38 protein-coding genes, 5 tRNA genes and 1 pseudogene are annotated in these 43,532 nt (G+C 68.6%); 19 read left to right on the top strand and 25 right to left on the bottom strand.

What is annotated here, in order from left to right; all coding sequences use genetic code 11:
• Positions 1 to 80 precede the first annotated feature (80 nt).
• The 6 genes from CEK65_RS18810 to CEK65_RS18785 all read right to left on the bottom strand — a co-directional run bounded on the left by CEK65_RS18810 (position 81) and on the right by CEK65_RS18785 (position 6,695).
• Positions 81 to 1,163 carry an AAA family ATPase gene (locus CEK65_RS18810; protein WP_152182647.1) on the bottom strand — a complete coding sequence of 361 codons (1,083 nt, stop codon included), beginning with the start codon at positions 1,161 to 1,163 and terminating at the stop codon, positions 81 to 83.
• A gap of 26 nt (positions 1,164 to 1,189) precedes the next feature.
• Positions 1,190 to 2,716: a DUF5691 domain-containing protein gene (locus CEK65_RS18805; protein ID WP_152182646.1), complete on the bottom strand. Its 1,527-nt coding sequence runs from the start codon at positions 2,714 to 2,716 to the stop codon at positions 1,190 to 1,192.
• Complete coding sequence (locus tag CEK65_RS18800) at positions 2,713 to 4,056, bottom strand: SWIM zinc finger family protein (protein ID WP_226980641.1); 1,344 nt, start codon at positions 4,054 to 4,056, stop codon at positions 2,713 to 2,715. The genes CEK65_RS18805 and CEK65_RS18800 overlap by 4 nt, the downstream gene beginning before the upstream one ends.
• 225 nt (positions 4,057 to 4,281) lie before the next feature.
• Positions 4,282 to 4,482 (bottom strand): hypothetical protein, encoded by a 201-nt coding sequence (locus tag CEK65_RS18795; protein ID WP_152182645.1) that lies wholly within the window; start codon positions 4,480 to 4,482, stop codon positions 4,282 to 4,284.
• A gap of 276 nt (positions 4,483 to 4,758) precedes the next feature.
• Positions 4,759 to 6,009, bottom strand: coding sequence for an ATP-binding protein (locus tag CEK65_RS18790; protein WP_152182644.1), 1,251 nt, complete (start codon positions 6,007 to 6,009; stop codon positions 4,759 to 4,761).
• Positions 6,006 to 6,695 carry a response regulator gene (locus CEK65_RS18785; RefSeq protein WP_152182643.1) on the bottom strand — a complete coding sequence of 230 codons (690 nt, stop codon included), beginning with the start codon at positions 6,693 to 6,695 and terminating at the stop codon, positions 6,006 to 6,008. The genes CEK65_RS18790 and CEK65_RS18785 overlap by 4 nt, the downstream gene beginning before the upstream one ends.
• 109 nt (positions 6,696 to 6,804) lie before the next feature.
• On the opposite strand from CEK65_RS18785, the gene CEK65_RS18780 reads away from it, so the two are divergent.
• Genes CEK65_RS18780 through CEK65_RS18760 form a run of 5 tightly spaced genes read left to right on the top strand, consistent with a single transcriptional unit; the run spans position 6,805 to position 15,194 of the window.
• Complete coding sequence (locus tag CEK65_RS18780) at positions 6,805 to 8,265, top strand: efflux transporter outer membrane subunit (RefSeq protein WP_193314837.1); 1,461 nt, start codon at positions 6,805 to 6,807, stop codon at positions 8,263 to 8,265.
• 29 nt (positions 8,266 to 8,294) lie between these two features.
• Positions 8,295 to 9,113 (top strand): MipA/OmpV family protein, encoded by an 819-nt coding sequence (locus CEK65_RS18775; protein WP_152182641.1) that lies wholly within the window; start codon positions 8,295 to 8,297, stop codon positions 9,111 to 9,113.
• A gap of 23 nt (positions 9,114 to 9,136) precedes the next feature.
• Positions 9,137 to 10,255 carry an efflux RND transporter periplasmic adaptor subunit gene (locus tag CEK65_RS18770; RefSeq protein ID WP_152182640.1) on the top strand — a complete coding sequence of 373 codons (1,119 nt, stop codon included), beginning with the start codon at positions 9,137 to 9,139 and terminating at the stop codon, positions 10,253 to 10,255.
• Positions 10,252 to 13,326 carry an efflux RND transporter permease subunit gene (locus tag CEK65_RS18765; protein WP_152182639.1) on the top strand — a complete coding sequence of 1,025 codons (3,075 nt, stop codon included), beginning with the start codon at positions 10,252 to 10,254 and terminating at the stop codon, positions 13,324 to 13,326. The genes CEK65_RS18770 and CEK65_RS18765 overlap by 4 nt, the downstream gene beginning before the upstream one ends.
• Positions 13,323 to 15,194 (top strand): alpha/beta hydrolase, encoded by a 1,872-nt coding sequence (locus CEK65_RS18760; RefSeq protein ID WP_152182638.1) that lies wholly within the window; start codon positions 13,323 to 13,325, stop codon positions 15,192 to 15,194. Before CEK65_RS18765 ends, CEK65_RS18760 begins: the two co-directional genes overlap by 4 nt.
• A 258-nt stretch (positions 15,195 to 15,452) precedes the next feature.
• Here the strand turns inward: CEK65_RS18760 and CEK65_RS18755 are convergent.
• The 4 genes from CEK65_RS18755 to CEK65_RS18740 form a co-directional block, all read right to left on the bottom strand.
• Positions 15,453 to 15,528 (bottom strand) — tRNA-Glu (locus tag CEK65_RS18755).
• A gap of 44 nt (positions 15,529 to 15,572) precedes the next feature.
• Positions 15,573 to 15,648: transfer RNA gene (locus CEK65_RS18750), tRNA-Ala, on the bottom strand.
• 114 nt (positions 15,649 to 15,762) lie between these two features.
• Positions 15,763 to 15,838, bottom strand: a tRNA-Glu gene (locus CEK65_RS18745).
• A 46-nt stretch (positions 15,839 to 15,884) separates the two neighbouring features.
• Positions 15,885 to 15,960: transfer RNA gene (locus CEK65_RS18740), tRNA-Ala, on the bottom strand.
• Positions 15,961 to 16,392: 432 nt separating this feature from the next.
• On the opposite strand from CEK65_RS18740, the gene CEK65_RS18735 reads away from it, so the two are divergent.
• The 10 genes from CEK65_RS18735 to CEK65_RS18690 all read left to right on the top strand — a co-directional run bounded on the left by CEK65_RS18735 (position 16,393) and on the right by CEK65_RS18690 (position 25,350).
• Positions 16,393 to 16,479, top strand: a tRNA-Leu gene (locus CEK65_RS18735).
• Positions 16,480 to 16,663: 184 nt separating this feature from the next.
• A complete protein-coding gene (locus CEK65_RS18730) occupies positions 16,664 to 17,890 on the top strand; it encodes an integrase arm-type DNA-binding domain-containing protein (RefSeq protein WP_011347431.1) in 1,227 nt (408 codons plus the stop codon).
• A gap of 97 nt (positions 17,891 to 17,987) precedes the next feature.
• On the top strand, positions 17,988 to 18,596 hold the full coding sequence (locus CEK65_RS18725) for a hypothetical protein (protein WP_152182637.1): 609 nt from the start codon (positions 17,988 to 17,990) through the stop codon (positions 18,594 to 18,596).
• Between the two features lie 98 nt (positions 18,597 to 18,694).
• Positions 18,695 to 18,943, top strand: a complete 249-nt coding sequence (locus CEK65_RS18720) for an AlpA family phage regulatory protein (protein WP_043092066.1) — start codon at positions 18,695 to 18,697, stop codon at positions 18,941 to 18,943.
• Positions 18,940 to 19,242 carry a helix-turn-helix domain-containing protein gene (locus tag CEK65_RS18715; RefSeq protein WP_011347434.1) on the top strand — a complete coding sequence of 101 codons (303 nt, stop codon included), beginning with the start codon at positions 18,940 to 18,942 and terminating at the stop codon, positions 19,240 to 19,242. The genes CEK65_RS18720 and CEK65_RS18715 overlap by 4 nt, the downstream gene beginning before the upstream one ends.
• Entirely contained in the window at positions 19,229 to 19,471 is a 243-nt protein-coding gene (locus CEK65_RS18710; RefSeq protein ID WP_139328341.1) for a hypothetical protein, read from the top strand. The genes CEK65_RS18715 and CEK65_RS18710 overlap by 14 nt, the downstream gene beginning before the upstream one ends.
• Positions 19,472 to 19,538: 67 nt before the next feature.
• Positions 19,539 to 19,958, top strand: coding sequence for a hypothetical protein (locus tag CEK65_RS18705; RefSeq protein ID WP_043092067.1), 420 nt, complete (start codon positions 19,539 to 19,541; stop codon positions 19,956 to 19,958).
• A gap of 219 nt (positions 19,959 to 20,177) precedes the next feature.
• Positions 20,178 to 20,741 (top strand): HGGxSTG domain-containing protein, encoded by a 564-nt coding sequence (locus CEK65_RS18700; protein WP_043092068.1) that lies wholly within the window; start codon positions 20,178 to 20,180, stop codon positions 20,739 to 20,741.
• A 265-nt stretch (positions 20,742 to 21,006) separates the two neighbouring features.
• Positions 21,007 to 21,387, top strand: coding sequence for a response regulator (locus CEK65_RS18695; protein ID WP_043092069.1), 381 nt, complete (start codon positions 21,007 to 21,009; stop codon positions 21,385 to 21,387).
• Positions 21,388 to 21,546: 159 nt separating this feature from the next.
• Positions 21,547 to 25,350: a PAS domain-containing protein gene (locus CEK65_RS18690; protein WP_226980640.1), complete on the top strand. Its 3,804-nt coding sequence runs from the start codon at positions 21,547 to 21,549 to the stop codon at positions 25,348 to 25,350.
• 79 nt (positions 25,351 to 25,429) lie between these two features.
• Here CEK65_RS18690 and CEK65_RS18685 read toward each other — a convergent pair whose 3' ends face one another.
• The 3 genes from CEK65_RS18685 to CEK65_RS18675 form a co-directional block, all read right to left on the bottom strand.
• Positions 25,430 to 27,799: a Tex family protein gene (locus CEK65_RS18685; protein ID WP_152182635.1), complete on the bottom strand. Its 2,370-nt coding sequence runs from the start codon at positions 27,797 to 27,799 to the stop codon at positions 25,430 to 25,432.
• A 96-nt stretch (positions 27,800 to 27,895) separates the two neighbouring features.
• The gene (locus tag CEK65_RS18680; protein WP_230979331.1) at positions 27,896 to 29,461 is read right to left on the bottom strand and encodes a hybrid sensor histidine kinase/response regulator; all 1,566 of its coding nucleotides are present in this window, start codon (positions 29,459 to 29,461) and stop codon (positions 27,896 to 27,898) included.
• Between the two features lie 144 nt (positions 29,462 to 29,605).
• A complete protein-coding gene (locus CEK65_RS18675) occupies positions 29,606 to 29,821 on the bottom strand; it encodes a hypothetical protein (protein WP_017907884.1) in 216 nt (71 codons plus the stop codon).
• 177 nt (positions 29,822 to 29,998) lie between these two features.
• On the opposite strand from CEK65_RS18675, the gene CEK65_RS18670 reads away from it, so the two are divergent.
• Positions 29,999 to 31,210, top strand: a complete 1,212-nt coding sequence (locus tag CEK65_RS18670; RefSeq protein WP_150409143.1) for an FAD-dependent oxidoreductase — start codon at positions 29,999 to 30,001, stop codon at positions 31,208 to 31,210.
• A gap of 150 nt (positions 31,211 to 31,360) precedes the next feature.
• Here the strand turns inward: CEK65_RS18670 and CEK65_RS18665 are convergent, their stop codons facing one another.
• The 6 genes from CEK65_RS18665 to CEK65_RS18640 are packed head-to-tail and all read right to left on the bottom strand — an operon-like array spanning position 31,361 to position 35,317.
• A complete protein-coding gene (locus tag CEK65_RS18665; RefSeq protein ID WP_017913022.1) occupies positions 31,361 to 31,816 on the bottom strand; it encodes a hypothetical protein in 456 nt (151 codons plus the stop codon).
• Complete coding sequence (locus tag CEK65_RS18660; protein ID WP_026144177.1) at positions 31,813 to 32,013, bottom strand: PspC domain-containing protein; 201 nt, start codon at positions 32,011 to 32,013, stop codon at positions 31,813 to 31,815. Before CEK65_RS18660 ends, CEK65_RS18665 begins: the two co-directional genes overlap by 4 nt.
• 28 nt (positions 32,014 to 32,041) lie before the next feature.
• Positions 32,042 to 32,416 (bottom strand): DUF5329 family protein, encoded by a 375-nt coding sequence (locus tag CEK65_RS18655; RefSeq protein ID WP_148828215.1) that lies wholly within the window; start codon positions 32,414 to 32,416, stop codon positions 32,042 to 32,044.
• A gap of 52 nt (positions 32,417 to 32,468) precedes the next feature.
• A complete protein-coding gene (locus CEK65_RS18650; RefSeq protein WP_017913020.1) occupies positions 32,469 to 33,545 on the bottom strand; it encodes a class III poly(R)-hydroxyalkanoic acid synthase subunit PhaC in 1,077 nt (358 codons plus the stop codon).
• Entirely contained in the window at positions 33,542 to 34,657 is a 1,116-nt protein-coding gene (gene phaE / locus CEK65_RS18645; protein WP_152182634.1) for a class III poly(R)-hydroxyalkanoic acid synthase subunit PhaE, read from the bottom strand. The genes CEK65_RS18650 and phaE overlap by 4 nt, the downstream gene beginning before the upstream one ends.
• A 45-nt stretch (positions 34,658 to 34,702) precedes the next feature.
• Positions 34,703 to 35,317: a CDP-alcohol phosphatidyltransferase family protein gene (locus CEK65_RS18640; protein ID WP_017909499.1), complete on the bottom strand. Its 615-nt coding sequence runs from the start codon at positions 35,315 to 35,317 to the stop codon at positions 34,703 to 34,705.
• Between the two features lie 141 nt (positions 35,318 to 35,458).
• Between CEK65_RS18640 and CEK65_RS18635 the strand changes: the two genes are divergently transcribed.
• The gene (locus CEK65_RS18635; RefSeq protein ID WP_017917158.1) at positions 35,459 to 36,217 is read left to right on the top strand and encodes a 3-hydroxybutyrate dehydrogenase; all 759 of its coding nucleotides are present in this window, start codon (positions 35,459 to 35,461) and stop codon (positions 36,215 to 36,217) included.
• 543 nt (positions 36,218 to 36,760) lie between these two features.
• On the opposite strand, the pseudogene CEK65_RS18630 reads toward CEK65_RS18635, so the two are convergent.
• The 4 genes and pseudogenes from CEK65_RS18630 to CEK65_RS18615 form a co-directional block, all read right to left on the bottom strand.
• Positions 36,761 to 36,847: pseudogene (locus CEK65_RS18630) on the bottom strand (7,8-dihydro-8-oxoguanine triphosphatase); the annotation flags it as partial.
• A 156-nt stretch (positions 36,848 to 37,003) separates the two neighbouring features.
• The gene (locus CEK65_RS18625; RefSeq protein ID WP_148828211.1) at positions 37,004 to 37,492 is read right to left on the bottom strand and encodes an 8-oxo-dGTP diphosphatase; all 489 of its coding nucleotides are present in this window, start codon (positions 37,490 to 37,492) and stop codon (positions 37,004 to 37,006) included.
• A gap of 69 nt (positions 37,493 to 37,561) precedes the next feature.
• The gene (locus CEK65_RS18620) at positions 37,562 to 38,068 is read right to left on the bottom strand and encodes a DUF1249 domain-containing protein (RefSeq protein WP_043092077.1); all 507 of its coding nucleotides are present in this window, start codon (positions 38,066 to 38,068) and stop codon (positions 37,562 to 37,564) included.
• 155 nt (positions 38,069 to 38,223) lie between these two features.
• On the bottom strand, positions 38,224 to 39,045 hold the full coding sequence (locus tag CEK65_RS18615; RefSeq protein WP_010342958.1) for a pyruvate, water dikinase regulatory protein: 822 nt from the start codon (positions 39,043 to 39,045) through the stop codon (positions 38,224 to 38,226).
• Positions 39,046 to 39,190: 145 nt separating this feature from the next.
• Between CEK65_RS18615 and ppsA the strand changes: the two genes are divergently transcribed.
• Together ppsA and CEK65_RS18605 are read left to right on the top strand one after the other, a co-directional pair.
• Positions 39,191 to 41,566, top strand: a complete 2,376-nt coding sequence (gene ppsA / locus CEK65_RS18610) for a phosphoenolpyruvate synthase (protein ID WP_043092078.1) — start codon at positions 39,191 to 39,193, stop codon at positions 41,564 to 41,566.
• 4 nt (positions 41,567 to 41,570) lie between these two features.
• The gene (locus CEK65_RS18605) at positions 41,571 to 42,521 is read left to right on the top strand and encodes a mechanosensitive ion channel family protein (RefSeq protein ID WP_017909494.1); all 951 of its coding nucleotides are present in this window, start codon (positions 41,571 to 41,573) and stop codon (positions 42,519 to 42,521) included.
• A gap of 98 nt (positions 42,522 to 42,619) precedes the next feature.
• Here CEK65_RS18605 and orn read toward each other — a convergent pair whose 3' ends face one another.
• Together orn and CEK65_RS18595 are read right to left on the bottom strand one after the other, a co-directional pair.
• Complete coding sequence (gene orn, locus CEK65_RS18600) at positions 42,620 to 43,192, bottom strand: oligoribonuclease (RefSeq protein ID WP_152182633.1); 573 nt, start codon at positions 43,190 to 43,192, stop codon at positions 42,620 to 42,622.
• Positions 43,193 to 43,292: 100 nt separating this feature from the next.
• The coding region (locus CEK65_RS18595) for a nucleoside deaminase (protein ID WP_193314836.1) at positions 43,293 to 43,532 on the bottom strand (240 nt) is incomplete at its 5' end.

Raw genomic sequence — 43,532 nt, 5'->3', positions numbered from 1 at the left:
GTCCCGGCTGCGCGCGCAGCCGGGACCGTGGTGGCGAATGCCGAACAGGGAGATGGCTTCGCTCATCGAGGCCGGCTCGCTCAGGCCTGCTCGCGGAACGCGCGGTACAGGTCCTTCCAGTCCTCGCGCTCCTTCACCACGGTTTCCAGGTATTCCTTCCACACCAGCGCGTCCTGCACCGGATCCTTGACGATGGCGCCGATCATGCCGGCGGCCATGTCGCCGGGGCGCAACACGCCGTCGCCGGAATGGCCGGCCAGGGCCATGCCGTTGTTGATCACGGAAATGGCCTCGGCGGTGGAGAGCGTGGCGGTCGGGCTCTTCAACTTGGCCTTGCCGTCTTCGGTGACGCCATTGCGCAACTCGCGGAAGATGCGCACCACCCGCGCCACTTCCTGCAGCGCCGGCGGCTCGGCCGGCAGGTCCAGCGCCGCGCCCATTTCGGCCACGCGCTTGCGCACGATCGCCACTTCGTCCTCCTCGCTGGACGGCACCGGCAGGATCACGGTGTTGAAGCGGCGCTTCAGCGCGCTGGACAGTTCGTTGACGCCCTTGTCGCGGTTGTTGGCGGTGGCGATCACGCTGAAGCCGCGCACCGCCTGCACTTCGCTGCCCAGCTCCGGGATCGGCAGGGTCTTTTCCGACAGCACGGTGATCAGCGCGTCCTGCACGTCGGCCGGAATGCGGGTGAGCTCCTCGATGCGGGCGATCTTGCCCAGGCGCATGGCCTGCATCAGCGGACTCGGCACCAGGGCCTTCTCGCTGGGCCCGTTGGCCAGCAGCTGCGCATAGTTCCAGCCGTAGCGGATCTGCTCTTCGCTGGTGCCGGCGGTGCCCTGCACCAGCAGCGTGGAATCGCCGCTGATCGCCGCGGTCATGTGTTCGGACACCCAGGACTTGGCGGTGCCCGGTACGCCGAACAGCAGCAGGGCGCGATCGGTGGCGATGGTCGCCACGGCCACTTCCATCAGGCGGCGGTCGCCGATGTACTTGGGGCTGACCACGAAGCCGTTCTCCAGCGTGCCGCCGAGCAGGTAGGTCACCACCGCCCAGGGCGACAGCTGCCAGTTGGCAGGCCGCTGGCGGCTGTCCTGGCGGCGCAGTTCCTCCAGTTCCTCGGCGTATTGATGTTCGGCGTGCTGGCGCAGGACGGCAGTGCTCATGAGGTCTCCAGTGAAAGGCGTGAGGATCAGGATGCGGCGTGCAGGCTCTGGCGCAGGACCAGGAGCTGGCGGGCCTGCTGCACGCAATCGAGCAAGGCGGCGCTGGCGTCCGCAGGCGGATCGGCCACCTGCACCCGCGGCAATGCCGACGGATGCAGGACGGCAAGCAGTTCCAGCAGCGCGTCGCGCAGCAGATAGTCGTGGCGCAGCATCGGAGCGCCGAACAGCGAGCCCAGGTCTGTCGCCAGCGACTGCGAATAGGCGGCGCTCAAGTGCTGGCCGTGGGCGGTGCCGGCCAGCACCTCACCGAGCAGCGCCTGCCGCTGCAGTTGCGCGGTACTCGGCGGCCAGTAGCGCTCGCGCCGCTCCGGCGGCAGCAGGGCCAGCAGCTCGCTCGGGCTGCGCTGCCGTTGCTCCACGTCGAGCAGGGCTTCCACCCAGGCCGGCTCGCTGGCGTCCACCTGCTCCAGCCAGGCACGCAGCAGGGCGGCGTCCCACTCCGTGGTGCGGGACCAGGCCAGCACCTCTTGCGGGGTCTTCTCCAGCGTGCGGCACCACCAGGCGAGCGGCAACTGCCGCGCCAGTTGATAGAGCCACCAGGCGCGCTCACCGAGCGCGTCGCTGTCGGGCCGCTTGCTGTCGATGGCCGCCTCGTTCCACCCGGCATCGGCCGCCCTCGGCGCCTCCAGGGTCCAGCTCACTCGGCGCAACAGGCCGGTGCGCTGCTGTTGCAACACCGCCGACATCTGCGCCTGCAGGTACTGCGCATGTGCGGTGGACGACAACCGCGCCAGCATCGGCCCGGCCAACTGGCGGACCTCGCGGCTGCGGTCCTTCAGCAGTTGCTGCAGGAACGGCGCATCGGCCTCGCACAACTGCGGCTGTAACGCATCGACGCAGGCGGCGCGTTCACGTGCGGACAGTTCCTTCTGCGCGTCCTGCAGGCGCTGGCGCGCGCCGTCGGGGTCTGACGCGCGCAACTGCCGCAAGGCCAGCAGGCGCGCATCGAACGTGCCCTCCTCCCAGATCCGCGCCAGATCGGCAGGCGTCTGCGCCGCCGCTACCGCATCGGCGGCGTAGGTCCACTCCGCATTGCGCCCTGCGAGCCAGCGGCCGCGCGCGCCCAGCACCGGGCGCAATGCGCCCCGCAGCGCGCTCAGGCGCGCGCCTGCGTCCAATGCCTGCGGCAGTACCACGACCGGCAGATGCTGGCCGCGTGCGGCCAGTTGCAGGCAGGCTTCGTGGCGAAGGCGTTTCAGCCACGCTGCGGGCTGCGCGCTGGCGAACAGCGCCCGCAACAGCGGCACCCAGGCATGGTCTGCGGGCAACGCTTGCGGATCGTGCGGCGCGGGCGGCGGTAGTGGCAGTGGCGCGCCGAGACGCAGCGCCGCACGCCGGCAGGAGGCCAACGCGCCCACCTGCAGGCTGTAGCCCAGTGCGGCATCTTCCTGCGTGGCGATGGCGGCGAGCACCTCGCCGAGTGCGCCATCGAGGGCAATCCGTTGCGCGCGATCGATGCCCAGCAGCGCCGGTTTCAACCAGGCCTCGTTCATGCCGCGCTCCTTTCCCAGCGCTCGCCCTGCGCGTTCCACGCGCTGAGCGGCCACAGCGTGTCGCCGTCCCACTCGCCCATCAGGCAGACAGGATGACCGCCGGCGAACGCGAGCAGCGCCCAAGCCTGCATCGCGGGCAGCTGCAGCGGCAGGCTGCCTTCGCTGTGCTGCGCCCGGACGCTGCGGCCGTCGTGCGCGATCTGCGCCTCCTGCAGGCGCATCGGCACCTGCGGCAGCCATGGGTTGAGCGCATGCGCACGGGCGGCGGGGTCCAGGGTGTCGGTGCGCGGCAGCGCGGCGCCGGCCTCCACGCCGGCATCGAGTTCGCTCGGCACGGCGCGCAACGGCACCGTACCCGGATGGAAATGCAGGCAGCCGGCATGCACATGACCGTTGCGCCACTGCTGCTCCCATCCGCGCCCGCCGTGGCTGTACTCCTGCAGCAGCGCGGGGCGGCCACTGTCTAGGCCCTGCAGCCACACCCGGCGTTCCAGCAGATTGCCCGGCTGCTCGATCAGGTGCTGGCCCTGCACATGCCAACGATCGTGCACCGCCTCGCCTTCGCGCAACACGGTGTCGCGCTCCAGCGGCCAGCCCAGTGCGGCACGCAGGTCCGCCTGGCGCGCGGCGCTGAAATCCCCTGCGCGCGGCACCGCCTGGACCAACAGTTGCAGCAGGCCGAGGCGTTCGCCGAGGTCGGCGAGCTGCGCGAGATCGCGGCCGCCCTCGCCCACGGCGCGCTCCAACTGCGCGGCCAGGCCGGGAGCCTGCGCATCGACCATGCGCGCCATCATGCGCCGCGCGTCCTGGCCGAATTCCGCGCCCAGATTGGCCAGGCCCTGGCGGAACTGGTCGGCGATCCAGCGTTGCAGTTCAGCCGCGCCGGCCTGCATGCGCGCCCAACGCGCCTGTTCGCGCCTGGCTGCCGCCGCGGCCTGGACCTGCGGATCGGGCGGCGGTGTGCTGGCGGCGACCTCCTCCTTGCGCGCCGCGCGTTCGCGACGTCCCTGCATCCATTCCTCGACCCAGGCCGGCCGAGTGCCCGGCACGCAGCGCGGGTTGCCGTCGGCATACAGCAACAGCATGGCCAGCCCGTGCTTGCACGGAAACTTGCGGCTGGGGCACGAGCAACGGCTGACCAGCGCGACCAGGTCCACCTGGGTCTGGTAGGGCTTGGCGCCACTGCCCTGGCATTCTCCCCACAGCACCTCGGCGTCGGCGCCGAGCAGGCCCCACTTCCCGTCCGTGGCCAGGCCGGCGGCCGCCTTGGCCGATGCCGCATCCGGCGCAAGCGCGAGGACCTGCTCGCGCGTGAGTCGCACTTCCATATCCTTACTCATCTCAGCGTCCGGTCGATGATAGCCGAGGTTGTGTGGCAATCAGCGACATGGTCGGCGCCGGACACGCGGCACGCGGGCGGCTGCCTCGTTGGCTCACCGACCGCGTGTGCCTTTGCGCTGACAACTGGGCATGCGACGCCGGTCGATGGCGCCTGTCATTCCCTCGCTGGCTGCGGCATCACGCACCCCTCGCATGTCGCACTGCCGCACCTGCAGCCGTGGGGTTCAGCCGCCCCGCGCCAACCGCCGCCGGATCTGGGCGCGCTGTTTCGCGCTGAACGCAGCGGCGTGGGTCTGCAACAGTGCGATCACCGTCGTATGCGCCGCCTCGGTGCGGCGTTGCAGTTCCCGGGTGGCGGCGTGCTCGATGGAGCGCCATTCGGCGGGGGTGGTTCCAGTTGGGAGGGCGGTGCTGTCTGCGTGCATTGCGGGATCCGATTTGCGGCACGGGCGGGCCGATGCAGGTGTCGACCTTGATGCACTTTACCGCCAAGCCGGCCATCGGTGGTTCGTGCCGCGTGGACAGCCAGATGCAGAACCGCATCTGCGCTCCGCAGTTCGGCGCGTGGACGTGCCGCGGTCGACGGGTTCATCGACGAGGCGCCGTTCGCCGCGACATCGAGCATGGGCACTGCGATGGGGCGAATTGTGCGCCACTCCCGCTGGCCAAGCCCCCGCCACATCCCACAGCCGTTGCGAGCCTCAGGCCAGGCGCTTGCGCGGGTTCGCCGCGGACGCACCTGTGACCAGCGCATCCGCGTCGCCGGCAGGCGCATGCGGCAAGCGCACCCGCGCACACAGCCCACCGCCCGCACGGTTGGCGAACTCCAGCGTGCCGCCGTGCGCCTGGCAGATGGCCGCGGCGATCGACAGGCCGAGGCCGCTGCCGCCGGAATGGCGTGCCCGCGAATCGTCGGCGCGCCAGAAACGGTCGCCCATCCGCGCCAGCGCTTCCTCGTCGACGCCGGGACCGCGATCGGCCACGCGGATCAGCACGCCATCGGCATCGGCCTGCGCCTCCAGCGCCAGTTCGCCGCCGGCCGCGGCGTAGCGCAGCGCATTGTCGATCAGCACCGACAGCACCTGGCCCAGGCGGTCACGGTCGGCGCTGATGTGCAACTGCTCGGGAATGCGCACCTGCATCTGCATGCCGGCCTCCTGCAGCGGCTGCGCCGCCCAGGTCAGGCGTTCGCGGACCAGGGCGCCGAGTGCGAACCTCTGCGGCTCCAGCATCAACTGGTTGGCGCGTGCCATCGACAGCAGGTGCAGGTCGCCGACCAGGCGATTGATCTGTTCCAGTTGGCGCTGGACCATGCGCAACTGCTCCTCGCTGCTCGGGAACACCTGGTCGAGCATGCCCTGCACCCGCCCCATCGCCGCGTTGAGCGGGGTGCGCAGTTCGTGCGCCAGCATCGCGCTGGACTCGCGCACCTCGCGCTCGTACCGCTGCAGCTGCGCGCTCATGCCGTTGAAGTCGGTCGCCAGCCCGGCCAGTTCGTCCGGGGCGCCGGGCACAACGCGCGCACGTGCGGCGAAATCGCCATCGCTGATCCGCCGCGCCGCCTCGGCGACGTTGGAGAACTGCCGCGACAATGGCCGCGAAGCGAGCAGACCGCAGACCACGATCACCGGAATCGACGCCAGCACCATGCCCGCCAGCAGCCACCAGTCGCGGCTGGCCAGTCCGGGCAGGAAGTCGGCCACGTCGTAATAGGTTTCGAACAGTTCCCACAGGCGCCGCGCATTGCTGTGCGGATCCTCGCGCAGTTGCAGCATCTCCTGCCGCGCCTGCGGCGGCAGGCGGCTCAGGGTGGAGACGTCCCAGATCGCGAAGCGCAGCACCATGCCCAGCGCGATCGCGATGATGGTCAGCACCGCCAGCGCGCTCATGCGCAGGCCTACCCATTGCCACAGCGGGGCGTGGCGTTTGCGGCGGAACCAGGCCCAGTTCATCGGAAACGGTAGCCGATCGCGCGCACGGTCACCAGCAGGCCGGTGACCTGCTCATGTTCCAGCTTCTTGCGCAGGTTGTGCACGTGCGCATCCACCACCCGCTCCAGCGCGTCGCTGTCGGGCAGGCAGATCTCCAGCAGTTCGCTGCGGGTGAAGGCCTTGAACGGCGTCTTCATCAGCGTCGCGAGGATGTTGAACTCGGTCGGGGTCAGTTCCAGCGCCACCTCGTGGCCGTCGGCATCGCGCACGGTGGCACGCACCGCGGCGGTGTCCACGGTGAGGCGCTCGTGGCGCAGCGGCTCCTCGCTGGCACGCGCCGGCCCGGCGCGGCGCAGCACCGCATACACCCGCGCCACCACTTCCTTGGGGCTGTACGGCTTGACCACGTAGTCGTCGGCGCCGTAACGCAGCGCGCCGAGCTTCTCCGGTTCGTCGCCCATCGCGGTGACCATGATCACCGGCGTGTCGCTGCTGCGGCGGATCGTGGACAGCACCTCGGTGCCGCTGAGCCGCGGCAGCATCACGTCCAGCAGCACCAGGTCCGGCTTCCACTGCGCATGCACCGCCACCGCCTTCTGCCCGTCCTCGGCGATGGTGACCTCGAAGCCGTCGCGGCGCAGGTAGGCCTCGAGGATGCTGGCGCTATCGGCATCGTCTTCGACCAGCAGGATCTTCTTCGCGTGCATTGCCCGGTGCCCGTGTTTGGCGTCTTGATGGAATCTTGAAGATTCCTAGAAGGCGGCTTGAACATGCCCGCCGATGCTGGCAGTCGAGTTCGATCACCCGACCGCTGCCATGATTCTACCGTCCCTGCCGCTTCGCCCGTGTCGCACCCGCGCCCTGCTCTGCCTGCTCGCGCTCGCCCTGGGTGGCTGCTCCCTGGCGCCGGTCTACCAACGCCCGCAACCGGCCATGCCGCCCACCTTCGGCGCGACCAACGCGACCGCGGCCGCCGCACCGGATCGCGGTGAGAGTGCGCTCACCGACCAGGAACTGCAGTTCGTACGGACATTCTCGCCGCAGCACGACCTGGCCCCGCTGCTGACCCAGGCACTGGCCCACGATCCGGACTTCCGCAATGCCGTGCTGACCGTGCAGCAGGCGCGCGCCCAGTACCGCATCGAACGCGCGCAGCAGCTGCCGCAGCTGGGCCTCGATGCCCAGGGCACGCGTCGCAGCTACGACGACGCGGCCACGCAGGCGCGCTATGGCCAGAAGCTGAGTACCGTCGCAGTCGGCGTGGATGGCTTCGAACTGGACCTGTTCGGCAAGCTGGCCTCGCTGTCGGCGGCGGCGCAGCAGCGTTACCTGGCCTCCGAAGACGGCCGCCAGGCGGCGCGCGGCGCGCTGATCGCCGAGGTGCTGCGCGCCTACACACTGGAGCGTGCTGCCCTGCAGAGCCAGCAGCAGGCGCAGACCATCGCCGAGCGCAGTGCCGCACTGCTGGCGATCGCCACGCGCCAGCAGGCGGTCGGGCTGATCTCCCGCGATGCGCTGGACCGCCAGCGCCACGACGACGACCAGGCGCAGGCGCGCGCGCAGCAGGCCACCAGCGATCACGCCGCCGCTCGCCGCGCCCTGCAACTGCTCGCCGGCTACGCCACGCCGGACGGCGCCGGCACTTTGCAGGACCTGATGCCGGGTGCCGGGCAGGACGATGGCCGCACCTGGCGCGACCTCGACTCGCAGTTGCTGCTGCAGCGCCCGGACATCCGCCAGGCCGAGGCCGAACTGCGCGCGCGCAATGCCGACATCGGCGCCGCGCGCGCCGCGTTCTTCCCGTCGATCCGCCTGAGCACCTCGCTGGGTACCGCCAGCGAGGCATTGAACGGCCTGTTCATGCCCGGCAGCCGCACCTGGAGCTTCATGCCGCAACTGGTGCTGCCGCTGTTCGACGGCGGCCGCAACCGCGCCAACCTGGATCTCGCACAGCTGCGCAAGGACGGCGCGGTGGCCGACTACGAGAAGACCGTGGAAGCGGCGTTCCGCGAGGTCGCCGATGCGCTGGATGCGCTGCCGGCGCTGCAGCAGCGCGAACGTGGCGAACGCACCAATCTCGAACGCGAACGCCAGCGTGTGGCGCGCCTGCAGCAGCGCGTCGCGCAAGGTCTGCAGGACCGCCCCGAGCTGCTGGCCGGCGACATCCAGGCCGCGCAGGCCGAACTGGAGCATCTGCAGGCGCGCCAGGACCTGCTGCTCGATCGCATCGCGCTGTTCCGCGCGTTCTACGGCGTGCCGCTGCCGCACGCGCCCTGATGACCTTTCCCCCGCACGAGGTTGCCCCGATGAAACATCTCCTGTCCGTTCTGTCGCCCACGCTGACCGTGGCGGTGCTGGCGCTGCCGCCGGCCGCGCACGCCGCAGACCCCGATCCGGCTCCCAGCGCCGGCCTGTTCGGCGACCGCACCCAAGTGAGCGTGGGCGCCGGCGCCATGCTGACTCCGCGCTATCCCGGCTCCGCCGACGACCGCGTGCAGGCGGTGCCGGTGTTTTCGATACAGCGCGGCATCCTGTTCGCGGACACGCTGCGCGGCGCCGGCGTCCAGTTCCAGAACGCGCACGGCTTCTCCGCCAGCCAGTCGTTCGGCTACGACCTGGGCCGCCTGCAGCGCGACAGCAGTTGGCGCCCCGGCTCCAAGCGCCTGGCCGGCATGGGCGACGTGCCCGGCGCGATCACCGCACGCAGCCTGGTCATGCAGCAGCTCACCCCGTACCTGGCGCTGGACGCCGAGGCGGAGTTCGCGCTGAAGGACGGTGCGCGCCGCAACCGCTACCGCGCCGGCGCGCGCTTCACCCTGATGCAGGCGGCGGCCGACAACGTGACCCTGGACCTGGACGCGCACGTCGGCGACCGCCGCTTCAACCAGGCGTACTTCGGCGTCACCGAGGCGCAAAGCCTGACCAGCGGATTCCAACCGCACCGCGCCGATGCCGGCGTGTACGCCTACACCGTCGGCGCCGAATGGGATCACACCCTGTCGCCGCACTGGACCGCCTCGCTGCTGCTCAACGCCACCCGCTACGTCGGCCCCGCCGACGGCAGCCCGGTGGTGCGTCGCCGCGCCGCTGCCGGCGGCGGCGCCACCGTCACCTACACCTTCTGAACGTTCCCGGGACACCGCCGATCATGACCCTGCGCCCCACCCTGCTTCTCACGCTGTGCCTGCCGCTGGCCGTGCTGGCGCTGTCCGGCTGCGGCCGCGAGGCCGCACCGCCCGCCGACGCGCCGCGCGCGGTCAAGCTGGAAACCGTCGGCAGCGATGCCGCGCGCGACAGCACCCGCTACCTCGCCCAGGTGCGCCAGCAACAACGCGCCGATCTCGGCTTCGAAGGCGGCGGCCGCATCGCCGCCATCGCCGTGGACGTGGGCGACCGCGTGCGCGCCGGCCAGGTGCTCGCACGCCTGGACCCGGAACCGAACAACCTGCGCCTGCAGCAGGCCGAGGCCGGCGTCGGCATCGCCGCGGCAGACCTGCAGCAGCAGCAGACCCAGCTCGCCCAGCAGCAGGCCATGTTCGACGACGGCGCCGCCTCGGCCGCGACCCTGACCGCAGCCAAGAGCGCCTTCGCCGCGGCGCAGGCGAAGGTCCGCAGCGCGCAGTCGGACCTGGCGCTGGCGCGCCGCGCGGTGCGTCAATCGGAACTGCGCGCACCGTTCGACGGCAGCGTGGTGGCACGCCTGCAGCAGCCCGACAGTCTGGTGAGCGCGGGCCAGCCGGTCCTGCAACTGGACGGCGCCGATCGCGCGCAGGTGCTGGCGACGCTGCCGGCCGATCGCGCGGCGGCGCTGCAACCGGGCCAAAGCGTCCTCGCCTACCGCAGCAGCGCACCGCAGCAGGCGCTGCCGCTGCGCCTGCGCAGCGTGTCCGAACGCTTGGACGGCGGGGCCACCGTGCAGGCGCTGTTCGACAGCACCGGCGCCGACGCGGCGCAGCCGCGCAGCGGCGAATCGCTGCTGCTGGCCCTGCCCGACAGCGCCGCCGATCAGGCGCCGAGCGTGCCGTTGAGCGCGCTGATCCCGAGCATGGCCGACGGCCAGACCATGCTGTTCGTGTACCGCCAGGACAGCGGCAGCGTGCGCCGTCGTCAGGTCGTCACCGGGCACGCCGAGGGCGGCCGCGTGCAGATCCTGCGTGGCCTGGCTCCGGGCGAGCGCATCGTCGCCGCTGGCGCCGCCTTCCTTCACGACGGCCAGCACGTCGTGCCGTTCCGTCCCATCACCCGCCTCGGCACCACCTCGCCATGAACCTGACCCGCGCCACCCTGCAATCGAGCCGCCTGGCGCTGTTCAGCGCCGCCCTGATCCTGATCGGCGGCATCGTCACCTTCCTCGGCTTCCCGTCGCAGGAGGAACCGAGCGTGACCGTGCGCGATGCGATCGTGCAGGTCGGTTACCCCGGCATGCCCAGCGAGCGCGTGGAGAACCTGCTCGCGCGTCCGCTGGAGGAACGCCTGCGCGAGGTCAGCGGGCTGAAGAAGATCGTCACCACCATCCATCCCGGCAGCGCCATCGTGCAGGTCACCGCGCAGGACAGCGTCAAGGACCTGCCGGCGTTGTGGCAGCGGGTGCGCAGCAAGGCGGCCGAGGCCGGTGCCGAGCTGCCCGCGGGTACGCAGGGGCCGCTGGTCGACGACGACTTCGGCCGCGTCGCCATCGCCTCGATCGCGGTCACCGCGCCCGGCTTCAACACCGCCGAGATGCTCGGGCCGCTGCGGCAGATGCGTGCGCAGCTGTACGCCGTGCCGGGCGTCGAGCGGGTCACCTTCCACGGCCTGCAGGACGAGCGCGTCTATGTCGCCTTCGACCGCACCAGGCTGGGCGAGGCCGGCCTCACCCCGGCCGCGGTCGCGCAGCAACTGCGCGCGCAGAACGTGGTCGCCGGTGGCGGCCTGGTCGCCGCGTCGGGCATGGCGATGACCGTGACCACCTCCGGCGAGGTGCGCGACCTCGACGAGCTGCGCAATACCCCGATCGCCACGCAGGGCGCCGACGGCCCACGGCAGATCCCGCTGGCGCAACTGGCGCGGATCGAGCTGATGCCAGTGGATCCGCCGGAGGCCGGCGCCATCTACCAGGGCCAGCCGGCGGTGGTGGTGGCCGTGTCGATGGCCCCAGGCAACAACGTCGCCGAGGTCGGCAAGGCGCTGCGCCACACCCTGGGCGAGACCGCCAAGATGCTGCCGGTGGGTTTCGCACAGCACGTGGTCACCTTCCAGGCCGACGTGGTCGAGCGCGAGATGGGCAAGATGCATCACGTGATGGGCGAGACCATCGTCATCGTGATGGCGGTGGTGATGCTGTTTCTCGGCTGGCGCACCGGCCTGATCGTCGGCGCGATCGTGCCATTGACCATCCTCGGCGCGCTGATCGCGATGCGGGTGTTGGGCGTGGAACTGCAGACCGTGTCCATCGCCGCGATCATCCTGGCGCTGGGTCTGCTGGTGGACAATGGCATCGTCATCGCCGAGGACATCGAACGGCGCCTGGCCGCCGGCGAGGAACGCCGCGCCGCCTGCGAGGCCGCCGGCCGCAGCCTGGCGATCCCGCTGCTGACCTCCTCGCTGGTGATCGTGCTGGCGTTCTCGCCGTTCTTCTTCGGCCAGACCAGCACCAACGAATACATGCGCTCGCTGGCGATCGTGCTGGCGGTGACCCTGCTCGGCTCGTGGCTGCTCAGCATCACCATCACCCCGCTGCTGTGCATGTACTTCGCCCGCGCGCATGTCGCGCCGGCCGATGGACATGGCGACAGCTACACCTCCAAGCCGTACCGGCTGTACCGGCGCACGATCGAGGCGCTGCTGGCGCACAAGGCGCTGTTCCTGGGCAGCATGCTCGCCCTGCTCGCCCTGGCGGTGACCGTGCTGGCCTCGGTGCCGTACAGCTTCCTGCCCAAGTCCGACCGCCTGCAGTTCCAGATGCCGGTGACCCTGCAACCGGGCAGCGATGCGCGCGAGACACTGCGCACCGTGCAGTCGATCAGCCAGTGGCTGGCCGACCGTCGGCAGAACCCGCAGATCGTCGACAGCATCGGCTACGTCGCCGACGGCGGCCCGCGCATCGTGCTCGGGCTGAACCCGCCGCTGCCGGCGGCCAACATCGCCTACTTCACCGTCAGCGTGCGGCCGGGCAGCGACATCGATGCGCTGATCGCCAAGGTGCGCTCCCACCTGCGCCAGGCCTACCCGGCGGTACGCGCCGAGCCCAAGCGATTCTCCCTGGGCTCGACCGAATCCGGCGTGGCGATCTACCGGGTGATCGGCCCGGACGAAACGCAACTGCGCCGGATCGCCGCCGGCATCGCCGACGCCTTGCGTGCCCTGCCCGGCACGCTGGACGTCAGCGACGACTGGGACAGCCGCATTCCGCGCTACGTGGTGCAGGTGGACCAGGCCAAGGTGCGCCGCGCCGGCGTCGCCAGCGAGGACATCGCCCAGGCGCTGCAACTCCGCTACAGCGGCGTGGACGCCTCGGTGATCCACGACGACGGCAGCAACGTGCCGATCGTGCTGCGCGGCGACAGCGGCCCTGGTGCACGCAGCGGCAACCCCGGCGACACGCCGATCTACCCGTCCTCCGGCGCCGCGCCGCTGCCGCTGTCGGCGATCGCCGACATCCAACTGAGTTCGGAACCCTCGACGATCCAGCGCCGCAACCTGAGCCGCGCCATCACCATCACCGGCCGCAACCCGGACCTGACCACCGACCAGGTGGTGGCCGCGCTGGCCGACAAGGTGGCGGCGCTGCGCCTGCCGCCGGGCTACCGCATCGAGATGGGCGGCGAACTGGAGGACGCCGCCGAAGCCAACCAGGCATTGCTGCAGTACATGCCGCATGCGCTGGGCGCGATCCTGCTGCTGTTCGTGTGGCAGTTCAATTCGTTCCGCAAGCTGTTCATCGTGGTCGCCAGCATTCCGTTCGTGCTGATCGGCGCCACCCTCGCCCTGCTGGTCACCGGTTATCCGTTCGGCTTCATGGCCACCTTCGGCCTGCTCGCGCTGGCCGGCATCATCGTCAACAACGCGGTGCTGCTGCTCGAACGGATCGAGGCCGAGCTGGCCGATGGCCTGAGCCGGCACGAGGCGGTGATCGCCGCAGCGGTCAAGCGCCTGCGCCCGATCGTGATGACCAAGCTGACCTGCATCGTCGGCCTGATCCCGCTGATGCTGTTCGCCGGGCCGCTGTGGACCGGCATGGCCATCACCATGATCGGCGGTCTGGCCCTGGGCACGCTGGTGACCCTGGGGGTGATTCCGGTGCTGTACGACCTGCTGTTCGCACGCCGCGCCGGCAAGCCGGCGAAGGTCGCGGCATGAAGCGGCGGCGCTGGCACCGCGCGATCCTGCCCTGTGTCGTGCTGTGCATGGCGCTGTGCACCGGCGGCTGTGCCAGCGTCACCCTGCAACGCGTGGATGCGGCGCGCTACATCCAGGCCAAGCGCGGCGACGCGCTGAGCACCGCGCGCCCCAGCGATGCCGCACTGCAGACGCTGAACGTGGCCGGCCTCGACGCGGCACGCTGCACGGCGACGGTGCCGCCATGCATCGACCAGTTGCTCGGCAACGCCGACATGGACCAGGAACGTACCCTGGCGACGGCGGCGGAACTGTCGCTGCTGGCCGCGCAACGTGCCGCCAGGCAACGTCCGGCCAGCGATGCCACGCTGGCCGCCTGGCTGCAGACCGCGCGTTACGCCTACGCCTACCTGTTCTTCAGCGCACGCACGCCCAGCGAACGCGCCTTCGAGGAACGCCAGACCCAAGTGCGCGACTACTACAACTACGCCGTGCAGCAGGCGGTGACCGCGTTGTTCGCCCGCTACCGGCGGCATCCGCCGGCCACGCACGAGGCCGGCGCGCAGATCGCCGCCCTGCCCGACTGGACGGTGACGCTGGATGCCAGCGGCGTCGGCAGCCCGCAGGACATGCCGATGCCCGAGACGATGCTGGCGGCCAGCGGCCTGCGTTTCGATGGGCTGCGCAGCGTGTATCGGCGCGATGGCTTCGGCGCGGAGATGGTCGCGGTCCTGCCGCAGCCGGCGGCGGAGGCCATCCGCAGCACCGACGCCACTCCTGTCTACAGCGACATGCCCACCCCCAACCTCACGGTGTTGCTGCGTTTCGATGGCCGCACGCTCAAGCAGGTGCTGGCCAGCAACAGCGCACACGTGGAAGTCCACGACCCCTCGCTCGGCGATCGGGTCACGATGGGCGGTGTCGACGTGCCGCTGGCGGCCAATTTCAGCGCCGGCTACGGCGTGTGGATGGCGCGCGCCGGTTTCGCCGCGCAATCGCTGCGCACCCTGCTCGGCCTCGGGCACGGCATCGAACGGCCGCACGTGTTCCTGACCCAGCCCTACGATCCGAACCGGCGCGTGCTGGTGCTGCTGCACGGGCTGGCCAGCAGCCCGGAAGCCTGGGTCAACCTGGCCAACGACCTGCTCGGCGATCCGCAGGTCCGCGCGCGCTATCAGATCTGGTTCGTCTACTACCCGACCAACCTGCCGATTCCCTACACCCACCTGCAGGTTCGCAACGCCCTGGAGCAGACGCTGGACCAGTTCGATCCGCAACGCCGCAGCGTCTCCGCACATGACATGGTGCTGATCGGGCACAGCATGGGCGGCGTGCTGGCGCGCTTGATGGTGTCTTCCAGCGACGGCGAGCGGCTGTGGCGAACCCTGTTCGACGGGGCGGCGCTGGATCCGCAGGCGCGCCAGGCACTGCACGCCAGGCTCGGGCCGATGCTGCAGTTCGCGCCGATGCCGGAAGTCTCCGAGGCGATCTTCCTGGCCACCCCGCAGCGCGGCACGCCCGAAGCCGCCGGCACGGTGGGCGAACTGGCACGCGCCGTGATCGGCCTGCCACGGCGCGTGCTCGATCAGTTCCAGGACATCGCGGGCAAGAACATGCTCGACGGGCTGCCCAACAGCATCGACAGCCTCAGCGATCACGACCCTTTCATCCTCGCCGCGGCGCAGTTGCCGATCTCACCACAGCTGACCTATCACTCCATCATCGGGCAGGAGGATCCGCGCGTGCCGCTGGCGCAGTCCAGCGACGGCATCGTGCCGTACTGGAGCGCCCACCTGCCCGGCGCCGCCTCGGAAACGGTGATCGTCTCCGGGCACAGCGTGCAACGCACGCCGCAGGCGATCCTGCAGATCCGCCGGCTGCTGCATTGAACTGGTGCAGCGTTAGCCCCTCAGCGATGCAGCACCAGTCCCACCAAGCCCCTCTCCCTCCGGGAGAGGGGTTGGGGTGAGGGTACGGGCGCCCTCGCACATCCTGGATGCAGGCAGACAAGGAACAGCAGCGCAGCTCGCTCGAAGAAGCCAGCGATCCACCCGGCTTCCAGCGCATGCTTGCCGCATCTCGCAGCCGCTGCACACGGCCGCCGCACGCATAAAAAAACACCCGGCAGTGCCGGGTGTTTTCGAAAGTGGCGTCCCCACGGGGATTCGAACCCCGGTCGCCACCGTGAAAGGGTGATGTCCTAGGCCTCTAGACGATGGGGACGCGGATAACGATGTTGCTTTGCGGACGGCCTATGTCCGAAAAGTTGGTGGAGCCAGCCGGGATCGAACCGGCGACCTCTTGCATGCCATGCAAGCGCTCTCCCAGCTGAGCTATGGCCCCACGTGTACTGGCAGAAGCGGAATCTTACCCGACTTTCTTCCGATGTACAAACCCCGCACTCAATGCGTTCGGCAGAGCCGAACCCGGATGCGCGCGAGGAATTGCTGCGAAAAATGGCGTCCCCACGGGGATTCGAACCCCGGTCGCCACCGTGAAAGGGTGATGTCCTAGGCCTCTAGACGATGGGGACGCTGTGTAACGATGTCGCCTTTGCGGACGGCCTATGTCCGAAAAGTTGGTGGAGCCAGCCGGGATCGAACCGGCGACCTCTTGCATGCCATGCAAGCGCTCTCCCAGCTGAGCTATGGCCCCACGTGCTGCGAGGAGCGGAATATTAACGATCGTGATCGGCACACGCAAGCGTTTTTTTCGGAACGTTCGCGACGCCGCACACGCCCTCGCGACGACCGGCTGCATCCGCGCGCACGCCTGCATTGCGCGACGCCTGCGCCTCACCTCCAACGATGGAGGCGACCTGCGGAACTCGCCGCACACGGCCCCAACCCGCCTCCGCAGCCCTCCGCCACTCGTGTCGATGATTGCCGATATCGGCACAACGGGTGGATTTGCGCGCCCCTTGCGCGGTCGGCAGGAACCGAATGCTTCGCCTAACGTGCGACGCACATATAGAGATGTGTTCGGGAAGTACCCATGGCCACTGCCATTCCCCCCGCCTCCTCCAACGACGGCAAATGCAGATGCGCTGGCGGCGCGGCCGAACTGTCGGCTATACTCCGCGGCCGCGCCGAAGTGGCGGAATCGGTAGACGCAGCGGACTCAAAATCCGCCGCCCTTAAAAGCGTGTGGGTTCGAGTCCCACCTTCGGCACCAGTGCATTGTTTCAGGATGTCCAGTAGCGTCCAGAAACTTCAATAAAACCCGCAACTTGGCGGGTTTTTTTGTGCCTGTTGGTCCAACTGCGTCCAGCGACATGCGTTGAAATCCGGCGGTAGGTGGCGGTAGCTTTGGCGGTAACAGCGGTGGTTGCCGCTCGCCAAGGCCGAAAGTTACCGCCATGCCGCTGACAGATACCGCCATCCGCAAGACCAAGCCCGGAGCTGTCCCGCTCAAACTGCGTGATGGCGGCGGCCTCTACCTGCTGATGCGGCCGGATGGCGCCCGCTGGTGGCGGTGGGACTACCGGCGCCCGGTGACGGGCAAGCGCAACACCCTGAGCCTGGGCACTTACCCGGATACCGGCCTTGCCGATGCGCGGGAGAAGCGCGACGCAGCGCGCAAGCTGCTGGCCGCTGGGGTGGACCCCGGCGAGCAACGGAAGCAGGCCAAGCAGGAGCGGGCCGCCTTGGTGGATGCCGCTGGCGAGACGTTCGAGGTGGTGGCCCGGGAGTGGATGGCCCGCCAGACCGTCGCGCGCGTCACGGCGGAGAAGAATCGCTGGCTGCTGGAAACCTTCCTGTTTCCCGAGATCGGTTCCCGCCCTATCGGCGAGATCACGCCCCGCGAGCTGCTGGACGCCCTGCGCAAGATCGAAGCCACCGGCAAGCTGGAAACCGCCGCCCGCGCCAAGATCAAGGCCGGGCAGGTGTTCCGTTACGCCATGCTGGAAGGCAAGGCGGAGATCGATCCCACCGCCAGCCTGCGGGGGGCGCTCAAAGCTGCCAAGGCGCGCCACCATGCCGCCGTCACCGAGCCGGCCAAGATCGGCCAACTACTGCGGGCCATTGAGGGTTTCAGCGGACAACCAGTGACCCATGCCGCGTTGAAGTTGGCCCCGCTAGTTTTCGTGCGCCCCGGTGAACTGCGCGCGGCCGAGTGGGCGGAAATCGACCTGGATGCCGCCATGTGGCGCATTCGGCCCGAGCGCATGAAGATGAAGGCGGCGCACCTGGTGCCCCTGTCCAGCCAGGCCGTGGCGATCCTGCGCGATCTGCATGCCCTGACCGGTGGCGGCCACCACGTGTTCCCTGGGCTGCGCCCCAATAGGCCCATGTCGGAAAACACTGTCAATGCAGCCCTGCGCGCGCTTGGCTATTCGGGCGATGAGATGACCGGCCACGGTTTCCGCAGCATGGCAGCAACGCGACTCAATGAGTTGGGCTGGAACGCAGATGCCGTTGAACGGCAACTGGCGCACGCCGAAACCAACAAGGTGCGCGAGGCGTACACGCATGCAGCGCAGTACCTGCACGAGCGTGTCCGCATGATGCAGGCTTGGGCCGACTATCTGGACGGCCTGCGCTCGGTTGGCAACGTCGTACCGCTGCGGGCCAAGGCGGGCTGAGCTTTCACCGAACACCCGCACCTAGCCCGACGGGGCGAAAAGCCGGACACCCTGCCGGCGTGGTGCGGGGACTTGTCCAGGGGCGCTGAGGGTGCGCGTGATGGGCGAACAACCAAAGAACGGACTTGCTTCTTTATGGGCGCTAGCGGGAGAGCCGAGCTTAACCGAAGCAATTGAACGCAAGAAGGCGGAAAAGGCCCGGCAGGAAGCCGAGGATCGTGCATTTCATGACTACTGTTACAAACGGCTCGCGCGCTTTAAAAATTGGGCAATGAAGCAGGATAAAGAAGCATTGGCCGAGCATCTATCGCTGGCCGCGCTGTTGCTGATCGAAAAAAAGAAGACGGAGCGCGTTGTGCAGAATAGTGCAAGCCTTCGAGAAGAAATGATCTATGTTCTTGAAAAAGAAAACGGCGTCCGTAAGGCACACGAGGCTGCCGCAATGGAAATAGCAAACGATCAAATCAGGAAATTACTGATCCACAAAGATGCGAGGAGGCGCGGGGCGGATGTCACTAACCGTGCCAAAAGAACGGCCCAAGAGGCTGTTAAAGAGCACTGGGATCGCATGTCAGTAAAAGAACAGGCCGCGCATGGCGCGGTCATAAAATTTGCAACCAAGACTGTTCTGGAGGTTCCTGGCACCACTGTCGATGGCATACGACGCTGGGTGGCCAAATGGAGACGTCAAACATCCAACCGCTAGCGACTTCGCGTAGACGCTAGCAACTCCGTTCAAAGCTCGTCCAAGGGGTATTTAATACGTATCGCCCGGCCCGCTGGTGGCCGATATAAGGCGATGCCATGTATCACCATTTGCTACCCAACTCTGGCTTTCTGAGGCTTCATCAAATCGTTGGCCGCGCTGCCAATCCCAAGACTGACAACCTGGCTATTCCGGCCCTGATCCCCGTATCCCGGTCCACCTGGTGGGCCGGCGTGCGCTCCGGCCGCTATCCCAAGCCGGTCAAGCTGGGCGAGCGCTGCACCGCCTGGCGCGTCGAGGACATCCGCGCGCTGATCGAAGCCACCGGCAAGGAGGTGGCTCCATGAGCCGGAACAACACGCATGCCCCGGCCGCTGAAAACGGAACCGAGGTGAACATCATTGACACTTCCGCATCCGCCCAGCGCGCGCGCCTTCTGGCAGCGCTGCGGCGGGGACCGGTAACGACACTGGATGCTCGGCGAGACTTGAACGTGTTCGTGCCCGGCGTCCGCGTATTCGAGTTGCGGCAGGAGGGGCACCCCATCGTGACGCGCCTGATTCGGTTGCTGGACGACCAAGGGCGGCCACATAGCCGCGTAGCGCAGTACGCGATGCAGGGGGAGGTGGCTGATGCGCTTCCCTGATAAACAACGCAGCCCGCACGAGGCGGGCCACGGCGCACACGCTGGCAGGTTGGGTGCGAGTCGAGACTACACGATGGAGGCGGCCTTGTATCTGGCGGCGGTGGCCATGGAAGCGGCGCAGGCCCAGCTTGAAGCATGGGCGCGCTTGACCGACGAGCCACACTGGGCCGTCGTGGATGCGGCCGATCTGTTGGATGCAGCACGCGCTGCGCTGGAGGGTTCCCGGTGAGCCGGCCTTGTTTCGACGGTGTTGGGAGCGTCCACCGCGCGCTTGGCGCCATACGGGGAGGCACGCGATGAGCGCCAGGAAACGGGAGCGCTTCAAAGGCCGCAAGTCGGGCGGTGCATTCTTCCGGGTCAGTGTCGAAGTGCTGGAAAGTCCAGCGTTCTGCGGCCTCTCCATGAAGGCGCGCGCGCTCCTGCTGGATTTGGGTGCGCAATTCAACGGCTACAACAACGGGGACCAGAGTGCGGCGTGGTCGGTTATGCACAAGCGTGGCTGGAAGTCCAAGGACACGCTACGCAAGGCGTTGTTGGAGCTGCTGGATGCTGGATTGATCGAGCAGACCCGGCAAGGCGGCCTGCACTGGTGTTCACTGTTTGCCTTCACCTGGATGGGCATTGACGAATGCGGCGGCAAGCTGGACGTAAAGCCCAACGCGGTCCCGTCAAACCTTTGGCGAAAGCGCATGCCACTACTGCGGGTTGTGGCATGAAAACGCAATGCCCGCCCCAGCCATTGGGGCAGTGCGCCCCGGCTATCGGGTCAAGGAGCGCGCCAGTAGGTACGACTATCGGGGCAGTGTGGCCCGATGGTCGGTCCTACAGAGCGGCTTTCACTCGCTTCGGTGCCCCGGTTATCGGGCACCTTCTAGATATCTACCAAGCGTCAGCGGGATCTATGGGCGATAGCAGCCCCATCGTGGAGCTGGGTGATGCATGACCGATACCTGAGCCGCGACAAGGCCCACCTAGCGAAACTGCAAAGGGAGCGGCGGGCCACGATGCGCCGCATTGACTACATGCCGGGCCGGCAGGCGCTGGCGGTGTTCGTCGCGCGGCAGGCGCAGGAGCGGCCCCGCAGCATCGAGGCGACCAACAGCGCAGTGCTGGACGCCATCCTGGTCGAGTGGGCCGAGCTGACCGGAATTAAGTACAGCCAAGAAGAACAGCCCACGACTCCGGCCCCGGCGTCGGAATTACCTGACCATTCCGCGCGGGCGCGTGTGACTTCGGTCTCTCTGCCGGAATTATTGCCCCCATCGTGGGCACGCGCGGGCGCGTATGACTCCGGGCAACTGGCCTGCCGCAAGATCACGCGCCCGCAGGCCACCGCGTGCGGAGCCACGCGCCACCGTGACCACCTGCCGTGCCAAGCTAGGCCAGAGCCTGGCAAGCGCCGCTGTCGCTTTCATGGAGGGCGCTCCACAGGCCCGAAGACCGAGGCCGGCAGGGCCAGGGCGCTGGCAAACCTGCGGCAGAATCGAACGGCCAAGTAGGTTAAGCGGCCCATTCGTGGCGGTAACTTTGGCGGTATCTTTCGCCACTGCTGCGCAAGATGCCCGATATCAAAGGGTTTTTGTTGCCCACCTTCGCACCAGGACTGACGGCAGCTTCGGCTGCCGTTTGTTTTTTGCGCGACCGCCGCGGCGCACGTCGGCGTCGATCACAGGTAAACGCTTCATCTTCCTGCGCCCGTTTGTCTAGGCGGTGGCAGTGACGGTCCCGCTATACTTTCCGTTCCCAAACCTTAACGAGCAAGCGATGTCGGCATTGCGGGGCCTGCGTATCCTGGTGGTCGAGAACGACGAAATGAACGCCACGCTGCTGGAGTTGCAGCTTGCCCAGGCCGGTGCCGAGGTGGTCGGCATCGCCGCATCCGTGCAGCAGGCCCTTGCGCTGATCGACAGCGAGCGCCCGGACCGGGCGGTGCTCGACTTCCGCCTCTCCGCCGGCGAGACCAGCGAACCGGTGGCCCGGGCGCTCAGCGAACGTGGCACCCCCTTCGTGCTCGCCACCGGCGTGGCCGCCGACGCGCTCCCTCCCGGTTTTGCCGCCGGTGTGGTACTGACCAAGCCCTACCTGTCCGAGCAGCTGATCAAGGCCTTGCAGGACGCTCACGCCAAGACGACCACGCGCCCCTGAGAATCCTCGGCCGTAAGCCCGCCGCCTGGCGGGAACGCTTCGAGGAACTCCGCCATCAACGCCAAGGACTGTTCGCCGCCTCCTGTCCGGTTTCCCGCCGGCAGCGCCACGGGGGCCTTGCTGCGCGCCATCGATTGGCGTGAGCACGAACTGGGCCCGATGGAGCACTGGCCGCGGAGCCTGCTCACGGCGCTGTCGATCTGCCTGAACTCGCGGTTCCCGATGGCGGTGCGCTGGGGCGAGCGCCAGTTCAACCTGTACAACGACGCTTACGTGCCGATCCTCGGGTTGCGGCACCCGCAGGGGTTCGCGCGGCCGATGGAAGAGGTGTGGCCGGACGTCTGGCCCGAGGTGCGGGCGCAGGCCGACCAGGTGATGGCCAGCGGCGAATCGACCTGGAACGAACATATTCCGTTGACGATGATGCGCAACGGCTACGGGGAGCAGGTGTATTTCACCTTCTCCTACAGCCCGCTGTTCGACGACGAGGGCCGCATCGCTGGCGTGCTGTGCGTGTGCACCGAGGACACGGCGCGGATCACCCTGGCGCGCGAACGCGACACGCTGCTGAAGGCGCTGGACGCGCAACGTGCGCAGATGGCCGATGCCTTCGAGCAGTCGCCGGCGGCGCTGGCGATCCTGCGCGGCCCGGATTACGTGATCGAGACCGTCAACCGGCGCTACCAGCAGCTGGTCGGACCGCGCGAGGTGGTCGGCCGGCCGCTGACCGAGGCCATCCCCGAAATCCAGCATCAGGGCGTCATTGGCCTGCTCGACAACGTCCGCACCAGCGGCGTGCCGTTCATCGACGAGTCGATGACCTTCCAGCTGTGCCGCAGTCCGCACGAAGCGACCTCGGACACCACGCTGGAATGCGTGTACCAGCCGATGCACGACGCCGAGGGCCGGGTCAGCGGAATCCTGGTGCATGGCATCGACCGCACCGAACAGGCGCGTGCGCAGGCGCACGACAGCTTCCTGCTGATGCTCGAGGACACCCTGCAGAACCTGCACAGCACCGAAGCCATCTGCGAGACCGGTGCCGCCCTGCTCGGCCAGCACCTCGGCGCCAATCGCTGCGCCTACGCGATCGTCGAGGCCGACGAGGACGTGTTCGACGTGCGCGCCGACTACGTCGACGGCGCCTCGCACCTGACCGGGCGCTCGCGCTTCAGCGATTTCGGCAGCGACCTGCTGGACTGCATGCGCGAAAACCGGCCGTGGGTGGTGCAGGACACCGAGACCCACCAGCCGCCGATGCGCCTGGACGACCCGAACTACCGTCGTCTGGGCATGCGCGCCGTGCTGACCGCACCGCTGCACAAGGCCGGCCGCCTGGTGGCCGCGATCGGCGTGCACCACGCCCAGCCGCGCGTGTGGACCTCGGCCGAGATCGAGCTGGTGCGGCTGGTGGCGGCGCGCTGCTGGGAATCGATGCAACGCGCGGGTGCGCAAAGCGCACTGGCCAGCAGTGCCGCGCGCCTGAGCGAACTGGCCGATGCGATGCCGCAGATCGTGTTCACCGCCATGCCCGACGGCCACGTCGACTACTTCAACCGCCGCTGGTACGAGTACACCGGGCTGCCGGTCGGCGAGGCCGGGTACGACAGTTGGCGCCATGTGCACACCGAGGAAGGCCTGGCGCGGGTGATGGAGGTGTGGCCGGAAGCGCTGCGCAGCGGCAAGCCGTACGAGATCGAGTACCCGCTGCGCCGCCACGACGGCGAGTACCGCTGGCATCTCGGCCGCGCCCTGCCGATCCGCGACGACAGCGGCCGCATCGTGCGCTGGATCGGCACCAATACCGACATCCACGACCGCCGTCTGGTCGAGCAGCGCCTGCAGGAAAGCGAACTGCGCTTCCGCCAGCTGTGCGACAACGCGCCGGTGATGATCTGGATGTCCAATGCCGACGGCGACTGCGAATACATCAGCCGCCAGTGGTATCTGTTCACCGGGCAGAGCGAGCAGGAGGCGCTGGGCAGCGGCTGGCAGGAAATGATCCATGCCGACGACCTGGCCACCGTCGGCCGTACCCTGGCACGCGCCTGCGCCGACCGCCGCGCCTACACCGTGGAATACCGCCTGCGCCGCCACGACGGCGAGTACCGCTGGTGCGTGGACACCGCCACGCCGCGCTTCAGTTCGTCCGGCCAGTTCCTGGGCTTCATCGGTTCGCTGCTGGACATCTCCGAGCGCAAGCGCATCGAGAATGCCACCACCGCCGAGCGCGCGGCGCTGGAGATGATCACCACCGGCAAGCCGCTGAGCACGGTGCTGGAGGCGATCGCGCGCGGCATCGAGTCGCAGAGCGATGTCGGTCTGCGCTGCACCATCATGCTGGTCGACGAGCACCGCCAGTGCCTGCTGGAAGGCGCCGCGCCGAGCATGCCGCCCGCCTTCCGCAAGGCAGTGCAGCGCCTGCCGATCGACCCCAACACCGGCTGCTGCGGGCGCGCCGCCTACCTGCGCCGGCAGGTGCTGTGCAGCGACGTGCGGGTGAACCCGCATTGGCAGGCGTATCTGGCGACCGCCCTGGAGGCGGACATCGTCGCCTGCTGCTCGACGCCGATCCTGGCCAGCGATGGCGAAGTGCTGGGCGTAGTCGCGCTGTACTACCCGTTCGTGCACTACCCCAACCCGCACGAACAGGATCTTGCGCGCTCCGCCTCGCACCTGGCCGGCATCATCATCGAGCGCCGCGGCACCGACCTGCGCCTGCAGCAACTGCTCGCCGCCGAGCAGAGCGCGCGCAGCGAGGCCGAACGCGCCAGCCGCATGAAGGACGAGTTCCTGGCCACGCTCAGCCACGAGCTGCGCACGCCGCTCAACGCCATCCTGGGCTGGTCGCGGCTGATGCAGGACGATGCGGTGCGCGAGAAGGACCTGAGCAAGGGCCTGGAGGTGATCGAGCGCAGCGCGCATTCGCAGGCGCAGATCATCGACGACCTGTTGGACATGAGCGCCATCCTGTCCGGCAAGGTCCGCCTGGAGGCCGGCGAGCTGGACCTGCGCGCACTGCTCAGCGAGACCATCGATGCGGCGCGCCCCGGCGCGCAGAACAAGGGCATCGACATCGTGCTGGTCGCCGACGAAGCGACCGCCCTGCCCTATCTGGGCGATCGGGTGCGGCTGCAGCAGGTGCTGACCAATCTGATCGGCAACGCCATCAAGTTCACCCCCAGCGCCGGCACGGTCACGGTGACCCTGGACAGCACCAGCACCCACGTCCGCATCGCCGTCGGCGATACCGGCATCGGCATCGACCCGGCGTTCCTGCCGCACGTGTTCGACCGCTTCCGCCAAGCCGACGCCAGCAGCACGCGCAGCGCCGGCGGCCTCGGCCTGGGCCTGGCGATCGCCAAGCAGCTGGCCGAACTGCACCAGGGACAGTTGTCGGTCAGCAGCGACGGCGTCGGCCTCGGCGCGACCTTCACCCTGCTGCTGCCGCGCAACGACGTACAGAGCCTGGATCCGATCCGCCGTGGCAACGATACCGCCCTGTCCGGCGGCATGCTGCGGCGTGACGGCATTCGCCTGGATGGCGTGCGCGTGCTGGTGGTGGACGACGACATGGATTCGCGGGGCGTCACCCAGCGCTTCCTGCAGGAAGCCGGTGCCGTGGTCGAGGCCGCGGTCTGCGCCGACGATGCCGAAGCGCTGCTGCGCGAACGGCCCTATGCGCTGCTGGTCAGCGACGTCGGCATGCCGCGCCGCGACGGCCACAGCCTGATCCGCAGCATCCGCGCCCGTGGTGTCGGCGCAGCCAGCCGCATCCCGGCCATCGCGCTGACCGCCTACGTGCGCAGCGAGGATCGCGCGCTGGCCCTGGAGGCCGGCTTCGATGCGCACCTGGGCAAGCCGGTGGATCCGGTCAAGCTGCTCGGGCTGGCCGCATCGCTGGTGGCGCCGGCACCGGCCGCGCTCGCCACCGACCAGAGCCAAAGCGCCGAATCGGCCTGAGTCGGCGCTGCGCGGCTGCACCGTGCGGCCGGCACTGGATGCACCGGCGCGAGCGCGCCGGATTTTTTCTGCTGGAACCTCAGCTGCGCTTGGCGCGCGCGAACGCGTCGGCCAGCGCGCTGTTGACCGGCGCCGCGGCAGCCGGCCGCGGCTTGGCATTGCCGCCGCCCGCATTGCCACGCCCGTCGCGCTCGCGCCGCGGCGGGCCGCCAGCGCCACGCGCGTCGCGGTCGCGGTCGGCCGGACGCGCCGGCGCCGGCGCCGGCGTGTCGTCCAGGCGCCGGGTCAGCGCGATGCGCTTGCGCGCCACGTCCACTTCCAGCACCTTGACCTTGACGATGTCGCCGGCCTTGACCACGTCGCGTGGATCCTTGACGTAGCTGTCCGAGAGCGCGGAGATGTGCACCAGGCCATCCTGATGCACGCCGATGTCGACGAACGCGCCGAAGGCGGCGACGTTGCTGACCACGCCTTCCAGCACCATGCCCGGCTTGAGGTCCTTGATGTCCTCCACGCCGTCGGCGAAGCGCGCCGCCTTGAACTCCGGGCGCGGATCGCGGCCCGGCTTTTCCAGTTCCTTGAGGATGTCGCGCACCGTCGGCAGGCCGAACTTCTCGTCGGTGAACTGGTCCGGCTTGAGGCCGCGCAGGAAGCCGCCGTCGCCGATCAGGGCCTTGATCGGCTTGCCGGTGGCACCGACGATGCGCTCCACTACCGGATAGGCTTCCGGGTGCACCGCCGAAGCGTCCAGCGGCTCCTCGCCATCGGCGATGCGCAGGAAGCCGGCGCATTGTTCGAACGTCTTGTCGCCCAGCCGCGGCACCTTGAGCAGGTCCTTGCGGCGCTTGAACGGGCCGTTGTCGTCGCGGTGGCGCACGATGTTCTCGGCCACGCTCGACGACAGCCCGGACACGCGCGACAGCAGCGCCGCCGAGGCGGTGTTGACGTACACGCCGACCGCGTTCACGCAGTCCTCCACCCGCGCGTCCAGCGCCCGCGCCAGGCGGTACTGGTCGACGTCGTGCTGGTACTGGCCCACGCCGATCGCCTTGGGCTCGATCTTGACCAGTTCCGCCAGCGGATCCTGCAGGCGCCGCGCGATCGACACCGCGCCGCGCAGCGACACGTCGAGCTGCGGGAACTCCTTGGCGGCGAACTCGGACGCCGAATACACCGAGGCACCGGCTTCGCTGACCACGATCTTTTCCAGCTTCAGCTGCGGATTCTGCTTGATCAAGTCCGCAGCCAGCTTGTCGGTCTCGCGGCTGGCGGTGCCGTTGCCGATCGCGATCAGCTCCACGCCGTGCTGCGTGCACAGCTGCCGCAGCGTGTGCAGCGACTGGTCCCACTGCCGGCGCGGCTCGTGCGGATAGATGGTGTCGGTGGCCAGCAGCTTGCCAGTGGCGTCGACCACCGCGATCTTGCAGCCGGTGCGGATGCCCGGGTCCAGGCCCAGGGTCACGCGCGGCCCGGCCGGCGCGGCCAGCATCAGGTCCTGCAGGTTGTCGCCGAACACCGCGATCGCCTCGGCTTCGGCCTTTTCGCGCGCCTGGTTGAACAGGTCCAGCAGCAGGTGCATGTGCAGCTTGGCGCGCCAGGTCAGGCGACAGGCATCCAGCAGCCAGCGGTCGCCCGGACGGCCCTGGTTGGCGATGCCGGCGCGCAGCGCGACGCGGCCTTCGGCGTACTGGTGGCCGGCTTCGGCCTCGCTGCCGGGATCCAGTTCCAGATACACGATCTCCTCGCGGCGCGCGCGGAACAGCGCCAGCAGCCGGTGCGAAGGAATCTTGGCCAGTGCTTCGGCGTGATCGAAGTAGTCGCGGTACTTGGCGCCTTCCTGCTCCTTGCCCTCGGCCACGCGGGCGCGGATGACGCCCACCTCGCCCAGCCAGGTGCGCAGTTCGCCGACCAGTGCGGCATCCTCGCCCCAGCGCTCCATCAGGATCGCGCGCGCGCCTTCCAGCGCGGCCTTGACGTCGGCCACACCCTTGTCGGCATCGACGAAGCCGGCGGCGAAGGTTTCCGGCACCTGGCTCGGATCGGCCAGCAGGCCGTCGGCGAGCGGTTCCAGCCCGGCCTCGCGGGCGATCTGCGCGCGCGTGCGCCGCTTGGGCTTGTAGGGCAGGTAAAGGTCTTCCAGCCGCGACTTGGTGTCGGCGGCGACGATCTCCGCACGCAGTTCGTCGCTGAGCTTGCCCTGCTCGGCGATGCTGGCGAGCACCGCAGTGCGGCGCTCTTCCAGTTCGCGCAGATAGGTCAGGCGCACTTCGAGATTGCGCAACTGGGTGTCGTCGAGCCCGCCGGTGACTTCCTTGCGGTAGCGTGCGATGAACGGGACGCTGGCGCCCTCGTCGAGCAAGGCGATGGCGGCGCGCGCCTGCGCCGGCTGCGCGCCGATCTCGGCTGCGATGGTGTTGGCGATCTGCTGGGCGAGCTGAGTGTCGTGCATTGCGTCCGGCCGAAGCCGCCTTGCGGAAAACCCGCATTTTCGCAGTGCGCGCGCCGCCGGGGAACCCGTTGACAGGCGCGCGCGAAGCTGGCGGCGTCAGGTGACGCCGTTCGGCCCGTCCAGCACCATGCGCACCTTGCGGATCAGTTCCTGGCGGTTGTACGGCTTGGCCAGCACCTCGAACTCGTTGCCGCCGGCATCGGTACGCTCGATCGAGGACTCGGCATAGCCGGTGGTCAGCAGCACCTTGATCTTGGGCCGGCGCCGCCGCGCCTCGCGCGCCAGCATCACCCCGTTGAGGCCGCCGGGCATGATCAGGTCCGAATACAGCAGGTCCACGTGCACGCCGGTATCGAGCAGCTCCAGCGCCTCGCGCGCGTTGTACACCACGTGCGTGGCATAGCCCTGGTCGCCCAGGAACAGGCGCGCCAGTTCGGCGATGTCCGGCCGGTCCTCGACGATCAGGATGGTCTCGTCGCCCTGGCGATCGAACGGGCGGCGCGTGCGCGAATCGCGCGGGGCCATGTTCTCGACGTTGTCGTCGATCGGGAAGTACAGGCGCACGGTGGTGCCGTGGCCCTCCTCCGAATACAGGCGCACCGCGCCGCCGGACTGCTTGGCGAAGCCGTAGACCATGGACAGGCCCAGGCCGGTGCCCTTGCCTTCTTCCTTGGTGGTGAAGAACGGATCCAGCACGCGCGCCAGCACCTCCGGCGGCATGCCGCTGCCGTTGTCGGTGATCGACACGCACACGTAGTGGCCAGGCAGCAGGTTGTCGTAGGTGGTGGGTTCGTCCGCGCGCACCGAGACGTTGCGGGTCTGGATCACCAGACGCGGCGCCGGCTGGTCGGCCATGGCGTCGCGCGCATTGATCAGGATGTTGAGCAGCGCCACTTCGGCCTGGGTCGGGTCGATCCGGCAGTTGCGCAGGTCCGGCGACAGCTCCAGCGAGAACGCGATGCCGTCGCCCAGCGTGCGCTCGGCCACATCGCTCATCCCAGCCACCAGGGCATTGAGATTGAGCACGCGTCCTTCCAGCTTCTGCTTGCGCGCGAACGCCAGCAGCTGCTGGGTCAGGCGCGCGGCCTGGCCGGCGGCATCGCGAGCGCGGTCCACGCTCTTGCGCAGCAGCGACGGATTCAGCGGGTCGCTCTCGACCGCGTGCTCGATCAGTTCCAGATACCCGGACATGACCTGCAGCAGGTTGTTGAAGTCGTGCGCGATGCCGCCGGTGAGCTGGCCCAGCGCCTCCATCTTCTGCGCCTGGCGCAGCGCGTCCTCGGCATCGCGGCGGCGGCTGACGTCCAGTTGCGAACCGAAGAAATACACCAGCTCGCCGCGGTCGTCATACACCGGAGAGATATACAGCGCGTTCCAGAAGCTGGAACCGTCCTTGCGGTAGTTGAGGATCTCCACCGCCACTTCGTCATGCGAGGTAATGGCGTCGCGGACGCTGCGTACGGTCTCGCGATCGGTGTCCGGCCCCTGCAGGAAGCGGCAGTTATTGCCGATCAATTCCTCGCGACCGTAACCGGTCATTTCCAGGAACGCGCGGTTGACGAAGATGATCGGATTGTCCGGCTGCCGCGGATCGGTCACGATCATCGGCATGCGCGTGGTCTGCACCGCAGCGAAGAAGATATCGCTGCGCTGATTGGACATGTCGGTGGGGGCGTTCGGGTCGACGGTCGTCGGCGGCGCCGAGGTGTTGCTGATTTCTGGTGCGGGCATGGTCGGTGGCAGGTCGATGCGAACCGTCGCTGGCCCGCCTAGGCGGGCGGCCACACCGGGGTTCGCACGCCGGCGTCAACGCGAATAATACCTGTGCAAGCGTTCTACCACGATATCGTCCTGCAGCGACTCCAGCGCCATGATCCGCACCTGCCGATCGCTCAATGCCAGCACGCGCTCAACATAGATCTCCGGGCCTGCCTCGGTTTCCTTCATGGACTTGCGGAAACCGTAGGGCACGACGCCCTTCTCTCCGTCCTTGCTGCCACCGATATACAGAACGACCGACATGACGCTTCCTCTACAGGGAATTCGTGGAACTGGCGCGCACCATACACAGCGCCATGTGAGGGACTTCTGCACCGAGATTAATCGCGGCTGTTTGCCCGAACATGACGTCCGCGGCGGCTCACGCGGACTTAACCGGACCTGCGCCTAAGTCGCACATCCTTTCTGCGCCGGGGCGTCATGGATCTCAAGAGCGGTTATCCCTTCTGGTCGGTCCGCAACGGCCTGATGCAGAGCTTTCCGCAGCTGCGCGACGACGTGCGCTGCGATGTCGCGGTCGTCGGCGGCGGTATCACCGGCGCCTTGATCGCCGAAGAACTGAGCGCGCACGGGCATGCCGTGACGGTCCTGGAGCAGCGCGACATCGGCTGGGGCAGCACCGCGGCCAGCACCGCCCTGCTGCAGTACGAGATCGACACCCATCTGATCGATCTGGCCAAGCGCTATGGCGAACCTGCCGCCGCCCTAGCCTACGGCGCCTGCGCGCAGGCGCTGGAGCAGTTGCGCGACCTGGTCCGGCCGCTGCGCGATGTCGACTTCGGCTGGAACGACAGCCTGTACTACGCCAGCAAACGCCGCCACGTGCGGGTGCTGCTGGAAGAGCTGGAAGTGCGCGCGCGACATGGCCTGGACGTGGAATGGCTGGACGCGCAGACGCTGGACGCGGACTACGGCCTGCAGGCGCACGGCGCGATCCTCAGCCACCAGGCGGCACGGGTGGATCCGTACCGCCTCACCTATCGCCTGCTCGGCCGCGCCTTCCGACGCGGCGTCGGCGTCTACGACCGCACCCGCATCGCGCGGATCGTGGTCACTGGCCGCGGCGTGACCCTGCACACCGATCAGGGCGCGCAGGTGCGCGCCGGCCATGTGGTGATGGCCGCCGGCTACGCCAACCAGCACTGGCTGGATCAACGCGTGGCCCGCAACCGCAGCAGCTACGCCTTCGTCAGCGACCCGCTCGAGCCTTCCGTCCTCGGCCCATTGCGCGACACCATGATCTGGGAAAGTGCGCGGCCGTATCTGTACCTGCGCAGCACCGGCAACGGCCGCATCGTCGCCGGCGGCGAGGACGACAGCGTGGACGTGCCGGCGCGCCGCGACGCGCGCGTGGACAGCAAGGCGCGCACGCTGTCGCGCAAGATCGCCAAGGTGATGCCGGGACTGGATTTGCAGCCGACCTTCGCCTGGGCCGGCACCTTCGCCGAGACCGAGGACGGCCTGCCGTTCTTCGGCCCCCACCCGCAGCACGGCCCGCGCGTGCAGTTCGCCATGGCCTACGGCGGCAACGGCATCACCTACAGCATGATCGGCGCCGGCCTGCTGCGCGCCCAGATCGAGCGGCATGCGCACCCGCTCAAGCGCCTGTTCGGTTTTTCCCGGCTCGACTGACCCGAGCCACCAACAAGCGCCACTGGTACATCCGTACGAATGGCTTCAGCCGCGACCGGGGCGTTCCCGGGAAAGCCCGTCGCGGCTGAAGCCGCTCCTGGGCGGCAACGTCGTGCATTGCGAAAGCAGCGGTTTGCGGACGCCACGCGCTCAACCCGTCCCCGGCCACCAACCCCGACCGTACAGCGCATAGCGATCGGCGGCGCGTTCCAATGGATTGCGCACGCTGACCCCGCCGCAGGCCAGGTACACCGGCAGGAACAGCGGCCCGAGCAGCATGTACTGCAGCACGTGCGCACGTTCGTGGTCGCCGAGCCGTACCGCAGGATGCCGGCAACGACCGGCAGCGTGTTCGTAGGTGGCGCAGGCCACGTCCAGATCGTCTGCGCTGAGCAGGATCACGTTGCCCAGCGTCATCGCCCCGCGTGGCCGCATCGGCACGCGTTCGAACACCAGCGCCAGTTCGCGTCGGCTGAAGCGCAGGCGCGCACCGAAGGCCAGCGCGATGGTCCCGACGAGCATGCCCAGGACAGTGTTCGGCGAGGTCCAGAGAACGCCGACGGCGATGCCGGCACGGCGCCAGACCCGCGACAGCGGCCGCGTCAATCGGCTTCGTTGGGAATCAGCAGCCACAGGATCAGATAGACCAGGATGCCGGGGAAGGCGGCCGAGACGATCGACCCGACCACGTACAGCACCCGCAGCAGCGTCGCATTCCAGCCGAAGCGGTGGGCGATCCCGCCCATCACGCCCGCGATCATGCGGTCGTTCAACGAGCGCGACAGCGAACGGGGTTGCGACATGGCAGCGGCTCCAGCGACGGCGGCTAGCTCACTCTACGCGCGCCGGCGCGGGCGCGGCGTGACGGCGCAATGCCGCCAATTGTTGCTCGAACCAGGCCGCCGCCTCCTGCTCCGGCCGGCCAGGACAGGCGACACGGTAGGCGCTTCCGCTGACGCTGCTGCGGCTGGCGCCGCGCGCGATGAACTGCTCGGCGCTGTCCACCAGGTCGCGCGAACGCAGTGCCGCATACTTGCGCTGCAGATGCGCCTCGGCCTCGCGACCGGAGTACCAGGTCCCGTTGCGTTGGAACCGGCACGGCGAGGACTGCAACGCCGCCAGCAGTCCGCGGATTTCACGGTCGGCCGCGGCCGCAGGCGCAGCGATGCCGCGCTCCACGCTCAGCCAGGCCAGCGCCACCGCCAAGACGACGCCAGCAAGACGCGCCCCTGGCGGCACGACGCGTCGCCGCTGGCGCTCAGTGCCCGCCATCGCGCTCGGCCAGCCACTGATGGAGCGCCGCCGGCACTTCGCGTTGGGCGCGGCCGGAGACGTAGATACCGATATGGCCGCCGCGGAAACTCAGTTCGGCGTAGTCGCGGCTGCCGACCACGCCGCGCAGCGCCCGCGACGCGTCCGGCGGCACCAGGTGGTCCTGCTCGGCATAGACGTTGAGCACCGGCATGGTGACCCGACCCAGGTCCACCGTGTGCGCACCGATGCGCGCGCGCCCGTGCATCAGCGCGTTGTCCTGATAGAACTGCTTGACGAACTCGCGGAAGGTCTCGCCGGCCAGATCCGGCGAATCGAAGATCCATTTCTCCATGCGCAGGAAGTCCTCCAGCGCCCGCGGATCGTCGAGGATGTCGAGCAGGCCGACGTACTTCTGCAGGTTCAGGCGGAACGGCTTGAGCATCAGGTAGCTGACGTTCATCAGGTCCGCCGGCACGTTGCCCAGCGTGTCCACGAACAGGTCGACGTCGACCTGGCGCGCCCAGTTGGACAGCATGTTGTCCGGGGTGTGGAAATCCACCGGGGTGACCATGGTGACCAGGTTGCGCACCTTCTCCGGCTGCAGCGCGGAGTAACACAGCGAGAACGTGCCGCCCTGGCAGATACCGAGCATGTTGACCGGGGCGCCGTCGCCGGCCGCGCGCAGGTGGTCCACCGCGCCGTCGATGTAGCGCAGCAGGTAGTCCTCCAGCGTCAGGTAGCGCTCGGAACGGTCCGGGTAGCCCCAGTCGAGTACGTAGACGTCCTCGCCCAGCGCCAGCAGTCCCTGCACCAGCGAGCGGTCCGCCTGCAGGTCGACCATGTACGGGCGGTTGACCAGGGCATAGACGATCAGCAGCGGCACCTTGGTGGTGGGCGGGCGTTCGCCGACGAAGCGGTACAGCACCACCTTGCCGTCGCGCCACACTTCCTGGCGCGCGGTGGCGCCGTAGTCCACCGTGTCCAGGCCCGGCAGCACGCGCAGACCTTCGAGCAGCTTGCGCTGCAGCTCCAGGGTTTCCTGGACCAGATCGTCGCTGCTGAAACTCAGCGGTCCCTTCATGCGCGACTCCGGCGTGCCGCCGGCGTGGTCCCGGCCCGCCGCGACGTGGCGGCGGGCGTGGCCTTCGCTGGCGTGGCGGCGTTGGATTTGGATTTGGGCGCGGCGGCTGCCGCCCGCGCAGGGGCCGACCTGGCCGCGCTCTTCCTGGGGCTTCTCTGCGGCGCAGCCGGGGCCGTGGCAACCGGTGCAGGTCCGGCTGCGGCAGTCGCGCCCTGCCCTTCGCCGCGCTCCAGTCGTCGCAGCCGCCGTTCCAGGTCGGCGATGCGCCGATGCGCGGCATCCAGTTCGGTACGCGTGGGCAGGCCCACCTGCTCGCACACCTGCTCGGTCTCGCGCTGCAGCAGGGCGCGCAGGCGCATCTGCGCGTTCGCGACGTCGGCATAGACCTGGCGGAACTCCGGCGACAGCGCGGCCGCCGCATACGCTTCCTCGGCCGCGTCGATCCACAGATCGAACATCGCCCGCGCGTTGGTCAGTTGCCGGCCCGGATCCTCGTGCGCGCGCAGCTTCTCCTCGAACAGGCCGAAGGCGCGGTCGATGGCGCCCTGCAGCAGTCCCAGATAGGCCTGCAACTGCGCCTGATAGTCCTGCTGGGCCTTGGCCAGCGCCCGCCAGCGTGCCTGGTGGTTGCGCGCCGGGCCGAACCCGGGCATCTGCAACCATGGGCCACTGTCGCGTTGCAGGCCCTGCAGCCACTGCGCCGCCTGCTGCAGCCAGGGGTCGATCCCGGCCTGGCCGGCCCCGCGCACCGCACCCAGCAGCCACTGCAGCAACTGCTCGCGTTGACCCTGTACCTGTCGCTTCCAGGCGTCGGCGACGTCGGCACTGCTGGCGTCGCGACCGGCGAACTGCGCCGCCACCTGCTGCATCGCGCCGAGCCAGTCGCCGGCCTGCTGCTGGAACTGCGCCAGCGCGTCCTCGGCCTGCGGCGCGCTGCCGCGCGGCAGCCACTGGCTCCAGGCCGCGATCGCCTCGCGCCAGGAACCGGCGCCATCGCCAGCCGCGGGCGACGCAGGGCCCGCGGCGCCCTGGCGCAACGCGGCGCTCCAGGCCTCCCAGTACTGCCGCGTCATCGCCTCGAAATCGCCGGCGCCACCGCCGCTAGCCTTCATCGCCACTCTCCAGACCTGGCCAGCGATGATAGCAACCCGCTGCGATCAGGGCTTGGGGATGCGTAGCGTCTTGCTGATCATCAGCGAGCCGGAGAGCGCGAACAGCAGCGCCAGCGGGTGCAGCAGCCACGGCCCCAACCGCCACTCGCCCCACCACAAGGCGTCGCCGATATGGCCCAGGTGCGCGGCGATCGCCAGCACGATGACCAGGCCCAGGCTGCTCGGGATCGGCGTGCCCTCGAAGTACGGCACCTTGTCGCCGTCGCCGGCGATCTGCTCGGCGGTGACGTTGTAGCGGGCCAGGCGGCTGACCCCGCAGCAGACGAAGAAGCTCAGCACCAGCCAGTCCCAGCCGCCCTGCATGCCGCAGGCGTAGGCCAGCGCCGCCGGGGCCACGCCGAAGGAGATCACGTCGGCGAGCGAGTCCAGCTCGCGGCCCAGGGTCGAGGACGACTTGCGCCAGCGCGCCACCCGCCCGTCCAGCGCGTCGAACACGAATGCCAGCGGGATCAGCGCCATGCCGAACAGCAGGTCGCTGCGGCGGCCGTCCTGCAGAAAGCGCATCGCCGCGAACACCGCGCCGGTGCCGCAGAAGGCGTTGGCGAGGGTGAACCAGTCGGCCAGCTGGAACTCGCGCAGCATGGAGAAGTGGCGTTTCATCGGCATAACGTGGCGGATCCGGCGTGAGCGGCGAGCGACGGCACAGGGTAGCGTGGCGCCGCCGCACTGGCGAGCGGCCGCTGCCAGGCGTCACGGCGCGCTGCTACGCTGATCGCCCCCCACTCCGCGCAGGTACTCCCCATGCAGACCGTCCTGATCACCGGTGCCGCCAGCGGCATCGGCGCCGGCATCGCCCACGCACTGGCCGCCGACGGCCGCCACATCGTCGTCAGCGACCTCGACCTCGAGGCCGCCGAAACGGTCGCCGCGCAGGTGCGCCAGGCCGGCGGCTCGGCCGAAGCGGTGGCGCTGGACGTGACCAGCGCGGACAGCATCGCCGCGGCGCTGGCGGCCGTCAGCCGGCCGGTGGACGTGCTGGTCAACAACGCCGGGCTGCAGCATGTGGCGCCGCTGCAGGAGTTCCCGATGGACAAGTGGAGCCTGCTGGTGGAGGTGATGCTGACCGGGGTCGCCCGGCTGACCCAGGCGGTGCTGCCGGGCATGCGCGAACGCGGCTTCGGCCGCATCGTCAACATCGGCAGCATCCACTCGCTGGTCGCCAGCCCGTACAAGAGCGCCTACGTCGCCGCCAAGCACGGCCTGGTCGGCTTCTCCAAGGTGATCGCACTGGAGACCGCCGACACCGACATCACCATCAACACGCTCTGCCCCAGCTACGTGAAAACGCCGCTGGTGGACAAGCAGATCGCCGACCAGGCGCGCACCCGCGGCATTTCCGAAGCCGACGTGATCGCCCAGGTGATGCTCAAGCCGATGCCCAAGGGCGTGTTCATCGCCTACGACGAACTGGCGGGCTGTGTGGCGTTCCTGGCCTCGCCGGCGGCGCGCAACATCACCGCGCAGACCATCGCCATCGATGGCGGCTGGACCGCGCAGTAGCGTTGCGGCAAGCGCGCACGTGCGCCTGCTGGATCGTGCGATCGACGCTGGTCAAATTTTCGCCATTGCGGCGGCGGCCGTTGCGGCACAACGCCACCGGCATCTTATCCACAGCGTTCGTGCGCTTTCATCCACACCGGCTGTGGAGAAGCGCGACCGGGACTGATGAGATTTTCGCCACCCGGCAGAATCGGACAGCCATTTCAGCGACTTGCGACGCTTGCCCACAGGCTTGTGCAGCATCGATCCACAGCTACTGTGGACAAGACGGAAGCGGTGTCGCGCGAGCGTTCGACCGAGCGGCGCGCCGGCCCCTCGCCCATCCCCCGACGGGAAGGGCAGAGGCTGTTCCTTCTCCCGACGGGAGAAGGTTGCCCGAAGGGCCGGATGAGGGTACGGGCGAAACCTGGTGCAACCAAACATCGCGAGACACTTGGCGCCGCACCCTCGCCCCCCAAACTCCGCGAGTCGCTTTCGCGCCGTACCCTCACCCCAACCCCTCTCCCGATGGGAGAGGGGCTTTACGGCAGCGCGAGCGTGTCGGACCCGCGAGTCGCGCCAGGACTGCATGCATCCGTCGCGGTACGGCATGCCCCCGTGGAACGGGCGCGGATCGCCGTCGAACACCAACTGTTCCTTCTCCCGTCGGGAGAAGGTGGCCCGAAGGGCCGGATGAGGGTACGGGCGAAGCCTGGCGCAACCAAACTCCACGAGTCGCTTTCGCGCCGTACCCTCACCCCAACCCCTCTCCCGATGGGAGAGGGGCGTTACGGCAACGCAAGCGCGTCAGACCCGCGAGTAGCGCCAGGACTGCATGCGTCCGTCGCGGTATGGCATGACCCCGTGGAACGGGCGCGGGTCGCCATCGAACACCAGCGGCAGGAAATGGCGATCGCCCTCCCACAGCGGCAGCGTGTCCATCTGCGCGATCGGCACCCAGGCCAGCGTGCCCTCGGCGTTCTCGGCGAACGGCTCGCCCGCGTAGGCCTCGATCAGGAACACGAAGCCCAGCCAGTCCTCGCCGTGCTTGCCGAACCCCGGCCAGCTGATGGTGCCGCGCAACTGCAGCGCCTCGCAGGTGATGCCGGCCTCCTCCAGGATCTCGCGGCGCATGCCGGCCAGGACGTCCTCGTCCGCCTCCACCTTGCCGCCCAGGCCGTTGTACTTGCCCAGGTGATGGTCGCCGGGTCTGGCATTGCGATGGACCAGCAGCACCTGGCTGCGATCGGGCGAGAGCACGTAGCCCAAGGTGGCGACGATGGGGGTGTAAGGCATGCGACGAAGGCAGAGGACGACGGGCGCGCAGTATGCCGTAACCGTGCCGTCGCCTGGTCCAGCCTGTGGCTAGACGGCGGGCGTCGCCGTGTCCTGCGCCGCGCGCGGCAACGGCGGCGCCGACCGCAGCGTGGCCACGCCGTGGCCGCGCTCGGCCAGGTATTCCAGCCATTTGCCGAGGAAGGTGTTCATGCGCATGCGGTGGCTGATCAGTTCCGCCGGCGGCGGGTACAGCCCCATCACGTCCTGCCAGCGGCGGCCGACATAGCAATGCGTGGTCTCGGCCTGACGCGCGTCAAGGTACAGGCGCACGTAGGCCGACGGGTCCGGCTCGCCGGTCAGCGGGTCGCACAGATCGTAGGTCAGGCGCAGTTCGACGGTGTAGCGGTGACGCTCGATCACGTCCAGGCGCAGGTCCAGGCCGTCGCCGATGCTGGACACGTAGCTGCCGGCGGCCAGGTCGGCCGGCACGAACAGGCGGTTCAGGTGCAGATAGTTCTCGGCGTACAGCCCCATCAGCCAGCCGAAACGGCTGAGCCGGGGGATGCGTTCGCTGCGGGTCATGGCGTGCTGCATGGACCGATCCTACACGCTGGATCGCGCCGGCGGCAGCATTGACGGATCGGCGCCAGCGGCCTACCGTGGAAATCCCTGCGAGGACGTGCGGAAATGCCGTCGCCGCCAGGAACGGCCCCGCCCGACCGGCGCGCGCTGGCCAATCACACCCTCTCTCAGAACATCTCGCGCTGCAGTCCCAGCGTCGCCAGCACCTTGCTGGAAATCTCCTCGATCGAGGTATGCGTGGTGCTCAGGGTCGGAATCCGCTCCATGCGGAACATGGTTTCGGCCGCCGCCACTTCGCGCCGGCAGGTCTCGGCGTTGGAATAGCGCGAATTCGGCCGCCGCTCCTGGCGGATCTGCTGCAGCCGCTCCGGATCGATGGTCAGCCCGAACAGCTTGTTGCGATACGCGCGCAGCCGCGGCGGCAGCCGATCGCTCTCCAGGTCCTCGTCGGTCAACGGATAGTTCGCCGCGCGCACGCCGTAATGCAGCGCCAGGTAGATGCAGGTCGGGGTCTTGCCCGCGCGCGACACGGCCACCAGGATCACGTCGGCTTCGTCGTAGGTGAGCGCGATGCCGTCGTCGTGCGCGAGCGCGAAGTTCATCGCGTTGATGCGGCGGTGGTAGGTCTCGAAGTCGACCAGACCATGCGCCTGTCCCACCCGCGAGTGCCGCGGCGCGTTCAATTCGCGCTCCAGCGGCTCGATGAAGGGCGCGAACACGTCGAGCATCAGCGCCCCGCTCTCGGCCAGCAGCATGCTCAGTTGCGGATCGACGCAGGAGTTGACCACGATCGGCCGAACCTGATAGCGCTCCCCTGCGGCATGGATCCGCTGCGCGGCGTCGCGGGCTTTTTCCGGATCGTCGACGAACGACATGCGGTCGGTGACGAAGCTGAAACCGCTGAACTGGGTGAGCAGGCTATGCCCAATGGTTTCAGCGGTGATACCGGTTCCATCGGACACGTAGAACACCGGTCTGATCGTCGACATTGCCTGCATTCTCCTGGCTGAAACCCAACGGATGCGCCCGCTTCGCTTGTGCCGGCTCGGGTGCGCACTGCATCATATCGGCTTCTTCCCTCACGGACGCGGCCATTCAGCCCGCCTCGGGCGATGGCCTAACGGAGCATCGCGCTTGAACGAGAACATCCTGTGGTTGCATGAGCTGCGCCTGGCCGACCTGGCTCGCGTCGGTGGCAAGAATTCCTCCCTTGGCGAAATGATCGGCAACCTGGCGGGGCTCGGCGTATCGGTGCCCGGCGGCTTCGCCACCACGGCCGAAGCGTTCAAGGCCTTCGTCGCCCACAACGATCTGTACCAGCGCATCTTCGACAAGCTGGCCACGCTGGACGTGGAAGACGTGGGCGCGCTGACCGCCGCCGGCAAGGAAATCCGCGGCTGGGTGATCGACGCGCCGCTGCAGCCGGAGCTGGACCAGGCGATCCGCGACGCCTACGCGCAACTGTGCAACGAGAACGGTGGCGGCGACATCGCGGTCGCGGTGCGCTCCTCGGCCACCGCCGAAGACCTGCCCGACGCCAGCTTCGCCGGCCAGCAGGAGACCTTCCTCAACGTGACCGGCGCCGACGACGTGGTGCACAAGGTCAAGGAAGTCTTCGCCAGCCTCTACAACGATCGCGCCATCGCCTACCGCGTGCACCACGGCTTCAAGCACGAGGACGTGTTCCTCTCGGCCGGCGTGCAACTGATGGTGCGCTCCGGCGTCGGCGCCTCCGGCGTGCTGTTCACCCTGGACACCGAGTCCGGTTTCCGCGACGTGGTGTTCGTTACCTCGAGCTTCGGCCTCGGCGAAATGGTCGTGCAGGGCGCAGTCAATCCCGACGAGTTCTACGTTTACAAGCCCACCCTCAAGGCCGGCAAGCCGGCGATCCTGCGCCGCTCGCTGGGCAGCAAGCTGATCCGCATGGTGTATTCGGACGTGCCGGGCGAGCGCGTGCGCATCGAGGACACCCCGGCCGAGCTGCGCAACACCTTCTCGATCAACGACGAGGACGTGCAGGAACTGGCCAAGCAGGCGCTGGTGATCGAGCAGCACTACCAGCGGCCGATGGACATCGAATGGGCGAAGGACGGCGTCAGCGGCAAGCTGTTCATCGTGCAGGCGCGCCCGGAGACGGTGAAGTCGCGCGGCCACGCCACCCAGATCGAACGCTTCGCGCTGCAGCAGCGCGGCGAGGTGATCGCCGAAGGCCGTGCGATCGGCCAGAAGATCGGCGCCGGCGTCGCGCGCGTGGTGCGCAGCCTGGAAGACATGAACCGGGTGCAGCCCGGCGACGTGCTGGTCGCGGACATGACCGACCCCGATTGGGAGCCGGTGATGAAGCGCGCCTCGGCGATCGTCACCAACCGCGGCGGCCGCACCTGCCACGCGGCGATCATCGCCCGCGAGCTGGGCGTGCCGGCCGTGGTCGGCACCGGCAACGCGATGGAACTGGTCGAGGACGGCAAGGAAGTGACGGTGAGCTGCGCCGAAGGCGACACCGGCTACATCTATGGCGAGCGCCTGCCGTTCGAGCGCACCACCACGGATCTGGGCAACATGCCGCCGGCGCCGCTGAAGATCATGATGAACGTGGCCAACCCGGAGCGCGCGTTCGACTTCGGCCAGTTGCCCAACGCCGGCATCGGCCTGGCGCGCCTGGAGATGATCATCGCCGCGCATATCGGCATCCATCCCAACGCGCTGCTGGAATACGCCAAGCAGGACGCGGCGACCAAGAAGAAGATCGACGAGAAGATCGCCGGCTACGCCGACCCGGTGAGCTTCTACGTCAATCGCCTGGCCGAAGGCATCGCCACGCTGACCGCGTCGGTGGCGCCGCACCCGGTGATCGTGCGCCTGTCGGACTTCAAGTCCAACGAGTACGCCAACCTGATCGGCGGCAGCAACTACGAACCGCACGAAGAGAACCCGATGATCGGCTTCCGCGGCGCCAGCCGCTACGTCGATCCGAGCTTCGCCGCCGCGTTCGCGCTGGAATGCAAGGCGGTGCTCAAGGTCCGCAACGAGATGGGCCTGGACAACATGTGGGTCATGATCCCGTTCGTGCGCACCCTCGAGGAAGGCCGCAAGGTCGTCGAGGTGTTGGCCAGCAACGGCCTGCGCCAGGGCGAGAACGGCCTGAAGATCATCATGATGTGCGAGGTGCCGTCGAACGCGCTGCTGGCCGAGGAATTCCTGGAGATCTTCGACGGCTTCTCGATCGGTTCGAACGACCTGACCCAGCTCACCCTGGGCCTGGACCGCGACTCCTCGATCGTGGCGCACCTGTTCGACGAGCGCAATCCGGCGGTCAAGAAGATGCTGTCGATGGCGATCAAGGCCGCGCGCGCCAAGGGCAAGTACGTGGGCATCTGCGGCCAGGGTCCTTCGGATCACCCCGACCTGGCCGAGTGGCTGATGCAGGAAGGCATCGAATCGGTCTCGTTGAACCCCGACACCGTGGTCGACACCTGGCTGCGCCTGGCCAAGCTGAAGAGCAAGGGGTGATGCGATGCAGTCGTGGCTGACGGCACTGACGGCGGCCACGACCGCTGCGCCGGCGACGCGGGCGGCGCGCCCGTTCGACTGGCGGACGCTGGACTGGGCGCAGTACGCGCTCAACTGGGGCGTGGCGATCCTGATCCTGGTGGTCGGGATGTGGATCGCCAAGCGCCTGAGCGAATGGCTGCGCAGCGCCCTGCTGCGCGCACGGGTGGAAGCCACGCTCAGCAATTTCCTGCGCAACGTCGCCTATGCGTTGATGCTGGTGCTGGTGCTGGTCACCGCGCTGCAGAAGATCGGCGTGCCGCCGACCTCGCTGTTCGCCGTGCTCGGCGCCGCCGGCCTGGCGGTGGGCCTGGCGCTGAAGGACTCGCTGTCCAACATCGCCTCCGGGGTCATGCTGATCGTGCTGCGGCCGATGCGCGACGGCGACCACGTGGTGGTGGCCGGCCAGGAAGGCGTGGTCGACGAGATCCGGATCTTCCAGACCCGCATCCGCACCTTCGACGAGCGCATGGTGACCCTGCCCAACAGCACCATCACCACCGCGCCGATCGTCAACTACAGCACCCTGCCCAACCGGCGCCTGGAGATCACCGTCGGCGTCGGCTACGGCGACGACCTGAAGAAGGCGCAGGAGCTGTTGCTGAAGATCGCCCAGGACAATCCGAACATCCTGAAGACGCCCGCCCCGTTCGTGCAGGTCACCAACCTGGGCGAGAGCACGGTGGACCTGATGCTGTTCGGCTACGCCAAGAACAGCGATTTCGGCGCGGCCAAGAGCAGCACGCTGGAGCAGATCCGCAACCAGTTGCTGGAGAACGGGCTGAGCATTCCGTATCCGCAGCGCGACCTGCACGTGTACCACCACGATGCCGACGGGCGCCCGATCGCCGAGCTGCTGACCAAGGGCGTCACCGACGACGGCGAGACCAAGCCGGGACCGCCGCTGGCGCGCTGAGCGGCGGCGTCAGCGCCTGCATTCCCTGCGCGACTGTATCCGCCCGACGATCGTCTGGCGGTCTCCCGCATGCGCCTCGACGGCGTCTGGATCGCGGATCAGCCCTCGCCTTGCCCGCCCAGCCTGCCCATGAACGGACGGTAGTAACGCAGTTCGTCGATGGAATCGTGCACGTCGCTGAGCGCGGTGTGCGAGGAGGTCTTGGTCAGGCCGGCCGACACCGTCGGCGCCCAGCGCCGCGCCAGTTCCTTCAGCGTCGACACGTCCAGGTTGCGGTAGTGGAAGAAGCGCTCCAGCCGCGGCATCTGCCGGTGCAGGAAACGCCGGTCCTGGCAGATCGAGTTGCCGCACATCGGCGAAGTGCCAGACTTGCACCACTGGGTCAGGAACGCCATGGTCTCGGCCTCGGCCTGGGCCAGCGTGACCTGGCTGTCGAGCACGCGCTGCCACAGGCCGGAGTGGCGGTGCTGGTTGCGGTTCCACTCGTCCATCGCCTCCAGCGTCTGCAGCGAATGGGCGATGGCGAACTCCGGGCCCTCGGCCAGCACGTTGAGTTGCGCGTCGGTCACCACCGTGGCGATTTCGATGATCGAATCGCGATCGGTATCCAAGCCGGTCATTTCCAGATCGATCCAGATCAGCCGATCGTTCGCCACGTGCGCTTGCGCCATATCACCGTCCTGTCGTTCGCGGCGGCGAGGCCGGCGCGGAAGTGTCGTATCAGGCTTCAATGATACCGCGCGGCCTGCGCGACCGGCAGGGGCTGGCCGCTCACGCGCCCAGCGGCGGCTTGCCGCGCTTGGCGCGGAAATAGTTGGTCAGGCGCGTGCTGGCCTCTGCCGCCAGCACCCCGCCGCGGACCTGCACGCGGTGGTTGTGGCGCGGATCGGCGAGCAGGTCGAACACGCTGCCGCAGGCGCCGGTCTTGGGATCGGTGGCGGCATAGACCAGTTCCGCCACCCGCGCGTGCACCACCGCCATCGCGCACATCGCGCACGGCTCCAGGGTCAC

This window comes from Xanthomonas sp. LMG 12459, from assembly GCF_009192905.1.
Lineage (GTDB): Bacteria > Pseudomonadota > Gammaproteobacteria > Xanthomonadales > Xanthomonadaceae > Xanthomonas_A > Xanthomonas_A sontii.
The sequence above is the reverse complement of the archived record's forward strand: the minus strand, read 5'-3'. Positions and strand labels throughout refer to the sequence as shown.

Coding starts and splice junctions, on each gene's coding strand:
- CEK65_RS18810 (WP_152182647.1), bottom strand. CDS start 1,163: ATGAGCACTGCCGTCCTGCGCCAGCACGCCGAACATCAATACGCCGAG.
- CEK65_RS18805 (WP_152182646.1), bottom strand. CDS start 2,716: ATGAACGAGGCCTGGTTGAAACCGGCGCTGCTGGGCATCGATCGCGCG.
- CEK65_RS18800 (WP_226980641.1), bottom strand. CDS start 4,056: ATGAGTAAGGATATGGAAGTGCGACTCACGCGCGAGCAGGTCCTCGCG.
- CEK65_RS18795 (WP_152182645.1), bottom strand. CDS start 4,482: ATGCACGCAGACAGCACCGCCCTCCCAACTGGAACCACCCCCGCCGAA.
- CEK65_RS18790 (WP_152182644.1), bottom strand. CDS start 6,009: ATGAACTGGGCCTGGTTCCGCCGCAAACGCCACGCCCCGCTGTGGCAA.
- CEK65_RS18785 (WP_152182643.1), bottom strand. CDS start 6,695: ATGCACGCGAAGAAGATCCTGCTGGTCGAAGACGATGCCGATAGCGCC.
- CEK65_RS18780 (WP_193314837.1), top strand. CDS start 6,805: ATGATTCTACCGTCCCTGCCGCTTCGCCCGTGTCGCACCCGCGCCCTG.
- CEK65_RS18775 (WP_152182641.1), top strand. CDS start 8,295: ATGAAACATCTCCTGTCCGTTCTGTCGCCCACGCTGACCGTGGCGGTG.
- CEK65_RS18770 (WP_152182640.1), top strand. CDS start 9,137: ATGACCCTGCGCCCCACCCTGCTTCTCACGCTGTGCCTGCCGCTGGCC.
- CEK65_RS18765 (WP_152182639.1), top strand. CDS start 10,252: ATGAACCTGACCCGCGCCACCCTGCAATCGAGCCGCCTGGCGCTGTTC.
- CEK65_RS18760 (WP_152182638.1), top strand. CDS start 13,323: ATGAAGCGGCGGCGCTGGCACCGCGCGATCCTGCCCTGTGTCGTGCTG.
- CEK65_RS18730 (WP_011347431.1), top strand. CDS start 16,664: ATGCCGCTGACAGATACCGCCATCCGCAAGACCAAGCCCGGAGCTGTC.
- CEK65_RS18720 (WP_043092066.1), top strand. CDS start 18,695: ATGTATCACCATTTGCTACCCAACTCTGGCTTTCTGAGGCTTCATCAA.
- CEK65_RS18715 (WP_011347434.1), top strand. CDS start 18,940: ATGAGCCGGAACAACACGCATGCCCCGGCCGCTGAAAACGGAACCGAG.
- CEK65_RS18710 (WP_139328341.1), top strand. CDS start 19,229: ATGCGCTTCCCTGATAAACAACGCAGCCCGCACGAGGCGGGCCACGGC.
- CEK65_RS18705 (WP_043092067.1), top strand. CDS start 19,539: ATGAGCGCCAGGAAACGGGAGCGCTTCAAAGGCCGCAAGTCGGGCGGT.
- CEK65_RS18700 (WP_043092068.1), top strand. CDS start 20,178: ATGCATGACCGATACCTGAGCCGCGACAAGGCCCACCTAGCGAAACTG.
- CEK65_RS18695 (WP_043092069.1), top strand. CDS start 21,007: ATGTCGGCATTGCGGGGCCTGCGTATCCTGGTGGTCGAGAACGACGAA.
- CEK65_RS18690 (WP_226980640.1), top strand. CDS start 21,547: ATGGAGCACTGGCCGCGGAGCCTGCTCACGGCGCTGTCGATCTGCCTG.
- CEK65_RS18685 (WP_152182635.1), bottom strand. CDS start 27,799: ATGCACGACACTCAGCTCGCCCAGCAGATCGCCAACACCATCGCAGCC.
- CEK65_RS18680 (WP_230979331.1), bottom strand. CDS start 29,461: ATGTCCAATCAGCGCAGCGATATCTTCTTCGCTGCGGTGCAGACCACG.
- CEK65_RS18675 (WP_017907884.1), bottom strand. CDS start 29,821: ATGTCGGTCGTTCTGTATATCGGTGGCAGCAAGGACGGAGAGAAGGGC.
- CEK65_RS18670 (WP_150409143.1), top strand. CDS start 29,999: ATGGATCTCAAGAGCGGTTATCCCTTCTGGTCGGTCCGCAACGGCCTG.
- CEK65_RS18660 (WP_026144177.1), bottom strand. CDS start 32,013: ATGTCGCAACCCCGTTCGCTGTCGCGCTCGTTGAACGACCGCATGATC.
- CEK65_RS18650 (WP_017913020.1), bottom strand. CDS start 33,545: ATGAAGGGACCGCTGAGTTTCAGCAGCGACGATCTGGTCCAGGAAACC.
- phaE (WP_152182634.1), bottom strand. CDS start 34,657: ATGAAGGCTAGCGGCGGTGGCGCCGGCGATTTCGAGGCGATGACGCGG.
- CEK65_RS18640 (WP_017909499.1), bottom strand. CDS start 35,317: ATGAAACGCCACTTCTCCATGCTGCGCGAGTTCCAGCTGGCCGACTGG.
- CEK65_RS18635 (WP_017917158.1), top strand. CDS start 35,459: ATGCAGACCGTCCTGATCACCGGTGCCGCCAGCGGCATCGGCGCCGGC.
- CEK65_RS18625 (WP_148828211.1), bottom strand. CDS start 37,492: ATGCCTTACACCCCCATCGTCGCCACCTTGGGCTACGTGCTCTCGCCC.
- CEK65_RS18620 (WP_043092077.1), bottom strand. CDS start 38,068: ATGCAGCACGCCATGACCCGCAGCGAACGCATCCCCCGGCTCAGCCGT.
- CEK65_RS18615 (WP_010342958.1), bottom strand. CDS start 39,045: ATGTCGACGATCAGACCGGTGTTCTACGTGTCCGATGGAACCGGTATC.
- CEK65_RS18605 (WP_017909494.1), top strand. CDS start 41,571: ATGCAGTCGTGGCTGACGGCACTGACGGCGGCCACGACCGCTGCGCCG.
- orn (WP_152182633.1), bottom strand. CDS start 43,192: ATGGCGCAAGCGCACGTGGCGAACGATCGGCTGATCTGGATCGATCTG.